The following is a 57,671-nucleotide window of genomic DNA, read 5'->3' as shown; positions in this document are numbered from 1 at the left end:
CAGCGCCGGTCTCGACCCGCGCATCGCCGACCTGGTCATGGCCAGCGTCGAAGAGCTGAAAAAGCTCGGCGCCGTGATCAAGGAAATCAGCCTGCCGAACATGCAGCACGCGATTCCTGCGTACTACGTGATCGCCCCGGCAGAAGCATCTTCCAACCTGTCGCGTTTCGATGGCGTGCGTTTCGGCTATCGCTGCGAAGACCCGAAAAACCTCGAGGACCTGTACAAGCGCTCCCGTGGCGAAGGTTTCGGGACGGAAGTGCAGCGCCGGATCATGGTCGGCGCCTACGCGCTGTCCGCCGGTTACTACGACGCCTACTACCTGAAGGCGCAGAAGATTCGTCGCTTGATCAAGAACGACTTCATGGCGGCCTTCAATGAGGTCGACATCATCCTCGGCCCAACCACGCCAAACCCGGCCTGGAAGCTCGGCGCCAAGAACAGCGACCCGGTCGCCGCCTACCTGGAAGACGTATACACCATCACCGCCAACCTCGCCGGCCTGCCAGGCCTGTCGATGCCGGCCGGTTTTGTCGACGGCCTGCCGGTTGGCGTGCAACTGCTCGCTCCGTATTTCCAGGAAGGTCGCCTGTTGAACGTTGCCCACCAGTATCAGTTAAACACTGACTGGCACACCCGCACCCCGCAGGGGTTTTGAAACTGCTGCGCTCGGTAATGCTGCGTTGAAAACTGGCTCGTAATGCTCATTGACTAAAGTCAACTCCGCTTACTCGCCAGTTTTCGCCTTGCCTTACCTTCGCTCGCGACGTTTCAAAATCCCCAGCAAAGGCTTCTGAGGAGACACACATGCAATGGGAAGTCGTGATCGGGCTGGAGATTCACACCCAGCTCACCACCCGGTCGAAAATCTTTTCCGGTAGTTCCACCACGTTCGGTTCCGAACCGAACACCCAGGCCAGCCTCGTAGACCTGGGCATGCCCGGCGTACTGCCAGTGCTGAACCAGGAAGCGGTGCGCATGGCAGTTATGTTCGGCCTGGCGATTGATGCCGAGATCGGCCAGCACAACGTGTTCGCCCGTAAAAACTACTTCTACCCGGATCTGCCCAAGGGCTACCAGATCAGCCAGATGGAATTGCCGATCGTCGGCAAGGGCCACCTGGACATCGCCCTCGAAGACGGCACGGTCAAACGCGTCGGCATCACCCGCGCGCACCTGGAAGAGGACGCCGGCAAGAGCCTGCACGAAGAATTCAGCGGCGCCAGCGGCATCGACCTGAACCGTGCCGGTACGCCGTTGCTGGAAATCGTTTCCGAGCCGGACATGCGCAGCGCCAAGGAAGCCGTGGCCTATGTCAAGGCGATCCACGCCCTGGTGCGTTACCTGGGCATCTGCGACGGCAACATGGCCGAAGGTTCGCTGCGTTGCGACTGCAACGTTTCGATCCGTCCAAAGGGCCAGGTCGAGTTCGGCACCCGCTGCGAGATCAAGAACGTCAACTCGTTCCGCTTCATCGAGAAGGCGATCAACAGCGAAATCCAGCGTCAGATCGAGCTGATCGAAGACGGCGGCAAGGTGATCCAGCAAACCCGCCTGTACGATCCGAACAAGGACGAAACCCGTCCGATGCGCAGCAAGGAGGAAGCCAACGACTACCGTTACTTCCCCGATCCGGACCTGCTGCCTGTCGTGATCGAAAACTCGTTCCTCGACGACGTGCGCGCCACCCTGCCGGAATTGCCACCGCAGAAACGCGAGCGCTTCCAGGAGCAGTTCGGTCTGTCGGTCTATGACGCCAGCGTGCTGGCCACCAGCCGCGAGCAAGCCGATTATTTCGAGAAGGTCGCAAGCATCGGCGGCGACGCCAAGCTGGCGGCGAACTGGGTGATGGTCGAGTTGGGCAGCCTGCTCAACAAGCAAGGCCTGGACATCGAGCAGTCGCCGGTTTCCGCAGAGCTTCTGGGCGGCATGCTGCTGCGCATCAAAGACAACACCATCTCCGGCAAGATCGCCAAGGTGGTGTTCGAAGCCATGGCCAACGGCGAAGGCAGCGCGGACGAGATCATCGACAAGCGCGGCCTCAAGCAAGTGACCGACACCGGCGCGATCTCGGCGGTGCTGGACGAAATGCTCGCGGCCAATGCCGAGCAGGTCGAGCAATACCGCGCGGCAGACGAAGCCAAGCGCGGCAAGATGTTCGGCTTCTTCGTCGGTCAGGCCATGAAAGCCTCCAAAGGCAAGGCCAACCCGCAACAGGTCAACGAACTGCTGAAAAGCAAGCTCGAAGGCTGATGAGAATAGAGCCAGCATTCAAAACTGGCTCCATTTACTGTGGGAGCGAGCCTGCTCGCGAATGGGGTTCGGCACTCAACACGAAGTTGACTGTCAGAATTGCATTCGCGAGCAGGCTCGCTCCCACATTTGTTTCGGGAAACCTTTCTATGAAGCGTCTACTTGGTGCGTGCGCCCTGCTCTCTCTACTTGCCGGCTGCGCCAGCACCGACACCGTCGACCCGCACGGCTACGACAAAACCGGCGTTGCCTCCTATTACGGCGCCAAACACCAAGGCAAACGCACCGCCAGTGGCGAGCGTTTCAACAAGAATTCCATGACCGCCGCCCATCGCCAGCTACCCTTCGGTACACGGGTGAAGGTCACCAACCTGAAAAACGACAGATCCTGCATAGTGCGCATCAATGACCGGGGCCCGCACACCCGTGGCCGCCTGATCGACCTGTCCCATGAAGCCGCCGAACGGCTGGGCATGCTCAAGAGCGGCACCGCGCGGGTTCGCGTGCAAGCCCTCGACTGACCGACGGAGCCCCGACCATTTTCGGACTAGCCGATTTACCCCTGATCAGCGTGATCGAATTGCTCAGCGGGCTGGTGCTGCTGATTGCCGGCGCCGAACTGATGGTGCGTGCTGCCGTGCGCCTGGCAGCCCGCCTGCATGTACGCCCGCTGATCATCGGCCTGACCATCGTCGCCCTCGGCAGCAGCGCACCGCAAATGGCGGTCAGCCTGCAAGCCACCCTGGCGCACAACGCCGACATCGCCGTGGGCAGCGTGATCGGCAGCAGCATTTTCAACATCCTCGTCACGCTCGGATTGTCGGCGCTGATCATCCCGTTGCGGGTGTCACGGCAACTGGTGCGCCTGGATATTCCGCTGATGATCGGCGCCAGCCTGCTGGTCTTCATTCTGGCCTGGAACGAGGATCTGACCCGTGTCGACGGCGTGATTTTGCTGACGGCGCTCCTGCTGTACCTGGCTTTGCTGTTACGCCAATCGCGGCATTCGGTGCGCCCGGTATCGAGCCATGATCACACAGGGCAGGCACCGTGGATCAGCAGCCTGCTGATGATCGTCACCGGCCTGGCGATGCTGGTGTATGCCGGACATCTGCTGCTGGGCGCAGCGGTATCGGTCGCCACAGACCTCGGGCTGTCAGAACGCATCATCGGCCTGACCATCGTTGCCGTCAGCACGTCCCTGCCGGAGCTCGCCACCTCGCTGATCGCGGCGCTGCGCGGTGAACGCGAGATCGCCGTGGGCAACGTGATCGGCAGCAACCTGTTCAACCTCCTGGGTGTGCTGGGCTTGACCGCACTGCTCGCGCCAGCGCCGCTGTCGGTGTCGCCCAACGCGCTGGATTTCGACCTGCCTGTGATGCTCGGTGTCGCCGTGCTATGCCTGCCGATGTTCTATTCCGGCTACCGAGTGACCCGCGTCGAAGGCCTGCTGTTTCTGGGCCTGTACCTGGCCTACGGCCTGCACGTGGTGTCGTTCACCACCGGCATGCCGCTGGCGGGCAAGCTTGAACACCTGATGCTGTTTTTCGTCCTGCCAGCGCTAATGGCGTTCCTGCTGTTCACGTCATTGCGCGCCTGGCGTCGCCAACACCACAAGAGGGAATCGCCATGACCGAGAACAAGAAAACCGGCGTTGAAGTACGTCGCCAAGTGATGGGCGACACCTTCGTCGACCGCGCACTGGGCAACGCTACCGAATTCACCCAGCCGCTGCAGGATTTCGTCAACGAACACGCCTGGGGCGGGGTCTGGAATCGCGAAGGCCTGCCGCTGAAAACCCGCAGCCTGATCACGCTCGCAGCGCTGACGGCGCTCAAATGCCCGCAGGAATTGAAAGGCCACGTGCGCGGTGCGCTGAACAACGGCTGTACCGTGGAAGAGATCCGCGAAGCGCTGCTACATTGCGCGGTGTATGCCGGGGTGCCGGCGGCGATCGATGCGTTTCGCGCGGCGCAGGAAGTGATCGACAGCTATCAGAAGCCGGTGTGAACACTTCTCTTGGTTACCCTCGGGGCTAATCAGTTCACCCACATATTTCGACAATAAAAGGCGCCCTGCCAAACCTGTTCCCGCAAACCTCTTTTCGACACACTGCGCCGACCAAAAACCCGGGGAATGGTCGGCGCAGCTTGCTGCGCCGAGGATTCGAGCCTTTCCCTGCATCACAAGGAAGGCTCCCATGGGAATGAACACCAGGTTCGTATTGTCGAAATTGATGTTGTCCAGCCTGCTCGTCAGCAGCTCGATTCATGCCTCTGCCCAAGCGTGTTTCGAAGCCAGCGGTCAAGACTTCAGCGAAGTGCTCGCTTGTTACAAGAAAGCCGAAGATGCCAACCCACTGCTTTACGCCGCCAAGGCGAGTACGATATTTCCCGGCGTGGAAAAGCGCAGTTTCGAATTGTCTTCCCAGCAATGGTCGCCACAGGGTTTGGTCAGCCCGGCACAGTGGAAACACACGGTTGACATCTACATTCCGGACAACGCCCTGCACAGCCAAGCCCTGCTGGTGGCCAACAACGGAACCGCCAACGCCGGGCCAACCAATGCCAACGAACCCACTGACTTCACCGAAGCCATGGCGCTTGAAGTAGCGGGTAAGACACGCACGATTGTCATTTCAGTCAGCAACGTTCCGAACCAGTACCTGACCTATGCCGATGACGGCATTGCGCGCACTGAAGACGCCAGCGTCGCCCACAGCTGGAAACTCTTCCTCGATGCCCCTTACCAGCGCCCGTTCATGTCGGTGCGCCTGCCCATGGTGGTGTCGATGGTCAAGGCCATGGACCTCGCGCAAAAGGAACTGCAACCCTGGGGAATAGACCATTTCATTGCCAGCGGCGCATCGAAACGTGGCTGGGCCGTTTGGCTGACAGCCATTGCCGACGAGAGGGTCAAGGCCATCGTGCCATTTGTCATCGACGTGCTGGGCACGGATAACGTCCTTGAACATACCTATCAAAGCTACGGCAAGCACTGGCCACTGGCTTTTTTTGACTATCATCACGAAGGCATCACCCAACGGATAAAGACTGAAAACTTCGCCCGCCTGATGCAAATCGAAGACCCGCTGAACTACCTGCAGACTCGCTATGCCGAGCGCCTGGCGATCTCGAAATACATCGTCAACGCCAGCAGCGACGATTTCTTCCTGCCAGACAATGCGCGATTTTTCTTCGACCGGCTTCCAGGTCCGAAAGCTTTGCGAGTCGCGCCCAATGCCAGTCACTACGGCATCAAACGGTTCATCGAGAACTCGCTGATACCTGTCATCAATCGCTGGCAACAGGATAAGCCCTTGCCGGTCATTTCATTGCGCCCGGATCAGCAACCACAAAAGATTGGACTGCAGTTTTCCGAAGCACCGGTACGGGTGATCCAGTGGACGGCGGCCAATCCGCACGCCCGGGACTTTCGTCAGCCCTGTGGCATCCAGTACGAACCGCAAGAGCTGAGCCTCACCGACCCGCTCGACGGTGGCATGCAGATCGACACTCCAGAAAATGGCTGGAAAGCGACCTTTGTCGAAGCGATCTTTGCCGATGGCTTCGCCGTGACGACCCCGGTGCAGGTCATGCCCATGCGCTATCCGAGCCAGGCACCTCCGGTAATCGAGCCGGCGTGCAAAACCCTGGCTGACGATTAGCGGCGCTAGATCCACCCACCCCACTGCAACAAAAAGATCCCGATGTTGGTGGTGACCGCAGCCATCAGCGTGGTGATCACGATAATCGCCGCTGCCAACTCGTGATTGCCATCCGCCGCCCGGGCCATGACGAAACTGGCGGCGGCGGTCGGGCTGCCGAAGTACAGGAACAGAATCCCCAGCTCCGCACCGCGAAAGCCCCAAAGCCAGGCACCCAGGGTCGCCAGAATGGGCAGGCCGAGCATTTTCACCAGGCTTGAACTGAGCGCCATCGAGCCACTCTTTCGCATCGCCGCCAGCGACAGCGTGCCGCCTATGCAGATCAACGCCAACGGCAAGGTGGTTTGCGCCAGATACTGGCCGGACGTCTCCAGCCAGCCGGGCAAGCCGATGTTGAAATAAGCAAAGGGCGCCGCCGCGATTACGCTGATGATCAGCGGGTTGCTGAACACGCTTTTGCAAATGCTCCACGGGTCGGACTTGATCACCGGGCTGTACACCGCCAGCACAATGGTCGAGAGCGTGTTGTAGAACAGAATCACCAGCGCCGCCAGAATCGCCCCGAGGGAGATCCCGTAGTCGCCGTACATGCTCGCGGCCAGCGCCAGGCCGATCACGCCGTTGTTACCGCGAAACGCACCCTGGGTGTAGATCCCCCGGTCTTCGCGCGGGCACCGAAAGATCGCCCAGCCCCAGGCGATGGCAAAGCACACCAGGGTCGCGAGGGAGAAGTAGATCAGCAGGGCCGGTTGCAACGCGGCGTGCAAGTCGGCATGCAGGATGCCCAGAAACAGCAGCGCCGGCATGGTGACGTTGAACACCAGGGACGAGGCGGTGTGGATGAAGTTGTCGTTGATCCAGTCGATGCGCTTGAGCAACACCCCCAGAAACAGCATGGCGAACACCGGGGCGGTGATGTTCAGGGTTTCGAGGAAAATTGCCAGCATGCCGGGGAGGACCTTGAGGTGGGCGTCGTTAGGGGGCTAATGATAAGCCACCTGCGACGTCGGCGTCTGGGAGTTCGCCATCGCTGGCAAGCCAGCTCCCACAGTGATCTTCATTGTTCACACAATTTGCGCAACAAAGAAGCACCCTGTGGGAGCTGGCTTGCCAGCGAAGAACGATAACGCGGTCTCAGGTAATCGGCGCCGGGTTGAACAGGGTGATGTCGTTGTGCAGCTTGTGCTTTTCAGCCCAAGTCTGCTGCTTGCCACTGGCCACATCCAGGTAGTAGTGGAACAACTCCCAGCCCAGCTCCTCGATGGACGCCCGCCCGGTAGCGATGCGCCCGGCGTCGATGTCGATCAGGTCCGGCCAGCGCTGCGCCAACTCGGTCCGGGTCGATACCTTCACCACCGGTGCCATGGCCAGCCCGTAAGGCGTGCCGCGGCCGGTAGTGAACACATGCAGGTTCATCCCCGCCGCCAATTGCAACGTCCCGCAGACAAAGTCACTGGCCGGGGTGGCGCAGAAGATCAGGCCTTTTTCCTTGAACCGCTCGCCAGGGCCGAGCACGCCGGTGATGGCGCTGCTACCGGACTTGACGATCGAACCCAGGGACTTCTCGACGATGTTCGACAAACCGCCCTTCTTGTTGCCCGGTGTGGTGTTGGCGCTGCGATCCGCCTCGCCCTTGGCCAGGTAACGGTCGTACCAGTCCATTTCCCGTACCAATTCCTGGGCAACCTCTTTGGTTTGCGCGCGGGAGGTCAGCAGGTAGATCGCATCACGCACTTCGGTGACTTCGGAGAACATCACCGTCGCACCCGCACGCAGCAACAGGTCCGAGGCATAGCCCAGGGCCGGGTTGGCGGTGATCCCGGAAAACGCATCGCTGCCGCCACACTGCATGCCCAGGATCAGCTCGGACGCCGGTACGGTTTCCCGACGGCGTTGATCGAGCTTCTTCAAACGGGTTTCAGCCAGTTCCATGATCTGCTCGATCATCTCGGTAAAACCGTGGCTGGAATCCTGCAGGCGATACAGCCACGGCTCGCTCAGATCCACCGACGCATCGCCCTCGTGCATCACCTGCCCGGCCTGCAACTTCTCGCAGCCCAGGCTGATCACCAGTGCCTCGCCGCCCAGGTTCGGGTTGCGTGCCAGGTTGCGCACGGTGCGGATCGGGATGTAGGCGTCGGTGGCGGTGATCGCCACGCCACAGCCATAGCTGTGGGTCAGTGCCACCACGTCATCGACGTGCGGGTACTTGGGCAGCAGCTCGTCCTTGATGCGCCTGACCGCATGATCCAGCACACCGGTCACGCATTGCACCGTGGTGGTGATCCCGAGAATGTTGCGCGTGCCCACCGTACCATCGGCGTTGCGATAACCCTCGAAGGTATAGCCTTGCAGCGGTGCCTGCGCGGCCGGCACGTCGGTGGACAGCGGCAAGCTGTCCAGCGGTGGCGCGGTCGGCATGCGCAGTTGATCTTCCTTGACCCAACTGCCACGGGGGATCGGCTGCAGGGCGTAGCCGATGACCTGCCCGTAACGAATCACCTGGCCACCTTCGGGAATGTCTTCCAAAGTGACCTTGTGGCTCTGTGGCACGAAGTCGACGGTGACCAGGCCATCGGAAAACTCGGTGCCGGCCGGCACCCCCTGGTCATTGACCACGATCACCACGTTGTCCCGCTCGTGCAGGCGGATGTAGCGCGGCGAATCAGAATGTTCAATCAACTGCATGACGCCGCTCCTCAGGAATGCGCTTGAGACAATTTACCGGATGCTTCAGGACCGTTGACCGGCGGCTCCTTGAGCACCACACGCTTGATCGGACCGACGATCACCAGATAGCTGAACACCGCGACCAGTGCGTTGCAACCGACAAACACCAGCGCCCATTTGAACGAACCGGTGGAACTGATGATGTAGCCGATGACGATCGGCGTGGTGATCGACGCCAGGTTGCCGAAGGTATTGAACAAGCCACCGCTGAGACCGGCGATCTGTTTTGGCGAGGTATCGGACACCACCGCCCAACCCAAGGCACCCACGCCTTTGCCGAAGAACGCCAGGGCCATGAAGCCCACGACCATCCATTCAACATCCACGTAGTTGCAGGCCACGATGCTGCTGGACACCAGCAGGCCAGCGATGATCGGCGCCTTGCGGGCGAAGGTCAGGGAATGGCCCTTGCGCAGCAGGTAATCGGAAATCACCCCGCCAAGCACGCCACCGATGAAGCCGCAGATCGCCGGCAACGAGGCGATGAAACCGGCCTTGAGGATGGTCATGCCGCGCTCTTGAACCAGGTACACCGGGAACCAGGTCAGGAAGAAATAAGTGATGCCGTTGATGCAGTACTGGCCCAGGTACACACCCAGCATCATGCGGTTGGTCAGCAGTTGGCGGATGTAGTCCCACTTCGGACCGTCGCCTTTTGCACCTTTGCCCTTGGTCTGATCCATGTCGACCATGCCACCGTTATCGGCGATGTGCTTGAACTCGGCGTCGTTGATCATCGGATGTTCGCGCGGGCTGTAGATCACTTTCAGCCAGATGCCGGAGAAGATGATGCCGATCACGCCCATGACGATGAACACGTGCTGCCAGCCGAAGCTATAGACGATCCAGCCCATCAGCGGCGCGAACAACACGGTGGCAAAGTATTGCGCCGAGTTGAAGATCGCCGAAGCGGTGCCACGTTCAGCGGTCGGGAACCAGGCCGCGACGATGCGCGCGTTGCCGGGGAAGGACGGCGCTTCGGCCAGACCGACCAAAAAGCGCAGCATGAACAGCGCAACCACCGCCGTGGACATGCCGAACTCGCCGACATAACCCTGCAGCACGGTGAACAGCGACCAGGTGAAGATGCTCAGCGCATAGATTTTTTTCGAACCGAAACGGTCCAGCAGCCAGCCACCGGGAATTTGCCCCGCCACGTAGGCCCAACCGAATGCAGAGAAGATGTAGCCAAGGGTAACCGCGTCTATGCCGAGGTCTTTTTGCAGGCTGGAACCGGCGATGGCGATGGTAGCGCGGTCGGCGTAGTTGATCGTGGTCACCAGAAACAGCATGAGCAGGATCAAATAGCGGACGTGAGTCGGCTTCTTGGTCGATTGCATGTAGATGTACTCCCACAAATTATTTTTATGCGCGGGTGAATCTTCTTCGGACTTTTGTGGGAGCTGGCTTGCCAGCGATGCGGGCACCTCGGTCGTTCAGTCGCACCGCGGTGATGCCATCGCTGGCAAGCCAGCTCCCACAGGTATTGCGTGGATCAGGAGCCGATGTAGCTGGTCTTCACGACCGTGTAGAACTCTTGCGCATAGCGACCTTGCTCACGTGATCCATAGGATGAACCTTTACGCCCACCGAACGGAACGTGGTAATCCACACCGGCGGTCGGCAGGTTGACCATCACCATCCCGGCCTGGGAGTGGCGCTTGAAGTGGTTGGCGTACTTCAACGAAGTGGTGGCGATGCCCGCCGACAGACCGAATTCGGTGTCGTTGGCCATGGCCAGTGCAGCTTCGTAATCGGCCACGCGCACGATGTTGGCCACCGGGCCGAAGATCTCTTCGCGGCTGATGCGCATCGAGGCTTCGCTGTCGGCAAACAGGGTTGGCGCGAGGAAGTAACCCTCGGTGTCACAGGTCACCAGACCACCGCCGCTGACCAGGCGCGCACCTTCGGACTGGCCGATGTCGATGTACTTCATGTCCTGTTCAAGCTGAGCTTGCGAAACGACTGGACCAATGTCGGTGCCGGCTTTCAACGCGTGGCCGACCTTGATCGACTTCATACGTTCGGCCATGGCTTCGACGAACTTGTCGTGAATCCCGGCGGTGACGATGAAGCGGCTCGATGCCGTGCAACGTTGGCCGGTGGAGTAGAACGCGCTCTGTACCGACAGCTCGACCGCTTGCTTGAGATCGGCGTCGTCGAGAATGATCTGCGGGTTCTTGCCGCCCATTTCCAACTGCACCTTGGCCTGGCGCGACACGCAACTGACGGCGATCTGACGACCGACGCCCACGGAACCGGTGAAGCTGATGCCGTCGACTTTCGGGCTGTTGACCAGCGCATCGCCAACCACTCGACCACTGCCCATCACCAGGTTGAACACGCCGGCGGGGAAGCCTGCGCGGGAGATGATTTCCGCCAGTGCCCAGGCGCAGCCCGGTACCAGATCGGCTGGCTTGAGCACCACGCAGTTGCCGTAGGCCAGCGCCGGAGCGATTTTCCAGGCAGGGATCGCGATCGGGAAGTTCCACGGGGTAATCAGGCCGACCACACCCAGGGCTTCGCGGGTGACTTCAACATTGACGCCCGGACGCACCGACGGCAGGTAGTCGCCGGACAGGCGCAGGCATTCACCGGCGAAGAACTTGAAGATGTTGCCGGCGCGGGTCACTTCGCCGATGGCTTCGGGCAGGGTCTTGCCCTCTTCCCGGGCCAGCAGGGTGCCGAGTTCTTCGCGACGGGCGAGGATCTCGGTACCGACTTTATCCAGGGAATCGTGACGGGCCTGAATGCCCGAAACCGACCACGCCTGGAATGCGGCACGGGCGGCGTCGATGGCGGCATGGACCTGAGTCAGGTCAGCCTTGGCGTAGTCGCCAATGGCGTCGCTCAGTTCGGACGGGTTGATGTTGACCGAGTAATCGGCACCGGCGACCCATTCACCGTTGATGTAGTTGTCGTAGCGCTTTGTCACGAGTCGTTCTCCTCACGCAAAAAGCCGCTGATCGCTCAGCGGCTCCGGTTTGATCGTTGTTATTGCGCACCCTGCTTGTCGATCAGCGCGGCGAGCATTTCGTACTCTTCGCCAGTCAGATCGGTCAGCGGCGCACGCACAGGGCCCGCGTCATAACCGGCAATTTTTGCCCCGGCCTTGACGATGCTCACCGCGTAACCGGCTTTGCGGTTACGGATGTCCAGGTACGGCAGGAAGAAGTCGTCGATGATCTTGCCGACGGTGGCGTGATCTTCACGAGCGATGGCGTGGTAGAAATCCATTGCGGTTTTCGGGATGAAGTTGAACACCGCCGAGGAGTAGACCGGTACGCCCAGCGCCTTGTAGGCCGCAGCGTAGACTTCGGCGGTCGGCAGGCCACCCAGGTAAGTGAAGCGATCGCCGAGGCGGCGACGGATCGACACCATCAACTCGATATCACCCAGGCCATCCTTGTAGCCGATCAGGTTCGGGCAACGCTCGGCCAGACGCTCCAGCAGCGGCGCGTTCAGGCGGCAGACGTTACGGTTGTAGACCACCACGCCGATATTGACCGATTTGCACACGGCTTCAACGTGGGCGGCAACGCCGTCCTGGCTGGCTTCGGTCAGGTAGTGCGGCAGCAGCAACAGGCCTTTGGCGCCCAGACGCTCGGCTTCCTGTGCGTATTCGATGGCCTGACGGGTGGAACCACCGACACCGGCGAGAATGGGCACGCTGGTGGCGCAAGTGTCGACGGCAGTCTTGATGATTTCCGAATATTCGCTGGCCGCCAGAGAGAAGAACTCACCGGTGCCGCCTGCGGCGAACAAAGCCGAGGCGCCGTATGGGGCCAGCCATTCCAGACGCTTGATGTAGCCAGCGCGATTGAAATCGCCCTGGGCATTGAAATCGGTGACCGGGAAAGACAGCAGACCGGAAGAGAGGATGGACTTCAGTTCTTGTGGATTCATTATTCGAACACCCTGGATTGCGACGTATGTGAGTTGAGACCGTTCAGCCCGACGCTGAAGTTGTAGGTCATCGTACAACTTAAAATACAACCGTCAACTGCATTTCATCGTCAGGGGTGAAAATTGTTGGACAAGATAGGGTGATGCCCCGTGTTTGCAGGGCCTACATGATGGGAGGATGAGGCAAGATTACGCGATCAACGGCCTGATAGAGATACGTTGTCGGAGGATTCAATGACGATCGGCGGAGCGCCTGGAGGATGCGCGCAATGACTACAAGCCCCTTCGCGAGCAGGCTCGCTCCCACAATGGCTGATCTGCGGCCACACATATTGTGAGCTGCCACGATCAACTGTGGGAGCGAGCCTGCTCGCGAAGCCGGTCTGACAGGCAATGGATTACCTGACCCGGAATCTTACCCCCGCTGCGCCTCAGCCTCTTCATGGGCATGGCGCAACCGCTCGCGGCTGTTGGTCAGGTGCAATCGCATCGCCGCGCGGGCGGCGTCGGAGTCCTGGCGGGCGATGGCGTCGTAGATCTCTTCGTGCTCGCGGCTCAGGCGGTTCATGTAGTGCTGCTGATCGTCATGGGCCAGTCGCGCGGAGTTGAGGCGGGTGCGCGGGATGATGCTGGTGCCCAGGTGGGTCATGATGTCGGTGAAGTAGCGGTTGCCGGTCGCCAGGGCAATCTGCAGGTGGAACTGGAAGTCCGAGGCCACGGCATCGCTGGCGTGGGAAACGCTTTCATTGAGGGCATCCAGCGCCGCGCGCATCAGTGCCAACTGCTCGGGGCTGCGACGTTGCGCGGCGAGGCCGGCGGACTCAACTTCGAGGCTGATGCGCAGTTCCAGGATGGCCAGCACGTCACGCAAGGTGACCACGGTCGCCGGATCGATACGAAAACCACTCGGGCTCGGGGTATCGAGCACGAAGGTGCCGATGCCATGACGGGTTTCCACCTGCCCGGCCGCCTGCAAACGGGAGATCGCCTCGCGCACCACTGTGCGGCTGACGCCATGGGCATCCATGATCGCCGACTCGGTGGGCAACTTGTCGCCACGCTTGAGGTGACCGTCGCGGATCTGCTCGGACAGCACCGTCACCAGTTCCTGAGCGAGGCTGCGGCGCTTGCGAGGGAGGCGTGGTGCGTCGTTCGGGTTTTCCATGGTGAACATCTGTCTCGAAAAAATCGGCTGAAAGCGCATCATAGCTCAACGCGGTTGTACGATCACCCACAACCCCCGGGCGGTGGCGTTCAGGCGGTCACGGTCTGGTCCACCAAATGGCCATTCTCGATACGAACGTGCCGCGGATGGAAGCGTTTGAGGCTGCTGCGATGCCCGACGCTGACAATGCTCAGGCCCGGCAACTCATCGATCAGTGCCTGATACAGCGATGCCTCGTCTTCTTCATCCATCGCCGAAGTCGCTTCGTCCATGTACAGCCATTGCGGGGCATACAGCAGCGCACGGGCAAAGGCCAGGCGTTGCTGCTCACCCGGCGACAACATGCGCTGCCAGTGATTGGCTTCGTCGAGGCGCGCCACCAGGTGCGGCAAACGGCAGGTTTCCAGAACGTGCACATAACGCTCGTTCGGATAGGTATCGCCGGCCTGTGGATAACTCAACGCCTCACGCAGGGTACCAATCGGCAAGTACGGTTTTTGCGGCAGGAACAGATAACGCGCCGCCGGCAGGCGAATGCTGCCATGACCCATCGGCCACAAGTGTCCCATCGCCCGCAGCAGGGTCGACTTGCCGCTGCCGGAACGGCCGCTGAGCATGACGCGCTCGCCCTCTTGCACGGTCATGTCGCCACTGGTCAACAGGTGGCGACCATCAGCCAGGTCGAGGCCAAGGTTGTGCACCTTCAAGGCTGAGCCCGAGTTCTGCACGTCGATCGCCGGTGCGCGTTGCTCGTTGTCAGTCATGGCCTGACGGAAACTGAGCAGGCGATCGCAGGTGGCGCGCCATGAAGCGAGGCTCTGGTACGCGGTGATAAACCAGCTGAAGCTGTCCTGGACATTGCCGAACGCCGAGCTGATCTGCATCAGCTCGCCCAGTTCGATCTTGCCGGCCAGGTAACGCGGCGCGGCAACCATGAAGGGGAAGATGATGGCCGCCTGCTCGTAACCGGAGGTGAAAAAGGTCAGGCGTTTGGACACCTTCATGATGTCCCAGAAGTTGTGCCAGACCATCGAGAAACGATGGGTCAATCGGCGGTTCTCATTGGGCTCGCCGTTGTACAACGCAATGCTTTCGGCGTTCTCGCGAACCCGTACCATGGAGAAACGCAGGTCGGCTTCGAAGCGTTGTTGCCGATTGTTCAGGCCGATCAAGCGGCGACCGATCAAATGCGTCAGCCAGCTCCCCACCACCGCGTAGACCAGTACGCACCAGAACATGTAGCCGGGAATGGTCACACCGAACACCTCGATGCTCCCCGACACCCCCCAGAGGATGATGGAGAACGACACCAGGCTGACGATATTGCGCAGCAGGCCGACGCCCAGGCTCAAGGTGTCGGACGTGAAATTGTTGAGGTCTTCGGAAATGCGCTGGTCCGGGTTATCGGTGTAACCGCCCTGCTCCAGCTGGTAGTAATTCTTGTTGCCCAACCAACGGGCGAAATGCTTTTCGGTGAGCCACGCCCGCCAGCGGATCGTCAGCATCTGCGTCAGGTAGAGCCGGTACACCGCACCGACAATCGCCACTGCGGCAATCGCGCAGAAATACAGGATCAGCCGCCAGAAAGCCTCCTCATCCTTTTGCTGCAGGGCGTTGTAGAAATCCTTGTACCAGGTGTTGAACCACACCGAGATCCCCACGCTCATCAGCGACAGCGCAATCACGGCGATCAGCAATGTCCAGGCCTTGGCCTTTTCTTCGCTCTGCCAATAAGGCGTGACCATCGCCCAGACTTTTCGGAAAAACTGCCCGCGCACAGCATCATTGACCGCGGAATATTCAGCGTTCTGATTCATGGATAAGGCTCGATATAGAAAAGTACATGCACGAACCGATCATAGATGATCGGTTCGGTTTGTCGCGAGGAGCGGCCGGCATTCGTTCAGCGCAGGTTCAGCGACGAACGGGACGCTTCTGCAGTTTGCGCTGCAGCGTGCGGCGGTGCATGCCCAGGGCGCGGGCGGTGGCGGAGATGTTGCCTTCGTGCTCGGTCAACACGCGCTGGATGTGTTCCCACTGCAGGCGGTCCACGGACATCGGGTTTTCCGGTACCAGGCTGTCGAGGTCGGCGTGTTCGGACAGCAGCGCGGCCAGCACGTCGTCGGCGTCGGCCGGTTTGCACAGGTAGTTGCAGGCGCCGCGCTTGATCGCCTCCACGGCGGTGGCAATGCTCGAATAACCGGTGAGGATCACCACGCGCATTTCCGGATCCATTTCCAGCAACTTGGGCAGCAACACCAGGCCCGAATCGCCATCCATTTTCAGGTCCAGGGCGGCATAGTCCGGCAGATCGGCCTGGGCGATGGTCAGCCCCTCTTCGGCGGAACCGGCGGTGCTGACGCGAAAGCCGCGGCGGGCCATGGCGCGGGCCATCACCCGGGTAAAGGTCGCGTCATCGTCGACCAGCAGCAAATGCGGCAGTTCTTCGCCTTCGACTTGGATTTCGTCACTCATGTTGGTCTCCTCGGGCGCCGTGGGGCAGGCGCAGCTCAGTGAGCGTGCCGCCTTCCTCATGACTATAGAGTTTCACTGAGCCGCCGGCGCGTGTCACGCTGGCCTTGCTCAAAAACAGGCCCAGGCCGAAACCTTTGCCCTTGGTGGTAAAAAACGGCTTGCCGATCTGCTCGGCGATGGCCAGCGGCACACCGGCACCGTGGTCGCGGATGCTGATGGTCAAGTCCTCGGCATTCCAGTCCAAGGTGACTTGCAGCCCTTCAGGGCAGGCATCCGCTGCGTTGTTGAGCAAATTGAGCAGCGCCTGGGTCAGGTCCGGCGGCGGCGCCATGCGCGGTACCGTGCCCTGGCCCAGGCGCTGGAAGCGATAGCTGGCTTCCGGGCGCATCAGGTGCCAGCGATTGAGCGCTTCGTCGAGCCAGTCGGTGACGTCCTGCATCTGCACCGCCAGCCGGCGATTGGCCTCCGCCGCCCGAACCAACTGCTGCAAAGTCTCCTTGCACAGCTTGACCTGGTCCTGCAGCACCTTCAGGTCATCCTGCAGCATGGGGTCAGGATGATCCTGTTGCATCTCCTTGAGCAACACGCTCATGGTTGCCAGCGGCGTGCCCAACTCATGGGCGGCGCCCGCCGCCTGGGTGGCGACGGCCAACAGTTGCTGGTCGCGCAGGCCTTCTTCCCGGCGAATGGCCCGCAGCTCTTCCTGGCGGCGCAGCTCCTCGGCCATGCGCGCGGCGAAGAACGTGATCACCGCCGCCGCCAGGGCGAAGCTCAACCACATCCCGTACACCTGCAGGTTTTCCCGGGCGATCGGGAAGGTTTGCAGCGGGTAGAAGCGCGCCAGCAGCAAGGTATACATGGCCAGGGCGATGCCCGACAGAATCACCGAGTAACGCCATGGCAAGGTCACTGCCGCGATGGTCAGTGGCACCAGGTAATAAGAGACGAAGGGGTTGGTCGAGCCCCCCGAGAAATACAGTAACGCACTGTGAATAAACAGGTCGCAGGCCAGCTGCACCGCATATTCGAGCTCGGTGACCGGCCAGCTGGTGCGCAGCCGGATGGCCGTGAAGGCACACAGCAGCATCGAGCAGCCGAGGGTCGCGGCCAGCTGGAACCAGGGTAGCGGCAACAGTTCGAGCCAGTAGGCCAGGCCTACGGAACCGGCTTGGGCGGCCAGGACCAAAGTGCGGATGAACGTCAACCGCCAGAGATTCTGGCGCGTGGCGGAAGTGATTTGAACGGGGGCGAGCATGAGCTCTCCTGATGAGCGCTCCAGGCGGATCGACGGGAGTATAACCAAGCGCGGGGGCTGGCAGGCGAAAGTGCGGCAAACGGCCACACCGTATCTTTCTGTATAGAAGTTGTAACTGTGCGAACCGGATCATCAAAGCTAGAGTCTGATGGTTTCACGCAGGCCCGGACCATCAACCTGCGCACCCACTTAGGAGCCTTCATGCACACATTCCGCCGCAGCGCCGCCCTCCTTGCCCTGAGTGCCGGCACCCTCGCCGCCCTCCCGGCCCTGGCCGCCGACGAACTGCATTACAACCAGATTTCCCTGCGCGCCGAAGTCAGCCAGGAAGTGGCTCGCGACCTGATGATCGTGACCCTCTACACCGAAGAACAGAACACCGACCCGGCCAAACTCGCCGCGGACGTCAGCACCACCATGAACAAGGCGCTAGCCCAGGCCAAGCAGGTCAAGGACATCACCCTGCGCCAGGGCAGTCGCAACAGCTACCCGATCTACGACGCCAAGGGCCAGAAAATTACCGGCTGGCGCGAGCGTGCCGAACTGCGCCTGGAAAGTCCGGACTTCGCCGCACTGTCCAAGCTGACCGGCGAACTGCTCACCGACCTGAAAATGGGCGGCATGGATTTCGCCATCGCCACGCCAACCCGCAAGGCCAGCGAAGACGCTTTGCTCAAAGAAGCCGTGACTGCCTTCAAGGCCCGCGCCCAACTGGCCACTGATGCCCTGGGCGGCAAGGGCTACAAAATCGTCAATCTGAACTTCAACAGCAATGGCTACCCGCAACCGTACATGCGCGGGCCGATGATGATGAAAGCCGCCAGCATGGACGCCGCTCCGGTGACGCCGGAAGTGGAAGCCGGCACCAGCCAGGTCAGCATGACGGCCGATGGATCGATTGAAGTGCTGATGCCTTGAATAGATAACCTCTGAACAAAAACGGCGATCACCCAAGTGATCGCCTTTTTTTATCCCTGTAGGAGCTGCCGCAGGCTGCGATCTTTTGATCCTGATCTATGCTCTCTGAACATTTCAGTGGCTACCAGAAAGATCGCAGCCTGCGGCAGCTCCTACAGACATGACCTACAGACTTAAACGAAAAGTTGCACCTTGTACTACCCGCAAACTGCGACCAATACCAGTGCAACGATAACCACTCCCATTCACCCCCACACACCCGTCAAGGACGGGGTATAAATAGGTAACACCACGCCCCACTCACGGGCAACCCAAGGCTTTAACGCACCATTAAAGTGCGCCAGTTGCACTACAAAAACGCCACGCAAACGGTCAAATGCGTCAGGTTTTATACAAATGCGACATTAAGGTACGTTCGTGCCACTGTTTAACACTTGTAGTCGCTCTGGATCTTGCATTGGGTATGGCCCCTGCATAAGTATCCGCAGGCACGACTCACGAGGTCGTCCTCAAAATCAAAAAATGACAACAAATCATGAGGCCACCATGCTTAAACAAGCGGTCATTCCGTTTTTATTAGGTGCCAGCTTGCTAGCTAGCGCACCGTTCGCCCAAGCTGCGACTAACCTGGTGTTCTGCTCCGAAGGGAGCCCGGCCGGTTTCGATCCAGGTCAATACACCACCGGAACTGACTTCGACGCCTCTGCCGAAACCATGTTCAACCGCCTGACCCAGTTCGAGCGCGGCGGCACCGCCGTCATTCCTGGCCTGGCGACCAGCTGGGACGTCTCCGATGACGGCCTGACTTACACTTTCCACCTGCGCGACGGCGTCAAGTTCCACACCACCCCGTATTTCAAGCCGACTCGTGAGTTCAACGCCGACGACGTGCTGTTCACCTTTAATCGCATGATTAACAAGGATGACCCGTTCCGCAAAGCGTACCCGACCGAATTCCCGTACTTCACCGACATGGGGATGGACACCAACATCACCAAGATCGATAAAGTCGACGACAAAACCGTCAAGTTCACCCTCAAAGACGTTGATGCCGCGTTCATCCAGAACATGGCGATGAGCTTTGCTTCGATCCAGTCCGCCGAATACGCAGCCCAGCTGCTGAAAGAAGGCAAGGCTGCCGACATCAACCAGAAGCCGGTCGGCACTGGTCCGTTCGTGTTCAAGAGCTACCAGAAAGATTCCAACATCCGCTACACCGGGAACAAGGACTACTGGAAGCCAGACGATGTCAAGATCGACAACCTGATCTTCGCCATCACCACCGACCCGTCGGTACGTATTCAGAAGCTGAAGAAGAACGAGTGCCAGGTCACCCTGTTCCCTCGTCCGGCCGACCTGAAAGCGCTGCGCGAAGACAAGACCCTCAAGCTGCCTGACCAGGCTGGTTTCAACCTGGGCTACATCGCCTACAACGTGATGGACAAGGTCAAGGGCAGCAACGAGCCAAACCCGTTGGCCCAACTGAAAGTGCGCCAGGCACTGGACATGGCGGTCAACAAGCAACAGATCATCGACTCCGTGTACCAGGGCGCGGGCCAACTGGCCGTCAACGCCATGCCGCCGACCCAGTGGTCCTACGACACCACCATCAAGGATGCGCCGTACAACCCTGAGAAAGCCAAGGAGCTGCTCAAGGAAGCCGGTGTAAAAGAAGGCACCGAAATCGTCCTCTGGGCCATGCCGGTACAGCGTCCGTATAACCCGAACGCCAAGTTGATGGCTGAAATGCTGCAGTCCGACTGGGCGAAAGTCGGTCTCAAGGTCAAGATCCAGAGCTACGAGTGGGGCGAGTACATCAAGCGCTCCAAAGGCGGCGAGAACCAGGCAATGCTGATTGGCTGGAGCGGTGACAATGGTGATCCCGACAACTGGCTGAACGTGCTGTTCGGCTGCGACTCGCTGGAAGGCAACAACTTCTCGAAATGGTGCTACAAGCCGTTTGACGACATCGTCAAGCAAGCCAAGCGCACTTCGGATCAAGGCAAGCGCACCGAACTGTACAAGCAGGCGCAACACATCCTCAAAGATCAGACGCCAATGACACCTATCGCTCACTCGACGGTGTTCCAACCCATGCGCGCCAATGTGCAGGACTTCAAGATCAGCCCGTTTGGCTTGAACTCCTTCTACGGCGTCAGCGTCAGCAAATAAGGTTGGGTAACGGCGACGTTCATGACGTCGCCGTTACTTTGCCTACCGAGAACGCAGGAAATTACCTACATCCAAATCGCCCGCTGACTACAGCAGAGCGCTAGGACGCGTCGTCTTTTCCCACGAGCATTTCGGACTTTTCGTATTTACTGCCGGGCCCACGGTACCTACCGTCGGGATCTGACCAGCTGATGCGTGGGTCCTCGGTTTTTTTTGCTGCACGCCATGGCTGGAAACCAGTGAAGCCTCCCCCGTCTGCGCACGGAGCGAAGGCTCATTGACACAACACTGAACAAGAGAGAGCGTCATGCGCCATACCTTGGTTTTATCCGCATTGCTGGGCACCGGCCTGCTGGCCGCCACGTCCATGAGCCAGGCTGCCTCCAACAGCCTGGTGTTCTGCTCCGAAGGCAGCCCCGCCGGCTTCGACACCGCGCAGTACACCACCGCGACCGATAACGATGCCGCCGAACCGCTGTACAACCGCCTGGCAGAGTTTGAAAAAGGCTCGACCAATGTCGTACCGGGCCTGGCCACCAGTTGGGATATTTCCGAGGACGGCCTCACATACACCTTTCACCTGCGCCCGGGCGTGAAGTTTCATACAACCAAGTACTTCACTCCGACTCGCGACTTCAACGCCGATGACGTGCTGTTCACGTTCAATCGCATGCTCGACCCGCAACAACCTTTCCGTAAGGCTTACCCCACCGAATTCCCGTATTTCAACGGGATGAGCCTGAACAAGAACATCGCCAAGGTCGAAAAGACCGGGCCGCTAACCGTGGTCATGACGCTCAACAGCGTCGACGCCGCGTTCATCCAGAACATCGCCATGAGCTTCGCCGCGATCCTCTCCGCCGAGTACGCCGACAAGCTGCTGGCCGAGGGCAAGCCGAGCGACATCAACCAAAAGCCCATCGGCACCGGGCCGTTCGTGTTCAAGAGCTACCAGAAAGACTCGAACATCCGTTACACCGGCAACAAGCATTACTGGGACCCGAGCCGGGTCAAGCTCGACAACCTGATTTTCGCCATCAACACCGACGCCTCGGTACGCGTGCAGAAACTCAAGGCCGACGAGTGCCAGATCACGCTGCATCCGCGCCCGGCTGATGTGACCGCGTTGAAGAACGATCCAAAACTGCAACTGATCGAAAAGCCCGGTTTCAACCTGGGCTACATCGCCTACAACGTGCGTCACAAGCCATTCGACCAGCTCGAAGTGCGCCAGGCGCTGGACATGGCGGTGAACAAGCAAGGCATTCTCAATGCCGTTTACCAGGGTGCAGGGCAACTGGCGGTCAACGCCATGCCGCCGACCCAATGGTCCTACGATGAGACGATCAAGGACGCCGCCTACAACCCGGAAAAAGCCAAGGAACTGCTCAAGGCTGCCGGCGTGAAGGAAGGCACCGAAATCACCCTGTGGGCCATGCCCGTACAGCGCCCCTACAACCCCAACGCCAAGTTGATGGCCGAAATGCTCCAGGCTGACTGGGCGAAGATCGGCCTCAAGGTCAAGATCGTCAGCTACGAATGGGGCGAGTACATCAAGCGCACCAAGAATGGCGAGCACGACATCAGCCTGATCGGCTGGACCGGTGACAACGGTGACCCGGACAACTGGCTCGGCACCCTGTACAGCTGCGATGCCATCGGTGGCAACAACTACTCCATGTGGTGCGATCCGGCTTACGACAAGCTGATCAAGCAGGCCAAGGTCGTGACCGACCGCGACCAGCGCACCGTGCTCTACAAACAGGCGCAGCAGTACCTCAAGCAGCAGGTACCGATCACGCCGGTCGCCCACTCGACGGTCAACCAGCCGTTGAGCGCCAAAATCGAAGGGTTCAAGGTCAGCCCTTTCGGTCGCAACGTTTTCTCGGGTGTCAGCATCGAAAAATAAAACCGTGTAGCTGAAAACGCTGGGGGCGCATTGCGCCCTCACGCAAGCCTATTGCCGTAGTTCGCCAATCCGGCATCCAGCAAACGTTTGCGATGCGTGAAAGAGTTCCAAAGCAAATAGCCGAACCACCAAAAAAGGCCGGCATTAATAATAGAAAGTAAGGAGCTTCACCCATGAAACTGAGCAGCACCGCGATACTGGCCTTGGCCATCAGCAGTATCACCGCCACGGCGTATGCTGAAACCCAGAGCCAGGCGTACACCCCGGTGACCGTGAATGAAAAAAGCGCCCAGAGCGAAGCCACCGGTTTCCTCGAAGGCCAGTCGATCAGCGGCACGACCCGTAACTGGTACGCCAACGAACAACTGAAACGTGGTGCCAATTTCTCCTACAAGAAAGATGGCGTATCGACCCCAACGGATCGTCGCATCAACTGGGTTCAGGGCACCATCCTCAAGTACAACTCGGGCTTCACCGAAGGCACTGTCGGCGTCAGCACTGAAGTGGCGGCCTACAACGCCATCGCCCTGGACCAGGACCGCAAGGACCTGGCGTCCAACAACGGTGGCGCACCGGGTACTCGCCCAGGCGCGGGCAACAACCGTACCCTGACCGAAGAAGGCGGCGACGCCGTTGGCCAGTGGAGCAAACTGGGCCTGGCCAACGTCAAGGCGCGTATTTCCAACACCACCCTGACCGCCGGTCGTCAGAACTTCAGCAGCCCGATGGTCGACGTCATCGGTAACCGTGCGCTGCCTTCGAGCTTCCAGGGTGTGGCGATCCACAGCGAAGAGCTGAACAACCTGGCGTTCGACCTGGCCACCTTCGATCGCAACTCGCCGCGTACCGAACAGAGCCAGCGCAAATTCCGCACCGAATACGCCAATGGCATCGTTGAATCCGATCACGTCTACACCGGCGGTATCACCTACACCCCGTTCGCCAGTCTGACCACCAGCCTCTGGGCCACCCAGGCCGAGGACATCTGGAACCAGTACTACTTCGGCGCCACCCACGTACTGGGCGACAGCCAGGTACTGAGCCTGACCACCGGCCTGAACTACTACAAGACCCAGGAAGAAGGCAAAGCGCTGATCGGCGACATCGACAACGACACCTACTCGCTGTCGTTCGGCCTGACCCACCAGGCCCACAGCCTGACCTTCTCGTACCAGGAAGTGAACGGTAACGAGTACTTCGACTACCTGCACGAAACCAACGGCATCTACCTGGCCAACTCCCTGCTGTCGGACTTCAACGGCCCGAACGAGAAATCCTTCCAGGTTGCCTACGGCCTGAACATGGCCGAATACGGCGTGCCAGGCCTGAAGTTCAACATCTACCAGGCGCGCGGCTGGGGTATCGACGGTACTCACTACACCGGCAACAAAGGCGTGGCCGACAAAGGCTACGATGGCATCCAGTCGCAAGACGGCGAACACCATTACGAATACGGCATCGGTGCCACCTACGCTATCCAGAGCGGCCCGTTCAAGGCCACCACTGTTCGCGGGACGTACACCGCTCACCGCGCCAGTGAAAACCAGGCTGACGGCAGCATCAACGAGTTCCGTCTCGTGACCACTGTTCCGTTCAACATTCTGTAATGCACCCGCCCCACGGTTGATCCAGCGATGAATCAACCGTGGGGCTTTTGTCCTTCAACCGATTGCAGAGGGTTCTTGATGAAAATGCTTCCCCTACGTGCGGCCATCGCGGCCGCCTTGCTGACTGTCGCGGTGGGTGTATCGGCCAAGCCGCTGGTGGTCTGCACCGAAAACAGCCCCGAAGGCTTCGACATGGTCCAGTACACGACTGCAGTCACAGCCGACGCGGTGGCCGAAACCATCTTCAATCGCCTGGCGGACTTCAAGCCCGGCACCACGGATGTGATTCCGGCACTGGCTGAATCCTGGGACATCAGCGAAGACGGCCTGAGCTACACGTTCCACCTGCGCAAAGGCGTCAAGTTTCACACCACCGAATACTTCAAGCCGACGCGCGACATGAATGCCGACGACGTGGTCTGGAGCTTCCAGCGCCAGCTGGACCCGAACCACCCATGGCACAAGCTGTCGAGCGTGGGCTTCCCGTACTTTGAAAGCATGGGCTTCAAGGAACTGCTGAAAAACGTCGAGAAAGTCGACGACAACACGGTCAAATTCACCCTGACCCGCCGCGAAGCGCCGTTCCTGGCCGACATCGCCATGGCGTTCTCCTCGATCTACTCCGCCGAGTACGCCGACCAGCTGCTCAAGGCCGGCAAGACTGGCGAACTGAACAACAAGCCGATCGGCACCGGCCCGTTCGTCTTCCAGCGCTACAACAAGGACGCCCAGGTTCGCTTCAAGGCCAACCCGGACTACTTCCGTGGCAAGGCACCGGCTGACTCGTTGATCTTCGCCATCGCCACCGACAACAACGTGCGCCTGCAGAAGCTCAAGGCCAACGAATGCCAGGTCGCGCTGTACCCTAAACCGGACGACATCCCGAGCATCAAGAAAGACACCAAGCTGAAGGTCGATGAACTGAACGCGATGACCGTCGCGTACATCGCCATCAACACCCAGCACAAATACCTGAGTGACGTGCGCGTACGTAAAGCCATCGACATCGCCTTCGACAAGGAAGCGGCCGTCAACGCGCTGTTCGGCAAAGGCAATGCGACTGCGGCGGTCAACCCGTTCCCGGACACCCTGCTGGGCTACAACCACGACATGAAGAACCCTGTGCGTGACCTGGACAAGGCCCGCGCCCTGCTCAAGGAAGCCGGGGTCCCGGAAGGCACCGTATTCACCCTGTTCACCCGTAACGGCGGGGGTGCGACCAACCCCAACCCGATGCTCGGCGCGCAGATGATGCAGGCCGACCTGGCCAAGGTCGGGATCAAGATCGACATCCGCGTGATGGAGTGGGGCGAAATGCTCAAACGCGCGAAAAACGGCGAGCACGACATGGTTTCCGCCGGATGGGCGGGCGATAACGGCGACCCGGATAACTTCCTGACGCCTATGCTCAGTTGCGAGGCGGCGAAGAACGGCGAAAACTACGCACGCTGGTGCAATGAAAAATTCCAGGCCCTGATCGACCAGGCCCGTGAAAAAACCGACCCGGCCGAACGTGCAGCACTGTACGAACAGGCTCAGGTTATCTTTAACCAGGACCAGCCATGGATCAGCATGGCGCACACTAGAATGTTCACCGCAATGCGCAACAACGTAGAGGGCTACCACATTAGCCCCCTCACCACTAATAACTTCGCCACAACCCAGGTGAAGTAGATAAGAAACTCCCGGCATCCCTGACCCAGGCATGCCGGGCACGCCTAACCGGCTGATGAGGTACACCTTACGATGTTTAGTTTTATTGCCCGCCGACTGGGGTTACTGATCCCCACGTTCTTCGGCATCACCCTGCTGACTTTCGCGTTGATTCGCATGATCCCTGGCGACCCCGTGGAAGTCATGATGGGCGAACGCAGAGTCGACCCTGAAATGCACGCTCAGGCAATGGAACGCCTTGGTCTGAACAAACCCCTGTATGCCCAATACCTGGATTACATCGGCAAACTGGCCCACGGCGATCTCGGGGAATCCCTGCGTACCCGTGAAAGCGTCTGGAACGAGTTCACCTCCCTATTCCCCGCGACCCTGGAACTGTCCATGGCCGCCCTGTTGTTCGCCGGTATCCTGGGTCTACTGGCCGGGGTGATCGCGGCACTCAAGCGAGGGTCCCTGTTCGACCACGGGGTGATGGGCATCTCCCTGGCGGGATACTCGATGCCGATCTTCTGGTGGGGCCTGATCCTGATCATGTTCTTCTCGGTCTCCCTGGGCTGGACCCCGGTGTCCGGGCGGATCGACCTGCTCTATGACATCGAGCCGCGCACCGGCTTCATGCTGATCGATACGCTGCTGGCCGATGACGTCGGCGCGTTCCTCGATGCCCTGCACCACCTGATCCTGCCGGCCATCGTGCTGGGTACCATCCCGCTGGCGGTGATCGCGCGGATGACCCGTTCGTCGATGCTCGAAGTGCTGCGTGAAGACTACATCCGTACCGCCAAGGCCAAGGGCCTGTCGCCGTCGCGCGTGGTGTTCGTGCACGGCTTGCGCAACGCGCTGATCCCGGTGCTGACCGTGGTCGGCCTGCAAGTCGGCACCCTGCTGGCCGGTGCGGTCCTGACCGAAACCATCTTCTCCTGGCCGGGCATCGGCAAATGGCTGATCGAAGCCATTGGCGCCCGGGACTACCCGGTCGTGCAAAACGGCATCCTGTTAATCGCCTGCCTGGTGATTCTGGTCAACTTCGTAGTGGACATCCTCTACGGCTTTGCCAACCCACGCATCCGTCATCAGCGCTGAGGTCAATACCCATGAGCACTCCAACATCCTCAGTAGCCACCGCCACCTCCGCCGTGGATCAAAGCCTGCTGTACCCGTCACCCTACAAAGAATTCTGGCAAGCGTTCTCCAAGAACAAAGGTGCCGTTGCCGGCCTGATGTTCATGCTGCTGGTGATTTTCTGCGCCATCTTCGCCCCGTGGGTCGCGCCGCATGACCCGAGCGAGCAGTACCGCGACTTCCTGCTCACCCCACCAGCCTGGCTGGAAGGCGGGCAGATCCAGTTCCTGCTGGGTACCGATGAACTGGGACGCGACCTGCTGTCGCGCCTGATCCAGGGCTCGCGCCTGTCGCTGCTGATCGGTTTGTCGTCGGTGGTGATGTCGCTGATCCCGGGGATCCTGCTCGGCCTGCTCGCCGGTTTCTTCCCAAAAGCCGTCGGCCCGACCATCATGCGCCTGATGGACATCATGCTGGCCCTGCCGTCCCTGCTGCTGGCCGTGGCGATCGTCGCCATCCTCGGCCCTGGCCTGATCAACACCGTGATTGCCATTGCCGTGGTGTCCCTGCCGTCCTATGTTCGCCTGACCCGCGCCGCGGTCATGGGCGAGCTGAACCGCGACTACGTGACCGCCGCACGCCTGGCTGGTGCCGGCCTGCCGCGCCTGATGTTCGTCACCGTGCTGCCTAACTGCATGGCACCGTTGATCGTACAGGCCACCCTGAGCTTTTCCTCGGCGATTCTCGATGCCGCCGCCCTGGGCTTCCTCGGCCTTGGCGTACAACCGCCAACCCCTGAGTGGGGCACCATGCTGGCCTCGGCCCGCGACTACATCGAACGCGCCTGGTGGGTCGTCAGTCTGCCTGGTTTGACCATTTTGCTCAGCGTGCTGGCAATCAACTTGATGGGTGACGGCCTGCGCGACGCGCTGGACCCGAAACTCAAGAACGCCGCCTGAGGAGATTCCCATGTCACTGCTAGAAATCAAGAATCTCAACGTTCGCTTCGGCGACAAGAACGCGACCCCGGTGGTCGATGGCCTCGACCTGAAAGTCGACAAGGGCGAAGTGCTGGCCATCGTTGGCGAGTCGGGTTCGGGTAAATCCGTGACCATGATGGCGCTGATGGGCCTGATCGAACATCCAGGCATCGTCACCGCCGACTCGCTCAGCTTTGACGGCAAGGACATGCTCAAGCTCAACAATCGCCAGCGTCGGCAGATCGTCGGTAAAGACCTGTCGATGGTCTTCCAGGACCCAATGACCGCGCTCAACCCGAGCTACACCGTCGGGTTCCAGATCGAGGAAGTGCTGCGCCTGCACCTGAAAATGTCCGGCAAGCAAGCACGTAAACGCGCCATCGAACTGCTGGAAAAAGTGGAAATCCCGGGTGCCGCCAGCCGTATGGACGCCTACCCGCATCAACTGTCCGGTGGTATGAGCCAGCGTGTCGCGATCGCCATGGCGATTGCCGGCGAACCGAAACTGCTGATCGCCGACGAACCGACCACCGCATTGGACGTGACGATCCAGGCGCAGATCATGGACCTGCTGCTGGCGTTGCAGAAAGAGCAGAACATGGGCCTGGTGCTGATCACCCACGACCTCGCGGTGGTGGCTGAAACCGCCCAGCGCGTCTGCGTGATGTACGCCGGCCAAGCGGTCGAAGTCGGCCAGGTGCCGCAACTGTTCGACATCCCGGCGCACCCGTACAGCGAAGCGCTGCTCAAGGCGATTCCGGAGCACAGCCTGGGCGCCTCGCGCCTGTCGACCCTGCCGGGCATCGTCCCGGGTCGCTACGACCGTCCGCAGGGCTGCCTGCTGTCGCCGCGCTGCCCCTACGTGCAGGAAAACTGCCGCGTGCAGCGTCCAGCCCTTGATCCGAAAAGCAACAGCCTCGCCCGCTGCTTCTACCCGCTGAACCAGGAGGTGGCGTAATGGCCGTCGTTCTTACCGCCCGCGACCTGACCCGTCACTACGAAGTGTCCCGTGGCCTGTTCAAGGGGCATGCCACCGTACGCGCCCTCAACGGTGTGTCGTTCGAACTGGAAGCCGGCAAGACCCTCGCCGTCGTGGGTGAGTCGGGCTGCGGCAAATCCACCTTGGCCCGGGCCCTGACCCTGATCGAAGAGCCGTCCTCGGGCTCCCTGAAAATCGCCGGCCAGGAAGTCGCCGGCGCCGACAAGGCCCAGCGCAAGCAACTGCGCAAAGACGTGCAGATGGTGTTCCAGAGCCCGTACGCCTCGCTGAACCCACGGCAGAAGATCGGTGACCAGTTGGCCGAACCGCTGTTGATCAACACCAACCTGTCGGCCACCGAACGTCGCGAGAAAGTCCAGGCGATGATGAAGCAAGTGGGCTTGCGCCCTGAGCACTACCAGCGCTATCCGCACATGTTCTCCGGCGGCCAGCGCCAACGGATCGCCCTGGCTCGCGCGATGATGCTGCAACCGAAAGTGCTGGTGGCCGACGAACCGACCTCGGCGCTGGACGTGTCGATCCAGGCGCAGGTGCTGAACCTGTTCATGGATTTACAGCAAGAGTTCAACACCGCCTACGTGTTCATCTCCCACAACCTGGCGGTGGTACAACACGTCGCCGATGACGTGATGGTGATGTACCTCGGCCGCCCGGTGGAAATCGGTCCGAAAAACGACATCTACGAGCGTCCGCTGCACCCCTACACCCAGGCGCTCCTGTCGGCCACCCCGACCATTCACCCGGACCCGAACAAGCCGAAGATCAAGATCGTCGGCGAGTTGCCCAACCCGCTGAACCCGCCACCCGGCTGCGCGTTCCACAAGCGCTGCCCGTATGCGACCGAGCGTTGCAAAACTGAAGAGCCGGCTTTGCGTCCTCTCGATAATCGGCAGGTGGCTTGCCACTACGCCGAGCAATTCCTCGACGGCGCGGCGTAACGAAATGTGGGAGCAAACCTGCTCCCACAAGTGATACAGACCCCCTTCCTCAGGATGCGCTTCAGTCCGAGGGAGGGGTTTTCTTTTGCCTGAAATTCGCCTTAGCCATCGGCATGCCGGTTTGGTCGAAAGCGGAGTCATCGACAGCGTCGTTGGACCAGGTTAACTATAAGATAAGATTAATATTCACAGTGTCCGAGTACCCGGAGGGCTTGCCGTCAAAAACCTGTTGAACAGTTAACGGGAACGGCCCAAGGTACATATTATCTTTACCGATTATTGTCCATGTACCATCTGACTTCACCGTCCCTGTGCCATGAAGAACAACGCCAGAGCCTGCCTTGTATAAATTGACCGTGGCGCCTGGAGCACAATTATTACCAGAGACTACTACTTCGGTCCTTCTGACATAGGCGTTTGGTAACGGACTGAGAATGACAGGCGCCTTCAAATCGGAGTAGAGGTAATTAATATTAACAATGTTCGACCAACCGGAGACTAGTTGTCGAACAGTTTGACTTGCAGTTATAGCTACTGGGAAGGAGGACACATATTCTGAAAGCGTATCGCGCCAGGTACCGTCTGCATCCACGGTAGTCTGACAAACCACCATTGAATGATCTGCGGTTTTCACGACAATGTTGGCGCCGGCCACACCGATCCCTGACACCTCTGGAGTTTTTATTGTTACGACTTCATTGTCGACAGGTTTTAGAATTGTCGGATCGCCGAGCTCAGCCATTAACAAATCGCCCGAATAAGCCCAATTGCTCCAGGAGGGCCATTTATAGTAATCAACTTTAAAGTAGAACGCTTCTCCTTGGGGGATGACATCATATGGCACATCAAGATAAACACTAACTCCAAAAGCCTTAAACTCCCTGACCAGCTTATCGCCTTGCATGATATGTATTCGCCAATCAGTTTTTGCTGAAAGATACTCGCCGGCGATAATTTGAAATCCAGGAGAAACGGTTGAATTGGGCTTGGGCGCTTTGATAGTCGGGGCATCCCATAACGGATTCTGAGGTTCGTCATTATCCTGCGTGATAATTTCATCTGCCATGATTAGGGCCTTCTCGGTCAGTGATGGACATCTGTTGGTTCGTTACAAACCAAATAGACCAGACCCGATAATGAAAACCTAGCTGTTAAAAATGACAGTTCAGATAAACGGTACGCCTACTGATCAACGAGCGCCCGCCCCATGTAGTTTGCCCATTCCTCGACGGCGCAGCTTAAATAATGTGGGAGCGAGCCTGCTCGCGAAGACGTCTTCTCAGTCAAAATAGCTGGTGACTGAAGGACTGCTTTCGCGAGCAGGCTCGCTCCCACAGAAGATCTCCTTACCGCTTCCTAAGGCCTGCACACTGAGCTGGTAAAAGGGGTTTATTTTTCCTGCACTTTACGTCTGGCTATCACCCTCGTCGGCGTCATCGGAGTCCGGCTCATCGGTGGTCGAGTCATCGTCACCCGCACTACCGCCCTGCCCCTTGTCGCCCGGTTCCGATTCGGACTTGGCGATCATCAGATCACCATGGGTTCCCTGCCCGCTGGACGCCTGGCTTTCGTGATCCTCACACTCGGCCCAGACCGCCGAACTGCCGAGGGCGAGCATCAGCAAAACCTTCAACAGCAACACAACGCGTAGCAACCTGTTCATAGTCGAATCCATCCTTTTGCAGGTGAAACATCTGTGCCTGGCTGGCCTCAATGAAATTTAGTTCCGATCAGCCCGGTTCTCCAGATAGGACGCTAACGATGAGACGGAAATGCCGCAGGCGTAGAGATTGGTTTTGAATAAGGAATATATCCAAACCGATTAACACCGACGCCCTATGTGGGAGCGAGCTTGCTCGCGATGACTGACTCACAGGCGAAATCTTTGCTGAATGACAGACCGCCATCGCGAGCAAGCTCACTCCCACAGGGGTAATCGCAGATCCAAAAAAGCCCCGAGGCTTTCGCGTCGGGGCTTTGGTTTTGCAACTCAACGCTTAGTGATGCTCACGCGTTGCACGGAATTTCACGTCCGGCCAGCGTTCTTCCATCAGTGCCAGGTTGACCCGGGTCGGCGCGAGGTAGGTCAGGTGACCGCCGCCGTCCAGTGCCAGGTTTTCCACGGCCTTGTTGGAGAATTCCTCAAGCTTCTTCTTGTCGCTGCATTCGATCCAGCGCGCGGAGTACACGGTGATTGGCTCGTAGGAGCACTCGACCTTGTATTCCTCTTTCAGGCGGCTGGCGACCACGTCGAACTGCAGCACACCGACGGCGCCGAGGATGATGTCGTTGCTGCGCTCGGGGAAGAACACCTGGGTCGCGCCTTCTTCGGCCAATTGTTGCAGGCCCTGGCGCAGTTGCTTGGATTTCAACGGGTCACGCAGGCGTACGCGGCGGAACAGTTCCGGGGCGAAGTGCGGGATGCCGGTGAAGCCGAGGACTTCGCCTTCGGTGAAGGTGTCGCCGATCTGGATGGTGCCGTGGTTGTGCAGGCCGATGATGTCGCCGGCAAACGCTTCTTCCAGCTGCTCACGCTCGGAGGAGAAGAAGGTCAACGCATCGCCGATCCGCACGTCCTTGCCGGTGCGCACGTGGCGCATCTTCATGCCTTTTTCGTACTTGCCGGAGCAGATGCGCATGAAGGCGATACGGTCGCGGTGCTTGGGATCCATGTTCGCCTGGATCTTGAAGATGAAGCCCGAGAACTTCTCTTCCACCGGCTCCACGGTGCGCTCGTTGGCGACCCGTGCCAGAGGGCGCGGCGCCCAGTCGACGACCGCGTCGAGTACGTGATCGACACCGAAGTTGCCCAGTGCCGTACCGAAGAATACCGGCGTCAGTTGGCCGTCGAGGAATTCCTGCTGGTTGAACTCGTGGCAGGCTCCCTGCACCAGTTCCAGCTGCTCGATGAAGCGCTCATATTCGTCACCCAGGTGGGCGCGGGCTTCGTCGGAATCGAGTTTCTCGATGATTTTGGTTTCGGTGCGCTCGTGGCCGTGACCGGCGGTGTAGACGATGATGTAGTCGTCGGCCAGGTGGTAAACGCCCTTGAAGTCGCGGTAGCAGCCAATCGGCCAGGTGATCGGCGCCGCCTTGATCTTGAGGACCGCTTCGATCTCGTCGAGCAGTTCGATCGGGTCGCGAATGTCACGGTCGAGTTTGTTGATGAAGCTGACGATCGGCGTGTCACGCAGACGGCAGACGTCCATCAGGGCGATGGTCCGTGGCTCTACACCCTTACCCCCGTCGAGGACCATCAAGGCCGAGTCCACCGCTGTCAGGGTGCGGTAGGTGTCTTCGGAGAAGTCTTCGTGGCCCGGGGTGTCGAGCAGGTTGATCATGTGCTCGCGATACGGGAACTGCATGACCGACGTGGTAATGGAAATACCCCGTTGTTTTTCCATTTCCATCCAGTCGGAGGTGGCATGGCGATCGGATTTACGGGATTTCACCGTACCGGCCACCGCAATCGCCTTGCCCATCAGCAAGAGCTTCTCGGTGATGGTGGTCTTACCGGCATCGGGGTGGGAAATAATGGCGAAAGTGCGGCGTTTCGCGACTTCGGCGGCCTGTTTGGTCATGGGAAATCGCCTGGCAGGTGATTCAAAAAAGGGCGCAGATTATAGCCCAAGTTGATTCAATAACCGAACCGTTGAGCACATTAGGGGTGGCCAAATGCTGCCTCAGATGGGAACCTTTTGGAGCACGGAGACGTCCACTCCCCCGTAACGACCACTCGTCGGGGGCCTGAAACACCCGCCATTCAGCCTGACGAGGCTGTGCTCATGGTTTGTTTGCATGCTGTTTTACCAGCATCTGACGAGCTGCTTCTCGCGAACGTTTTCCGGCAGCCAGGCATGGCATGCCACACGGAATTGCGTTCGCCGACGGAAAAAAAAGGAGTCCGCCTGTGGCTATTCGCTATGGCAAAGGGCTGATAGGAGGCGCGCTGGTAATCGCCCTCCTGGCCCTGCTGGTCCACTGGATCGGCATCAACACGATCGAACACTACCGCGACGATTTGTTGTTTTACCTGCAAGCTCATCTGATTCTCGTCCTCGCTTCTATGCTGGCCGCCCTTGTCGTGGGCATTCCTGCCGGTATCTTCCTCAGCCGCCCGACCATGGTTGGACGCGCCGAACGCTTCATGCAGATCTTCAACATCGGCAACACCGTGCCGCCACTGGCCGTGCTGGCCATCGCCCTGGGCGTGCTCGGCATCGGCAGCGGTCCCGCGATCTTCGCCCTGTTCCTCGCTTCATTGTTGCCGATCGCGCGCAACACCTTCGAAGGCCTGAAAAACGTCCAGGGTTCGCTCAAGGAAGCGGCCGTCGGCATCGGCATGACCCCGTCTCAAGTGCTGTGGCGGGTCGAACTGCCAAACGCCATGCCGATCATCGTCGGCGGTGTGCGCGTGGCATTGGCGATTAACGTCGGGACGGCGCCGCTGGCGTTCCTGATCGGCGCCAACAGCCTGGGCAGCCTGATATTCCCCGGCATCGCCCTGAACAACCAGCCACAACTGCTGCTGGGCGCGGCCTGCACCGCCCTGCTGGCCTTGTTGCTCGACGCTCTGGTGACACTCGCCAGCCGTCTCTGGCTCGAACGCGGTTTGCGCCCGTCTTAAGCCTCGGCAAAGGAATCATCATGAAGACATCAAGCTTTTTACTAGGCTGCGTCCTGCTGTGCGCGGGATTTGCCCAAGCCGCGGAAAAACCGCTGATCCGCATCGGCGCCCGGGTGTTCACCGAACAAACGCTGCTGGCGGAAATCACCTCCCAGTACCTGCGCGCCAAGGGTTATGACGTACAGGTAACCGGCGGCCTGGGCAGCAATCTGGCCCGCAGCGCCCACGAAAGCGGGCAACTGGACATGCTCTGGGAATACACCGGCGTGTCGCTGGTGGCCTACAACCATGTCAGCGAAAAACTCGACAGCCAACAGTCCTACACCCGGGTGAAAGAACTCGACGGGAAAAAAGGCCTGGTCTGGCTGACGCCCTCGAAATTCAGCAATACCTATGCCCTGGCCCTGCCGAAAAACATCGCTGACCAGTACCCGCAGATCAATACCATCAGCGAGCTGAACAAGGTGCTGCGCCAGGAGGCCGGGACCAACAATCTGGTAGCGCTCGACACCGAGTTCGCCAATCGTTCGGACGGGCTCGACGGCATGGTGCAGCTGTACGACATGAACCTGACCCGCAAGAACATCCGGCAGATGGACGCAGGCCTGGTCTACACCGCCCTGCGCAACGGCCAGGTGTTTGCCGGCCTGGTCTACACCACCGACGGTCGCTTGAACGCCTTCAAGCTCAAGCTGCTGGAAGACGACAGGCATTACTTCCCCGACTACACCGCAGCGCCCGTGGTTCGCCAGGCCTACCTCGATGCGCATCCGCAGCTGGCCGAACAGCTCAAGCCACTGGCTGAACTGTTCGACGACAACACCATGCGCGAGCTCAACGCGCGGGTCGATGTCGAGCACCAGAGTCCTTCAGCCGTGGCCGCGGATTTCCTGCGCCAACACCCATTGAACTGAAGAGAGGAAAAGTCATGGAATTTATCAACGCCTTTTCCCATCTCGACTGGCCGCAGGTGCTCCAGCTGACCGGGCAACACATCACCCTGGTCGGCATCGCCGTGACCCTGGCGATTGTGGTTGGCGTGCCGCTGGGGGTGCTGATGACGCGCTTCCCCAGTCTCGCCGGCCCCCTGCAAGCCAGCGCCACGGTGCTGCTGACCGTGCCGTCGATTGCCCTGTTCGGCCTGCTGCTGCCGTTCTACTCCAAATTCGGCCAGGGCCTGGGCCCGATGCCGGCGATCACCGCGGTTTTTCTCTACTCGCTGTTGCCGATCATGCGTAACACCTACCTGGCCCTGACCAATGTCGAACCGGGCATCCGCGAAGCCGCGCGCGGTATCGGCATGACCTTCGGCCAGCGCCTGCGCATGGTCGAATTGCCCATCGCCGTGCCGGTGATCCTCGCCGGCGTGCGCACCGCCGTGGTCATGAACATCGGTGTCATGACCATTGCCGCCACCATTGGCGCCGGTGGCCTCGGTGTACTCATCCTCGCTTCCATCAGCCGCAGCGACATGTCGATGCTGATCGTCGGCGCCGTGCTGGTCAGCCTGCTGGCCATCTTCGCCGACCTGCTTCTGCAATGGCTGCAACGCTCGCTGACTCCAAAAGGACTGCTCAAATGATCGAACTTCAAAACCTCAGCAAGACCTTCCAAAGCAACGGCAAAGACGTGAAAGCCGTGGACTCGGTAAGCCTGACCGTCAATGAAGGCGAAATTTGCGTGTTCCTCGGGCCTTCGGGCTGCGGCAAAAGCACCACCCTGAAGATGATCAACCGCCTGATCACACCGACTTCGGGCAAGATCCTGATCAATGGCGAAGACACCACCGGCCTCGACGCCGTGACCCTGCGCCGCAACATCGGTTATGTGATCCAGCAGATCGGCCTGTTCCCCAACATGACCATCGAAGAGAACATTGTGGTGGTGCCTAAACTGCTGGGCTGGGACAAGCAGAAATGCCACGACCGCGCCCGCGAGTTGATGAGCATGATCAAGCTCGAACCCAAGCAATACCTGCATCGCTACCCTCGGGAACTGTCCGGCGGCCAGCAACAGCGGATCGGCGTGATTCGCGCGCTGGCCGCCGATGCGCCGCTGTTGTTGATGGACGAACCGTTCGGCGCGGTCGACCCGATCAACCGCGAGATGATCCAGAACGAGTTCTTCGAGATGCAGCGGGCGCTGAACAAGACGGTGATCATGGTCAGCCACGACATCGATGAAGCCATAAAGCTCGGCGACAAGATCGCGATTTTCCGCGCGGGTAAACTGCTGCAGATCGACCACCCGGACACTCTGCTGGCCCACCCGGCGGACGACTTTGTCAGCAACTTCGTCGGCCAGGACAGCACCCTCAAGCGCCTGCTGCTGGTCAAGGCCGAAGATGCGGCGGACAACGCGCCATCGGTCAGCCCGCAAACGCCGGTGGCCGATGCGCTGGAATTGATGGATGAGCATGACCGGCGATACGTGGTGGTCACCTGCGCCGAGAACAAGGCCCTGGGTTATGTGCGCCGTCGCGACCTGCACCGTCAGGCCGGCACATGCGGGCAGTACTTGCGCGAGTTCAACGCCACGGCGGCGTATGACGAGCATTTGCGCATCCTGTTGTCGCGGATGTACGAGTTCAACCGGTCGTGGTTGCCGGTGATGGATGCGGAGCGGGTGTTCCTTGGGGAAGTGACGCAGGAGTCGATTGCCGAGTATTTGAGTTCCGGCAAGTCTCGTGGGGGCAAGACCAGCATCGTTTCGCCTGCCGAGGTAGCGTTGGCCTGACTGACGCCTTCGCGGGCAAGCCTCGCTCCTACGGATTCGGTGTCGTGCAAACAATAACGCACACCCCCAATCTGTAGGAGCGAGGCTTGCCCGCGAATGGGGCACCTCAATTCCCGCTGACACACCTCAAATATCCCTCCAAGGGGAACATCACACCGTCACACAGGTCCGTTACATCGTTAGTTGTAAGGGACCGCACGACGGATGCGTGCAAAAACGCGACATTTTTTGTTGATCTCAAGCCCCTCACGCCCTAAAGTTCGCGCCGAACGTCCATGCTGGAAACGATCCATCCGGCTCAAGTACTGACGACGAGACAGCAAGGCCAAGGGAAAGCAGCGCTTCCCATGGCCTTTTTGCTTTCGGCGACATGCCTTGGGAAGTAGGCGAACCAAAGTGGGGATACGGAGGACGTTCATTTGCACCCATTGATAATTTCAGTTTGCCAGTAGGAGTTCCCAGCATGTCGATCCAGGTCGAAGACTATTTCGCGCGCGATACCTTTCAGAAAATGAAGGCGTTCGCCGACAAGCAAGAAACCCCGTTCGTGGTGATCGACACCGCGATGATCAGCCAGGCCTATGACGACCTGCGCGCCGGTTTCGAATTCGCCAAGGTCTACTACGCCGTCAAGGCCAACCCGGCCGTGGAAATCATCGACCTGCTCAAGGAGAAAGGCTCGAGCTTCGACATCGCCTCGATCTACGAGCTGGACAAAGTGCTGAGCCGCGGCGTCAGCGCCGACCGGATCAGCTACGGCAACACCATCAAGAAATCCAAGGACATCCGCTACTTCTACGAGAAGGGCGTGCGCCTGTATGCCACCGACTCCGAAGCCGACCTGCGCAACATCGCCAAGGCCGCACCGGGCGCGAAAGTCTACGTACGCATCCTGACCGAAGGCTCGACCACCGCCGACTGGCCGCTGTCGCGCAAATTCGGCTGCCAGACCGACATGGCCATGGACCTGCTGATCCTCGCCCGTGACCTGGGCCTGGTGCCATACGGCATCTCCTTCCACGTAGGCTCGCAGCAGCGCGACATCAGCGTCTGGGACGCCGCGATCGCCAAGGTCAAGGTGATCTTCGAACGCCTGAAGGAAGAAGACGGCATCGTTCTCAAGCTGATCAACATGGGCGGTGGCTTCCCGGCCAACTACATCACCCGCACCAACAGCCTGGAAACCTACGCCGAAGAAATCATCCGCTTCCTCAAGGAAGACTTCGGTGACGACCTGCCGGAAATCATCCTGGAGCCGGGCCGTTCGCTGATCGCCAACGCCGGCATCCTGGTCAGTGAAGTCGTGCTGGTCGCCCGTAAATCCCGTACCGCCGTCGAGCGCTGGGTGTACACGGACGTGGGCAAGTTCTCCGGCCTGATCGAAACCATGGACGAAGCCATCAAGTTCCCGATCTGGACCGAAAAGAAAGGCGAGATGGAAGAAGTCGTCATCGCCGGCCCAACCTGCGACAGCGCCGACATCATGTACGAAAACTACAAGTACGGCCTGCCACTGAACCTGGCCATCGGTGATCGCCTGTACTGGCTGTCGACCGGCGCGTACACCACCAGCTACAGCGCGGTTGAGTTCAATGGCTTCCCGCCGTTGAAATCGTTCTACGTGTAAGCGCTATACGCTGAAAGCAAAAAGCCCATGACGAGTCATGGGCTTTTTTGTGCCTGAAACTTTGTGCTTGAGAGGACATTTTCTACCGGTCTTCTCGCACATGCCAAAGACGCAGTATGTAGAGCGACAAGCCTTGAATCTCGTATCGCATTTCGTAATGGCCGACTAAAAGCTTTCGTACGTCTCGCGGTTCGAACTCTTCAATCCGCTCGCCGATTCGTGGATTGCTCAGCAAGGCTGTGGGCGCCTGAGTCAGAGATTGAACAGTTCGAGCCGCCGCAGGACGATTGACCACTGCAAGAAACTCAAAAAGCCGTGCAAGATCCGATAAAGCCTTGCTCGTCCACTTCAACTCCATCAGCGCGGAACCGGCAACGGGTTTTCAGTACTCAGGCTCTCCGCCCAAGCCTGGACGGATTGATGATCGATCACCCTCCCGGCATCTACGTCTGCCATCGCCTCGCGGGTCAGTCGGCTGCGCTCCTCCTCCAGATCGATCCAGTCGGCAAGCGCCTGCTTCACGATCCAGCCTCGTGAACGCTCCATCCTGGCGGCCATCTGATCGACTTTATCAGCGAGTTCCATGGGTACATGCGCAGTCAATACTTTGGTTGCGGCCATGATGATGTCTCTATGAAGTAGCTTGATGAAAAGTGATTAACTTCCAATCATAGTGATTCACACCAATTCAACAACCCCAGGCTGGCTCCGCTCATCGCTCAGTTGCACCAGCCGTTGCCCATAGAGTGCGGCCAATTCGCGAATTCTCGGGCTTTGCGCGTGTGATAGCGTTTGGCTCGCCACTCGCAAAAAATTCAGATTCCCGCCGTCCAGAGCCTTGTGTAGCCATTGCAGCGCCTCGTCGATATTGCCTTCATCCGCCAGCACCGCCGCATAGCTGAACTGCCCCCGAAAATCCCCGCCGGCCGCTGAACGTCGATACCAGTCACGGGCGGCTACCAGATCCGACGGGCAAGCGCGCCCCTCTTCCAGATAGCGCCCCAGCAGGTTCATCGATTTCGCATGGCCAAGCTCGGCAGCACGCTGATATAGATTCAGTGCCTGGACCTGATCCTCGGCCACCCCACGCCCGGTCGCCAGCAGATTGGCGTAGTTGTACATCGCCCAATCCAATCCAGCATCAGCTGCGACTTTGTAATGCCTGGCCGCGACTGAAGCATCCGCAGCACAGCCCCAACCATGCTCATGACAACGGCCGAGCATGTTACGCGCCATCAGATGTCCACTTTGGGCGGCAATCCCGAACCAGCGCACCGCCAGCGGCTGATCCTGTTCGATCCCTCGCCCGTCCAGCAGGATCTGCCCGAGCAGCGCCTGGGCATCGACAACCCCTTCGCGGGCCGCCATCAGAATCGCCTGGGCCGCACGCGCCGGGCTTTCATCGAGCATGTCTTTGAGGCGTTCACCGTCGAGCACTTCCTCGCGGCGCAATTGAAAACTCATACCTCGACCCAACGGCGCAGCAGGTTGTGATAGGTGCCGGTCAGGCGGATCAGCGAAGGGTGATCGGGCACGTCCTGGGTCAACTGCCGGATCGCCCCGTCCATCTCGAACAACAGCGCACGCTGGCTGTCTTCGCGCACCAGGCTCTGGGTCCAGAAAAACGAGGCGTAGCGCGTACCCCGGGTGACGGCGTTGACCTTGTGCAGGCTGGTGCCGGGGTACAGCACCATGTCGCCAGCCGGCAACTTCACGCGTTGGGTACCGTAGGTGTCCTGGATTTCCAGCTCGCCGCCGTCGTAATCCTCGGGTTCACTGAAGAACAGCGTGGCCGACAGATCGGTGCGCACCCGTTCGATACTGCCCTTGGGCTGACGCACGGCGTTGTCGATGTGGAAGTCGAAGCTGCCGCCGGCCGTGTAACAGTTCAGCAACGGAGGAAACACCTTGTGCGGTAATGCCGCCGACATGAACTGTGGATTTTTCCACAGTCGCTCCAGCATGGCCGCGCCGATCTCCTTGGCCAGCGGGTGACCTTCAGGCAACTGCAGATTGTGCTTGGCCTTGGCCGACTGATAGCCGGCGGTGATCTTGCCATCGGCCCAATCGGCCTGTTGCAGAGCCTCGCGAATGCGCTGCACTTCTTCTTTTTCGAACAAGCCGGGAATGTGCAGCAGCATGGGGCAAGCACCAGAAAGCAAAAGGGTGCCAATGGTATTGATTCTTATTGCTTGTGTAAAACCCGCTAGACGAACGAAACAGTAAAAACCGTAAGGTTAAATTGTAAAGATTGTAAATTCAGTGCGAATAGTAATTTTTCGCAATTGATACAAATACGTGTTTACCCTATATTCCGCCGCCTCAAATCCTTGGGGAGGGGAATAAAAAATGTCACGTCAACACCCACAACAACCGGTCAGTTCACCGCGTCTGCTCACTTGCGCAATTGGCGTGGCCATCACTGCCGGCTCTGCGGGCCAAATGGTTTTCGCCGCTGAAAAAGCCGACGAGAAAGCGCCGGGCAACACGATTTCCCTGGGCGCTACCGCGATCACCGGCGAATCCCAGGACGCGACCTCCTACAACGTCGAAAAAGCCTCCTCGCCCAAGTACACCGCGCCGTTGGTAGATACGCCGCGCTCGATTACCGTCATCCCGCAACAAGTCCTCAAGGACACCGGCGCACTGAACATGCAGGACGCGCTGCGTACCGTCCCGGGCATCACCTTCGGTGCCGGTGAAGGCGGCAACCCCCAGGGCGACCGTCCGTTCATCCGCGGTTTCGATGCCCAGGGCGATACTTACCTGGACGGCGTGCGCGATACCGGTTCGCAGAGCCGCGAAATCTTCGCCGTTGAATCGATCGAAGTCAGCAAGGGCCCCAACTCGGCCATTGGCGGTCGCGGCGCTGCCGGCGGCAGCATCAACCTGGTGAGCAAGAAAGCGCACCTGGGCGACTCGTTCGACGGTGGCTTTACCTGGGGTTCGGACCAGACCCAGCGCTACACCATGGACGGCAACTACCAGTTCTCCGACACCGCTGCCGGTCGTCTGAACCTGATGAGCCACGAAAGCAATGTCGCCGGCCGCGAAAGCGTCGATTACGATCGCTGGGGCGTCGCGCCATCGCTGGCCTTCGGCCTGGGCACCGACACCCGCGTCAACCTTGATTACTACCACCTGGAAAGCAACGACACACCGGATTCGGGTATTCCGTACACAGTTCCAGCTTCGGGTAAAACTGCCGACCGTACCAAGTCCAACCCGGACAAGCCTTACGCCGGCGGCAACAGCAGCAACTTCTACGGTCTGACCGATCGTGACTTCCGCAAAGGCCGTACCGACACCGCGACCATCGCCATCGAGCACGACCTGAACGACGCCCTGACCGTCAAGAACACCCTGCGCCACGGCAGCAGCATGCAGGACTACATCCTGACCCAGCCGGACGACAGCAAGGGCAACGTCAACAACGGTACCGTGTGGCGTCGGGCCAACACTCGCGTCAGCAACACCGACACGACGACCAACCAGACCGACCTGTTTGGTGATGTCTACATCGCCGGCTTCAAGAACAGCTTCTCGACCGGTATCGAGTTGAGCCGCGAGGAAAGCAAGAAATCGTCGTATACCGTCAACACCGATACCACGCCGGGGACCACCCCAGTTACCACCACCTGTAACCCGGGCATCATCGGCGCGCCAAGTGGCTACAACTGCACCTCTTTGTCGAACCCGAACCCGAACGATCCATGGAACGGTTCGATCACCCGCAACTACGCCGGCACCGACACCAAGGCCAACACCTACGCACTGTATGTGTTCGACACCCTGGAGTTGTCCGAGCAGTGGCTGGTGAACATGGGCCTGCGCTACGACCATTTCGACACCCAGTACCGCACCTATGACGCTTCCGGGGCAACGGTCGTGAACAAAGGCGTGCCGGCCAAGGCCAAGGACACCAGTGAGTTCGTTACCGGTCAGTTCGGCGTCGTTTACAAACCTGCTGATAACGGCAGCATTTATGCCTCGTACGCCACCTCTGCCACCCCACCAGGCAACACGCTGGGTGAAGGCTCGGAAACCAACGCGCTGGGCAATACCCCGGATCGCAGCGGCAACCAGATAAGCAGCGACATGGAGCCGGAAACCACCAAGAACTACGAAATCGGTACCAAGTGGGACCTGCTGAACGATCGCCTGTCGCTGACCGCCGATATCTTCCGCACCGAGAAAGACAACGCGCGCGTTCAAGTGGATACCACCTCGTACGAAAACGCCGGCAAGACCCGCGTTCAGGGCGTCGAGCTTTCGGCCACCGGCAAGCTCACCGACAAATGGCAAGTATTCGCCGGTTACGCCTACATGGACAGCGAACAAGTCGATGGCGGCCCGCTCAGCGTGACCGACGGCAACGAACTGCCTAACACACCGAAAAACAGTGCCAGCCTGTGGACGACCTACCAGGTCACGCCGAAGCTGACCATCGGTGGCGGTGCGTTCTATGTCGATGACGTGTTCGGCAGCGTGGCCAACACCACCATGGTCAATGACTATGTGCGCTACGACGCCATGGCCGCCTACAAGCTGACCAAGAACATCGACCTGCAGCTGAACGTGCAGAACCTGACCGACGTCACCTACTACGACAAGGCGTTCTCCACCCACTTCGCCAACCAGGCGGCGGGCCGGACTGCCCTGCTGAGCACCAACTTCCACTTCTGATGGAAAGGTGAAACCCAAGCCCCGTTCATCCAGGTGAACGGGGCTTTTGTGTGTAAAGGGAATGTTTCTCGACAACCCACGGCATAATGCGCGCCGTGATGATTACTTTTGAACGAACAAGGCGAGCGACGTGTTGAAGAAAACCCTGTTCCAGTTGCACTGGTTTTTTGGCATCAGCGCCGGACTGGTCCTGGCCCTGATGGGCATCACCGGTGCGGCGGTGTCGTTTCAGGATGAAATCCTGTACGCGCTGAACCCTTCCGTGTTGCAGGTGCAGAAACAGGTCGCCGGCGTGCTGCCACCCGCCGATCTGGTGGAGAAGATCGAAACGGCGACGCAGATGAAAGTCGCGATGCTTTCGGTCGGTATCGACAGCGACGTTGCCGCAAAAGTGTTCTTCACCCCGCCCGCGGGAGAGCGTCGCGGCCCCATGCGTTACGTCGACCCGTACACCGGCGAACTCCTGGGCGACGCCAGCGGCCAAGGCTTCTTCGGCCTGATGCTGCAACTGCACCGCTTCCTCGCCATGGGCGATACCGGCCGGCAGATCACGGGCGCCTGCACTCTGATCCTGGTGTTCTTCTGTCTGTCCGGCCTGTACCTGCGCTGGCCCCGCCAGTGGAAAAGCTGGCGCGCCTGGCTGACCCTCGACTGGAAGAAAAAAGGTCGCAGCTTCAATTGGGACCTGCACTCGATTGCCGGCACCTGGTGCCTGGTGTTTTACCTCCTGGCGGCGCTGACCGGCTTGTCCTGGTCCTACGAGTGGTACAACAAGGGCCTGACTCGCCTGCTCTCCGATTCGCCGCAGAACGAACGGGTACGTGGCGGACGCGGCCCGGCGCCAAGTGGCCCTGCCCCGGTGGCCGATTACTCGGCGATGTGGAGCAGCATCTACAGCGCTGCCGGCCCCGACCTGAGCTTCTACAACACCCGCATGCCGCCCGTGGCCGGGCAACCAGCCACTGTTTTCTACCTGTTGAAAAACTCGCCCCACGACCGCGCGTTGAACCAGATCACCCTCGATCCGGTGACCGGCGCGATCAAGCGGCATGACCGCTACAGCGACAAGAGCCTCAAGGCGCAGTTGCTGACCAGCATCTATGCGCTGCACGTAGGCAGCTACTTCGGCATCGTCGGGCGCATCATCCTGACGCTCACGGCCCTGAGCATGCCACTGTTCTTCGTCACCGGCTGGCTGTTGTACCTCGATCGTCGACGCAAGAAGCGCCAGATCAAGGACGCCCGCAAAGGCCTGGCGCAACCTGGCAGTGACACGCCGGCCTGGCTCATCGGTTTCGCCAGCCAGAGTGGCTTTGCCGAGCAACTGGCCTGGCAGACAGCCGGCCAGTTGCAGGCGGCGGGCCTGCCGGTGAAAGTACAGCCGCTGGCGGATGTCAGCGAGCAGGATCTGCATGCTTCGAACAACGCGCTGTTTGTGGTCAGCACCTTTGGTGACGGCGAAGCGCCGGACAGCGCCCGGGGTTTCGAGCGCAAGGTGCTGGGCCGGGCGTTGAGCCTCGAAAGCCTGAACTACGCCGTGCTGGGTCTCGGCGACCGGCAGTATCAACACTTCTGCGGATTCGCCCAGCGCCTGCACAAGTGGCTGGGCGAGCATGGTGGCAAGACCTTGTTCGCGCCGGTGGAAGTCGACAGCGGCGACCCCTATGCCTTGCGTCACTGGCAGCAGCAACTGGGCCTGTTGACCGGCCAGGCGCCGATCGACACCTGGCAGGCACCGCGTTACGACAACTGGACCCTGACTCGCCGGGAGCTGCTCAACCCGGACAGCAGCGGTTCGCCTGTCTATTTGCTCGGCCTCAGCGCGCCGACCACCAGCAGCTGGTTGGCCGGCGACCTGGTGGAAGTGTTGCCGCGCAATTGCCCATGGGCCATCGAGCATTTCCTCGAAGGACTGGGGATCGACGGTCGCGCGATGATCACCCACGATGGTTTGTCGCAACCGCTGGAGCAAGCCCTGGCCAGCCGGCAGCTGCCTGCGAACCGCAGCCATCTGGTCGGCCTGCATGCGCAGGCCCTGGTCGATGCCCTCGTGCCGTTGGCCATGCGCGAATACTCCATTGCCTCGATAGCCGCCGACGGCATCCTGGAATTGATCGTACGCCAGGAACTGCACCCCGATGGCAGCCTGGGGGTCGGCTCTGGCTGGCTCACCGAGCACGCACCAGTGGGCGGCAGCATCAGCCTGCGGGTACGGCGCAACAGTGGTTTCCACCTGCCCAATGAACCGGTGCCGATGATCCTGCTGGGTAATGGCACAGGACTCGCCGGCTTGCGCAGCCTGCTCAAGGCGCGAATTGCCGATGGGCAACAACGTCACTGGCTGTTGTTCGGCGAGCGTAATCGTGAGCACGACTACCTGTGTCGCGATGAACTGCAAGAGTGGTTGATTGCCGGCGACCTGGAACGTTTGGACCTGGCATTCTCGCGCGATCAAGCCGAGAAGATCTACGTGCAGGATCGCCTGCGCGAATCGGCCGAAGAACTGAAGAAATGGCTGGCGGACGGTGCGGTGATCTACATCTGTGGCAGCTTGCAGGGCATGGCGTCCGGAGTCGATCAAGTGCTCAACGATGTGTTGGGCGCCGCCGAAGTCGAGCGCCTGATCGAACAAGGCCGCTACCGCCGCGACGTGTACTGACACACCTGGGCCCCTGTGGGAGCGAGCCTGCTCGCGATAGCTGACTGACAGACAACGTATCGTTGAATGTCACACCGCCATCGCGAGCAGGCTCGCTTCCACATGAGGTCAGTGCCAGACGACCCTCGCCTTATACCGGTTGCAACGTCTGCTCAAACACCGCCACCCCATCCAGGTCCCGCAACACCACACTCAATTCCCCGCTCTGCCCATCGATGTTCACCTCACCAAAAAACTGAAACCCGGCAAACGGCGAGAGGTTTTGCGCAGGTGGCGCTTTCGCGAACACCACTTCAGGGCCGAAGGTATTGTCCAGGGTGTCCGGGCCGAAGCTGGCCGCATTCAGCGGCCCGGCGACAAACTCCCAGAACGGCTCAAAGTCCTGGAACGCCGCTCGGTCCGGGTGATAGTGATGCGCCGCGCAATAGTGCACATCCGCCGTCAGCCAGACAAAATTGCGCACCTGCTGCGCCCGCAGAAAACCCAGTAGCTCGGCAATTTCCAACTCCCGCCCCTGGGCCGGTCCGGGGTCACCGTTGGCCACCGCTTCCCAGCGCGTCACGCCAGGGCTGACCTCGCCATCCGGTGCGCCAAGGCCAATCGGCATGTCGGCGGCGATGACTTTCCATTGGGCATTAGACGCCTTCAACGCAGCCTTCAGCCAGTCCAGTTGCTCACGTCCGAGAAACGCCTTGGCGTCGCCAAGATTGGCGTCGTTGGCCCCGCGATAACTGCGCATGTCGAGCACGAACACCGTGAGCAATGGCCCGTAATCGAGTTGACGATAAATCCGTTTGCCCCCCTCGGCGGTCTGCCAGCGCATCGGCGCATATTCAAGCCATGCCCGGCGCCCACGACTCACCAGGCTGTGGATATCCTCAAAGGTGTAGCGTGCATTCAGCACGGTGCCCGGTGACCAGTTGTTGATGACTTCGTGGTCATCCCATTGCCAGATCTGCGGGACTTCAGCATTGAAGCGGCGGACGTTTTCGTCCATCAGGTTGTAGCGGTAATTGCCACGGTAATCGTCGAGGGTTTGGGCGACCTTTCTCTTCGCCTCACTGGTGATGTTGCGCCACACCCGGCCGCTCTCGGTGGCGAGTTGCGCGGGTATGGGGCCGTCGGCGTAGATGGTGTCACCGCTGTGGATAAAGAAGTCCGGCAGGCGCAGGCGCATGGCTTCGTAGATGCGCATGCCGCCGATGTCCGGGTTGATCCCGAAGCCTTGACCGGCCGTGTCGCCGCTCCAGACGAAACGAATATCACGCCGGGTCTGGGGCACGCTACGCAGGTGGCCGAACCACGGCTCGCTGGCGACGCCGCTCTGGGCGTCTTCAAAGTGCACACGGTAAAAAATCGCCTGGTCGGCGGGTAGCCCGGTGAGCTCGACCCGCGCCGTGAAATCGGTACGGGCGTCGGCCAGGGCCGAGACGAATCGCCGGGGATTGGAAAAGAGGCTGCGGGTGTCCCATTCCACCACCATGCGTGCGGGGCGGTCGCAGCGGCTCCAGATGATCGCCTTATCGCCCAGCAGGTCTCCGGACTGCACGCCGTCGGTGAGTTGTGGTCGATCCTTGACCGAAGCGATCAGCGCTGGTGCCAGGCTCGGCAGTAACAAACCGGCACCTACTGCTTGCATGATTCGACGACGACCGAGGTCGAACTCGCTCATGGTGTTCTCCTTGAAACCGGAAAACTAAATCATGGCCTCATGATTCATGGCATGACACAAATCTGCCAACACCGCAGATTCCTGTGGGAGCGAGCTTGCTCGCGAAGGCGGAGTTTCAGCCACATCAATGTTGGCTGATGCGCCGCCTTCGCGGGCAAGCCCGCTCCTACAGGATGTGGGGGTGTCAGGCGCTCACGGGTTCCACCGCCAACTCCACCACCTCCGGCCGCTTGACCAGCGCATAAACCACCGCCGTCAACAAACTCCCCGCAACAATCGCCAGCAAATACAGCAGCGCATGGTTGATCGCATTCGGAATTGCCAACACGAACAACCCACCATGGGGCGCCATCAACTTGCAGCCAAAATACATCGACAACGCACCGGTCAGCGCACCGCCGGCAATGCTCGCCGGGATCACCCGCAACGGGTCTTTCGCGGCAAACGGAATCGCGCCTTCGGAGATGAAGCACAGTCCCAGCACCAAGGCCGCTTTACCTGCCTCGCGTTCAGTCTGGGCGAACTTGCGCCGGGCGATGAATGTGGCGATGCCCAGGCCGATCGGCGGCACCATGCCGGCGGCCATGGTCGCCGCCATCGGTGCATAACTCTGCGAGGCCAGCAGCCCGACCGAAAACGCATACGCGGCCTTGTTGATCGGCCCGCCAAGGTCGACGCACATCATGCCGCCCAGCAGCACGCCGAGCAGAATCGCGTTGGTGGTGCCCATGCTGTCGAGGAAATGCGTGAGCCCGGAGAGCATGCCCGCCACCGGCTTGCCGACCACGTAGATCATCACCAGGCCGGTGAACAGGCTCGCCAGTAACGGGATGATCAGGATCGGTTTCAGCGCCTCAAGGCTCTGCGGCAACCGCGCATAACGATTGATCGCCTGGGCCGCGTAACCGGCGAGGAAACCGGCAATGATCCCGCCGATAAAACCGGCGCCCAGGGTGCTGGCCAGCAGACCGCCGATCATCCCCGGCGCCAGGCCCGGACGGTCGGCAATCGAATAGGCGATGTAGCCTGCCAGCAGCGGCACCATGAGTTTGAACGCGGTGTCGCCGCCGATCTGCATCAGCGCCGCCGCCAGCGTCCCCTCTTCCTTGAAAGCGGTGATGCCGAACACGAACGACAAGGCGATCATCAGACCGCCGGCCACCACCATCGGCAACATGAACGACACGCCGGTCAGCAGGTGTTTGTAGACCCCGGTCTTCTCTTGTTTGGCCGGCCCCTTGGCACCGGTCGAGGCGGTTTCCTGTTTGCCCTCCGCCAGCGCTTTATTCAGCGTCGCTTCCGCCTGCTTGAGGGCAATGCCGGTGCCGCAACGGTAGATTTTCTTGCCGGCGAAACGCTCGGTGGCGACTTCGATGTCCGCCGCCAGCAGCACCACATCGGCGTCGGCAATCGCATCGCTGCTCAGCGGATTGCGCGCGCCCACCGAGCCCTGGGTTTCCACCTGCAAGTCATAGCCCAAGCGTTTGGCCGCTTGCTGCAAGGCTTCGGCGGCCATGAAGGTGTGGGCGACACCGGTCGGACAGGCTGTCACGGCAACCAGTCGCGGCGCGTTTTCGACGGCGGCAACCGGCTCGACCGCAGCTGTAGGTGCGACATACACCTGGGCCTCTTCAGCACCCCGGCGCAACACCGCTTCGACATCCTGCAGCGCTTGGGCCGGGGTGCTCTGGAATAAGCGCTTGCCGACGAAACGCGACATATCCACAGGCGCGCTGGTCACCAGCAACACCCATTCGGCAGCCTCGATCGTGGCGGTGGACAGTTGCCGCTCGGGATGCGCCGCATCGCTGATCTCGACGCTGGTGCTCCAGCCCTGACGCTGGGCCGCTGCATCGAGCAAGCGGGCGCACAGCACACTGGTGACCATGCCGTTCGGGCAGGCAGTAACAATGGCTAACTTCATGACCAACCCTCTTATTGTTCTGTCAGGGGGCGCACGCGCACACCCTGTTCGAGCTGCGCCAGTTGCGCCGCATCGCTGATACCGAAACCGATCTGGGTGACCGCCATCGCGGCAATCGCCGTGGCGGTGCGCAAGGTTTGTTCAGGCGTATCGGCGCTGAGCAACCCGTGGAGCATGCCGGCCAACAATGAGTCGCCCGCGCCTACCGTACTGGCGACGCTGACCTTCGGCGGTGTGGCATGCAACGCCGAGCCGACGCTGAACCAGTTCACACCCTCGGCACCGTGGGAAATCACCACATGCTCGATGCCTTGCGCGTGCAGGCGGCGCGCCGCTTCGGCCTGGGCCGTGATGGAAATCACCTCGCCATCGAGCACGTCGGCCAGCTCTTCGGTGTTGGGCTTGATCAGCCACGGACCGGCCTTGAGCGCCGCCGCCAATGCCTCGCCACTGGTATCGAGAGCGACCCTGAGGCCGAGGCTTTTCAAGCGCAGGATCAATGCCTGCAACCACTGCGCACTGATGCCCTGCGGCAGGCTGCCGGCAACCACGACCGCGTCATGCCCCGGCGCAATCCGATCGAGACACTCGAGCAACGCCTGCTGCGCCGCCGCGCTGACCAGCGGTCCCGGGCCATTGAGGTCGGTGATGCGCCCATCGCTCTCCGCCAATTTGATGTTGCTGCGCGTCTCGCCAGGAACACGAATGAACGCATCGACAAAACCGCGTTTGGCGAACAGGGTTTCGAACGCTTGCAGATTGTCTTCACCAAGAAAACCACTGACGGTCAATTGATGCCCGAGGTCCGCCAACACCTGCGCCACGTTCACCCCTTTGCCGGCGGCGTGGGTGTGCAGGGTGTCGCTGCGGTTGACCTGACCGGGTTCCAGGCGCGCAAGCTGGACGGTGAGGTCCAGCGCCGGGTTGAGGGTCAGGGTTAGAATCCTGGCCATTACAAAGCCTCCACGAGTGCGCGCACTTCATTCGCGCTGCCCACGGCAAGTGCCTGTTGGGCAAGGGTTTGAGCCTGGGCCAGGCTGAGTTCGCGAACCCGTGCCTTGACCTCGGCAATGCTGCGCCCGCCGACGCTGAGTTCATCCACACCCAGGCCGACCAGCACCGGTACCGCCAGTGGATCGGCCGCCAGCTCGCCGCACACCCCGACCCACTTGCCATGGGCATGGGCCGCGCGCACGGTGATGTCGATCAGTTGCAGCACCGCCGGATGCAAGCCATCGGCCTGGGCCGACAAGGTTGGATGCCCACGGTCGATGGCCAGGGTGTATTGCGTCAGGTCATTGGTGCCGACGCTGAAAAAGTCGACTTCTTTGGCCAGCACCGGCGCCAGCAAGGCTGCCGATGGCACTTCGATCATGATGCCCAATTGCAGGTCCGCCACCGGAATCTCCAGGCGCAGGCGTTCGGTCATGTCTCGCGCCTGACGCCACTCGTCGACGCTGCCGACCATCGGGAACATGATCCGCAACGGGCGGTTGTCGGCGGCGCGCAGCAAGGCGCGTAATTGGGCTTCCATGATCTGCGGCCGTTGCAGGGTCAGGCGAATGCCGCGTACACCGAGGAACGGGTTTTCTTCCTTGGCGATCGGCCAATACGGCAGCGGTTTGTCGCCACCGACATCGAGGGTGCGCACCACCAGCGGTCGACCGGCCAGGCCATCGAGTACGCGGCGGTATTCGGCTTCCTGGGTCGCCTCGTCCGGCGCTTGCGGATGGGCCATGAAAATCAGCTCGGTGCGCAGCAGACCGATGCCTTCGGCGCCCTGCTCCACCGCGCTGGTGACGCCGGCACTTTCACCGATATTGGCGAACACTTCGACGGCATGACCGTCGGTGGTCAACGCCGGCTGATGGCGCTGTTCGGCGGCGGCCTTCAGGCGTTGCTCGCGGGTGTCGCGCTCCTGGGTGGCTCGCTGCAAGGTCGCCGCGTCGGCGTCCACATGCAAACGACCGCGTTGGCCATCGATCAACAGCGGTGTACCCGGTGCCAGCAGCAACACCGCGGCCCCGGCGCCGACCAGCGCTGGAATCCCCAAGGCACGCGCGACAATCGCGCTGTGGGCGGTGGCGCCACCGCGGGCGGTGAGAATGCCGGCGACACGAGTCGGATCAAGGCGCGCCACATCGGACGGACCAACTTCGTCCATCACCAAAATGTACGGCTGCTCCGGTTCATTCGGGGTTTCGACACCACTGAGTTGCGCCAGCACGCGACGGCCGATGTCGCGCAAATCGGCGGCGCGCTCGGCGAGCAAGGCGTCCTGCAAGGATTCCTGTTGCCTGGCGGCGGCTTCGATCACGGACATCCACGCTGCTTCCGCGCTTTCGCCCTGCTTGAGACGGGTGTCGACCTCATCGGTCAATTCCGGGTCGTCGAGCATTTCCTGGTGAGTGATGAAAATCTCGCGGATGGCCTTGGCCTTACTGCGCTCGATCAAGCCGCCGATGTCTTGGCGCACGTGGGCCAACGCTTGTTTGAGACGCTCACGTTCAATGGCAGCGGACTCTCCGCGCAGCGGGTAATCGATGGCTTGCAGCACCTGAATATGCGCCGGGCCGATGGCGATTCCCGGAGCGGCGGCGATGGCCTGTACCAGACTGCCCGACGCCGGGGCGAGCAGCACCTGGGCCACCTCGACCACTTCCTCACGCGGCTGGCTCACCGCTGGCAACGGCTCGACTTCTTCACCGAGGCCTTCTTCGATGGCGGCCAACAGGGCGGGCAAGGCATCGGCAGCGATGCTCGGCTCGGCGATGATTTCCAGTACCTGACCGCGACGGGCGCCGAGGCTGAGCAGTTTGCTCAAGCTTTTCACCGACACCGCGCTGTCCTGGCCATCGACGATGCGGATGCGAATCTCGCCTTCGAAACTTTTCGCCAGTTGCGCGAGGATCTTCGCCGGACGGGCGTGCAGGCCGTGGGCGTTGGCCAGCGCAATGCGTGCACTTGGCCAGTCCGCCGGCAGCTCGCCGCCGAGAACTTCAAGCACCGCGCGGCAACTGGTGGCACGGCCCAACTCATGGCCGCGACCTTCGATCAGCAGCGCACACAGGCGTTCGAGCAACGCTTGATGGGCCTCGCCCAGGCTGGCCAGGCAAAACAGGCCGCTCAGGGGTTGGCCGAGGTAGCGCAGCGGTTTGTCTGGCGTGACGAACGCCAGCCCCGGACGCTTGACCGTCTGTTCACTGTGCAGCCACCACAGCCCATCGCCCAGCGGCAGCGCTTCGACTTGCTGCAACACGGCGGAAAAACCGTTGCTGACGCAGTCGGCCTGACGCAGCAAACGCGCGCCGCGCCAGACCAGCTCTTCGAAATCTTCGGCAGCAACGCCCAGGCCGATCATCTGCGCATCCAGTGCCAGTTCTTGCGGCGCGCCTTGCAGCAGTTTCAGCAAGGCCTCGGCGCTACTGGCACGACGCAAGGCCTGGCCCAGGTCGGTCTCGCCGAGGGCACGGGTCAGCAGTTGCAGCAGGCGCAGGTGTTCGTCGGATTTGGCGGCAATCCCGATCGCCAGATAGACGATCTGTCCGTCGCCCCAATCCACGCCATCGGGGAATTGCATCAGGCGCACGCCCGTGGAAAACACCTGGTCGCGGGTTTCAGGCGTACCGTGGGGGATGGCAATACCTTGACCAAGAAAAGTCGAGCCCTGGGCTTCGCGTGCCTGCAAGCCGGCGAGGTAGCCCTCGTCAACCAGGCCATCGGCAACCAGGTGCCTGGCCAGCAGTTGCAGCGCGGCGGATTTATCCACAGCCGACTGGCCCATGGATATCTGCTCTATGGTGAGCTCGAGCATGCTGTCTCCTGTTGGCACCCTTGGGGCGCCAGGTATTGTTTTTGAATGATTCAGCTTAGGCCTTTGTCTTAAAACAATCTTCGGCGGTTTCTCGGCAGAACCGGCCAAAGCAGCCATTAATGTAGAAAATACGCTTGCTGAATCGTTTAATCTAGAGTGATTGGCACGTTACTCGATAATGTTGCATCGTTGAAGCCCAACTTGTCGGATGCGTTGTGACCCTGGTCGCCTGCCTGAATCGGGTAGGATTGGTGAAAATGTCGAGGCAAGCTCGAAAAAACAAGGAATAGCGGGTTGAAACTCAGTGATATAGCCCAGCTGGCCGGTGTGTCCGTTACCACCGCCAGTTACGTCATCAATGGCAAGGCCGAACAGCAACGCATCAGCAGCGCCACCGTTGAGCGCGTGCGCGCGGTCGTCGAAGAACATGGTTTCACGCCCAATCCCCAGGCGGCCGGCCTGCGCAGTCGCCACACCCGGACCCTGGGCTTCATTCTGCCGGACCTGGAAAACCCCAGTTACGCGCGGATCGCCAAGCTCCTGGAACAAGGCGCCCGGGCGCGGGGCTACCAGCTGTTGATTGCCAGCTCCGACGATGCACCGGACAGTGAACGGCAACTGCTGCAACTGTTCCGCGCCCGCCGCTGTGACGCCCTGATCGTCGCAAGTTGTCTGCCGCCCGGTGACGACAGCTACCGCCAGCTGCAAGCCAAAGGCATTCCGATCATCGCCATTGACCGGGTCATGGAACCTGAGTATTTCTGCTCGGTGATCAGCGACGACCGCGAGGCCAGCCTGCACCTGACCCAAAGCCTGCTTGATCCGCTGCCCAAACAGATCGCCTTGATCGGCGCCCGCCCCGAGTTGAGCATCAGCCAGGAACGGGCCGCCGGCTTCAAGGAAGCCCTGGTCGGCTACGACGGCGAGGTCCTCATCGAACACGCTGATTCGTTCAGCCGTGAGTGTGGCAAGCAGTTGATGGAAGAACTGATCCAGCGCGTAGGGCATTTGCCCGAGGCACTGGTGACCACGTCCTATGTACTGCTTCAAGGTGTGTTCGATGCGCTGCACGACTTCCCGCTGAAAACCCGCCCGCTGCGCCTCGGTACATTTGGTGACACCCAGTTGCTGGATTTCCTGCCGCTGCCGGTGAACGCCATGGCACAGCAACACCAATTGATTGCCGACAAGGCCCTGGCACTCGCGCTGGCGGCCATTGAACAATCCGATTACCAACCCGGTGTACTGGCCATCGCGCGGACGTTCAAGCAACGTATTCGCCAGGACTGAGCCATGGACCTGATCGACACCCACACCCACCTGGACTTCCCCGACTTCGACGCGGATCGTCAGGCGCTGATGGCCCAAAGCCGAGCGCTCGGGGTGCGGCAGATGGTGGTGCTGGGGGTTTACCAGGGCAATTGGCAGCGCGTCTGGGAACTGGTGCAAAGCGATCCCGACCTGCATGCGGCGTTCGGTTTGCACCCGGTGTACCTGGAGGATCATCGCCCCGAACATCTGACCGAACTGGGCGACTGGCTGACGCGATTGGCCGGCCATCGCCAGCTGTGTGCAGTGGGCGAGATCGGCCTGGACTACTTCATCGAAACCCTGGACCGTGAACGCCAGCAAGCGTTGTTCGACGCGCAGCTGCAGCTGGCGGTGGATTTCAATTTACCCGCCCTGATCCATGTGCGCCGCAGTCATGCGGCGGTGATTGCCACGCTCAAGCGTTTCAAGTTGAAACGCGCCGGGATCATCCATGCCTTCGCGGGCAGCCAGGAAGAAGCGCGCGAATACATCAAACTCGGTTTCAAACTCGGCCTCGGTGGCGCTGCGACCTGGCCCCAGGCACTGCGCATGCACCGCGTGCTCGCCCGCTTGCCGCTGGAATCGGTGGTGCTGGAAACCGACTCGCCGGACATGGCACCAGCGATGTTCCCCGGCCAGCGCAACAGCCCGGCGCACTTGCCGGCGATCTGTGGGGCACTGGCGCAAATCATGTCGCTCGCCCCCGAACAGCTGGCCAGCGCCAGCAGCGCCAATGCGCGTGAATTGTTCAACTGGTAATCAGTCGACGTGAGCCTTGGCGGCCTCGAGAATCAGCGTCATATGCTGACGCTGGCGAGCGAATCGAAGGGCAACGAAGTAGACGAAAATCGCCACCAGCGAAACATTTAGTTGCTCAACGACGCTGAGCATTCCAATCCATTCCAACACCAACGCCACCAGCAATGTGCTGCAAATCATGATCAGCAGGCTGGCCTTCAACATGGCCAACGAGTCCAGGGACTTGAAGCGCCTGATCTGTTTCGGGTCGCACAGTTGCAGGGCTTTCTGACAGTGGGTACAGGTGAATGCTTCGTTGATTGCAATGGCATTGAGTTGCCAGGGCTTGAGCAATAGCGTGCGCTGGCAATGGGCACAGCGTCCCTGGATACCAAGTGTTGCGACAGCCATAACCGTGCCTCCTCCATGCGGTCAGTGACGTGGATAATCCTTCATTGAAGACGAAAAACAAGAACCCGCAGGAAAACAGGAGCTTTCCTGCGGGCATTGGGAAGGGGTACTACAGCGTTTTCAGACCCGGAACGCGCTGATCAACTGTTTGAGCTCCACCACCTGCGCCGACAGCGCGCGACTGGCATCCTCCGTCTGGTGCGCACCTTCGGCCGTGCGTTCGCCGGCACGATTGATCTCGACAATGTTCTGGTCAATGTCGTGGGCCACGGCGGTCTGCTGTTCCACAGCCGCGGCAATCTGCTGGTTCTGGTCGACGATCATGCCGACAGCCCCCAGGATATTATCCAGGGCCTTCTGGACCTTTTCCGACTGCCCCACCGTTCCGTTAGCCATCTCATGACTGACGCCCATCGCCTTGACCGCGGCCCCGACCCCGCCGTGCAGCTTGGCGATCATCTGTTCGATCTCTTCGGTCGATTGCTGGGTGCGCTTGGCCAGGGTGCGGACTTCATCTGCCACCACCGCAAACCCGCGACCCTGCTCACCGGCCCTGGCTGCCTCGATGGCGGCATTGAGCGCCAGCAAGTTGGTCTGTTCGGCGATGCTCTTGATCACTTCCAGCACACGGCTGATGGACTGGCTGTCGCTGGCCAGCTGGTTGATCACCTGCACCGATTGATCGATTTCGCTGGCCAGGGCGGCGATGCTGCCCTGCTGCGACTCCACCAGCTCACGACCGCTCGCCGTTTCGTCGTTGACACTGTGGGCGCTGCTGACGGCGGCGGCAGCGCTGCGCGCCACCTCAAGGGAGGTGGCCGACATCTGGTTCATCGCGGTGGCGACCTGCTCGATCTGCGAACGCTGCCCGGCCACGGCCTGGTTGCTTTGCGCCGAGACACTCTCGACTTGCCCGGCCTGGCGCTCGACCTCGCCGACGGTTTGCCCGACACGCTCGATCAAGTCATGGATCTGTTTCACAGTGCCGTTGAACACCTCGCCCAACTCGCCCAGCTCATCGCGACTGTGGGCGTTGAAAGTGACCGTCATGTCGCCGGCCGCCACTTTATCCATGACTTCGCCAAGACGCTTGAGGGTGGTGCGGGTCGAGGCGTAGAAGCCGCCGTACAGGTAAAAGATCAGCACAAACACCACCGACAGCGCCACCGCCTGCAGAATCATGTGCGTGCGGTTCTGTTCCAGGCGCTGTTGCAGCTGGGTGCCGAGAAATTTCAAAGTGGCTTCATTGAGTTGGTAGGTCTGCCCCATCAGCGCCGAGACCTGATCGTAAAAGGCCTGCCACGGTGCATCGAGCGTGTCGGCCATCACCACTTGCTCTTCGAACAGCTCGCTGGCCTTTTTCAACGAGGCCTTGCTGCTGTCAGCCTGGGTAGCCAGGGTTTCGCGCGCGGCGTTGCTCGAGCCCGTTGCGTCCTGCAGCTTCAGGCCGTACTCGGCATGGAGCTTGTCGAGCTGTGCCAGCAACTCATCGAAACGCGTGCTCGACGACGAATTGAGAAAACCCTGGCCCAGGGAAGAGGCGCCCAATGCGCGGCCTTCGCCAAGCATCTGGGTGATGCGTGGGGTGACGTTGGTGACGAGTTCGCTCAGCTGGCGCATGTCACTCTGGCTGTCGTGGCTCAGGCCGGCCTGGCTGGCGATGATCTGGCCGAATACCTGCGCATTGCCGAGCAGTTTGCCGATCAGCGCACTTTTGCTTTGCAGGGATTTTTCCGTTTGCTGAGCTTTGAATGC

General features: G+C 60.4%; 45 protein-coding genes and 1 pseudogene (1 of these 46 only partly in view). 24 read left to right on the top strand and 22 right to left on the bottom strand.

Annotated elements, in window-relative coordinates; translation table 11 throughout:
* From PMI35_RS21785 to PMI35_RS21810, 6 genes and pseudogenes are all read left to right on the top strand, one after another.
* Positions 1-658: part of an amidase coding region (locus PMI35_RS21785; protein ID WP_008057517.1), annotated on the top strand (this coding region is incomplete at its 5' end). 279 nt of the annotated region lie to the left of the window's left edge; the window shows 658 of its 937 annotated nt.
* A 146-nt stretch (positions 659-804) separates the two neighbouring features.
* Positions 805-2,253, top strand: a pseudogene (gatB, locus tag PMI35_RS21790) (Asp-tRNA(Asn)/Glu-tRNA(Gln) amidotransferase subunit GatB); the annotation flags it as partial.
* Between the two features lie 149 nt (positions 2,254-2,402).
* Entirely contained in the window at positions 2,403-2,774 is a 372-nt protein-coding gene (locus PMI35_RS21795) for a septal ring lytic transglycosylase RlpA family protein (RefSeq protein WP_008057515.1), read from the top strand.
* 50 nt (positions 2,775-2,824) lie between these two features.
* Positions 2,825-3,886: a calcium/sodium antiporter gene (locus PMI35_RS21800; protein WP_008057509.1), complete on the top strand. Its 1,062-nt coding sequence runs from the start codon at positions 2,825-2,827 to the stop codon at positions 3,884-3,886.
* Positions 3,883-4,263, top strand: a complete 381-nt coding sequence (locus PMI35_RS21805; RefSeq protein WP_008057507.1) for a carboxymuconolactone decarboxylase family protein — start codon at positions 3,883-3,885, stop codon at positions 4,261-4,263. Before PMI35_RS21800 ends, PMI35_RS21805 begins: the two co-directional genes overlap by 4 nt.
* A 190-nt stretch (positions 4,264-4,453) precedes the next feature.
* On the top strand, positions 4,454-5,920 hold the full coding sequence (locus tag PMI35_RS21810) for a PhoPQ-activated pathogenicity-related family protein (RefSeq protein ID WP_008057506.1): 1,467 nt from the start codon (positions 4,454-4,456) through the stop codon (positions 5,918-5,920).
* 5 nt (positions 5,921-5,925) lie between these two features.
* Here the strand turns inward: PMI35_RS21810 and PMI35_RS21815 are convergent, their stop codons facing one another.
* The 9 genes from PMI35_RS21815 to PMI35_RS21855 all read right to left on the bottom strand — a co-directional run bounded on the left by PMI35_RS21815 (position 5,926) and on the right by PMI35_RS21855 (position 17,451).
* Positions 5,926-6,867: an AEC family transporter gene (locus PMI35_RS21815; RefSeq protein ID WP_008057505.1), complete on the bottom strand. Its 942-nt coding sequence runs from the start codon at positions 6,865-6,867 to the stop codon at positions 5,926-5,928.
* Between the two features lie 187 nt (positions 6,868-7,054).
* Positions 7,055-8,608, bottom strand: coding sequence for a galactarate dehydratase (gene garD, locus PMI35_RS21820; RefSeq protein WP_008057504.1), 1,554 nt, complete (start codon positions 8,606-8,608; stop codon positions 7,055-7,057).
* Between the two features lie 11 nt (positions 8,609-8,619).
* Positions 8,620-9,990 carry an MFS transporter gene (locus PMI35_RS21825; RefSeq protein ID WP_008057499.1) on the bottom strand — a complete coding sequence of 457 codons (1,371 nt, stop codon included), beginning with the start codon at positions 9,988-9,990 and terminating at the stop codon, positions 8,620-8,622.
* Positions 9,991-10,145: 155 nt separating this feature from the next.
* On the bottom strand, positions 10,146-11,585 hold the full coding sequence (locus PMI35_RS21830; protein ID WP_008057496.1) for an aldehyde dehydrogenase family protein: 1,440 nt from the start codon (positions 11,583-11,585) through the stop codon (positions 10,146-10,148).
* 59 nt (positions 11,586-11,644) lie between these two features.
* Entirely contained in the window at positions 11,645-12,556 is a 912-nt protein-coding gene (gene kdgD, locus PMI35_RS21835) for a 5-dehydro-4-deoxyglucarate dehydratase (protein ID WP_008057490.1), read from the bottom strand.
* 415 nt (positions 12,557-12,971) lie between these two features.
* Positions 12,972-13,721, bottom strand: a complete 750-nt coding sequence (locus tag PMI35_RS21840) for a FadR/GntR family transcriptional regulator (RefSeq protein WP_175391458.1) — start codon at positions 13,719-13,721, stop codon at positions 12,972-12,974.
* A gap of 89 nt (positions 13,722-13,810) precedes the next feature.
* Positions 13,811-15,538, bottom strand: coding sequence for an ABC transporter ATP-binding protein/permease (locus PMI35_RS21845; RefSeq protein ID WP_008057487.1), 1,728 nt, complete (start codon positions 15,536-15,538; stop codon positions 13,811-13,813).
* A gap of 97 nt (positions 15,539-15,635) precedes the next feature.
* Positions 15,636-16,196 (bottom strand): response regulator transcription factor, encoded by a 561-nt coding sequence (locus tag PMI35_RS21850; RefSeq protein ID WP_008057484.1) that lies wholly within the window; start codon positions 16,194-16,196, stop codon positions 15,636-15,638.
* Entirely contained in the window at positions 16,189-17,451 is a 1,263-nt protein-coding gene (locus tag PMI35_RS21855; RefSeq protein WP_008057482.1) for an ATP-binding protein, read from the bottom strand. The genes PMI35_RS21850 and PMI35_RS21855 overlap by 8 nt, the downstream gene beginning before the upstream one ends.
* Before the next feature lie 201 nt (positions 17,452-17,652).
* Between PMI35_RS21855 and PMI35_RS21860 the strand changes: the two genes are divergently transcribed.
* The 9 genes from PMI35_RS21860 (at position 17,653) to PMI35_RS21900 (ending at position 29,711) form a co-directional block, all read left to right on the top strand.
* Positions 17,653-18,369, top strand: coding sequence for an SIMPL domain-containing protein (locus PMI35_RS21860; protein ID WP_008057481.1), 717 nt, complete (start codon positions 17,653-17,655; stop codon positions 18,367-18,369).
* Positions 18,370-18,915: 546 nt separating this feature from the next.
* Positions 18,916-20,541, top strand: a complete 1,626-nt coding sequence (locus tag PMI35_RS21865) for an ABC transporter substrate-binding protein (protein ID WP_008057474.1) — start codon at positions 18,916-18,918, stop codon at positions 20,539-20,541.
* Between the two features lie 307 nt (positions 20,542-20,848).
* Positions 20,849-22,450 carry an ABC transporter substrate-binding protein gene (locus PMI35_RS21870; protein ID WP_008057473.1) on the top strand — a complete coding sequence of 534 codons (1,602 nt, stop codon included), beginning with the start codon at positions 20,849-20,851 and terminating at the stop codon, positions 22,448-22,450.
* A 173-nt stretch (positions 22,451-22,623) separates the two neighbouring features.
* Positions 22,624-24,057 carry an OprD family porin gene (locus tag PMI35_RS21875; RefSeq protein ID WP_008057472.1) on the top strand — a complete coding sequence of 478 codons (1,434 nt, stop codon included), beginning with the start codon at positions 22,624-22,626 and terminating at the stop codon, positions 24,055-24,057.
* A gap of 78 nt (positions 24,058-24,135) precedes the next feature.
* Positions 24,136-25,731 carry an ABC transporter substrate-binding protein gene (locus PMI35_RS21880; protein ID WP_008057471.1) on the top strand — a complete coding sequence of 532 codons (1,596 nt, stop codon included), beginning with the start codon at positions 24,136-24,138 and terminating at the stop codon, positions 25,729-25,731.
* A 72-nt stretch (positions 25,732-25,803) separates the two neighbouring features.
* Positions 25,804-26,814, top strand: coding sequence for an ABC transporter permease subunit (locus tag PMI35_RS21885; protein ID WP_008057470.1), 1,011 nt, complete (start codon positions 25,804-25,806; stop codon positions 26,812-26,814).
* A gap of 11 nt (positions 26,815-26,825) precedes the next feature.
* Positions 26,826-27,752, top strand: coding sequence for an ABC transporter permease subunit (locus tag PMI35_RS21890; protein ID WP_008057469.1), 927 nt, complete (start codon positions 26,826-26,828; stop codon positions 27,750-27,752).
* A 10-nt stretch (positions 27,753-27,762) separates the two neighbouring features.
* Positions 27,763-28,731, top strand: coding sequence for an ABC transporter ATP-binding protein (locus tag PMI35_RS21895; protein WP_008057468.1), 969 nt, complete (start codon positions 27,763-27,765; stop codon positions 28,729-28,731).
* Positions 28,731-29,711 carry a peptide ABC transporter ATP-binding protein gene (locus tag PMI35_RS21900; protein WP_008057467.1) on the top strand — a complete coding sequence of 327 codons (981 nt, stop codon included), beginning with the start codon at positions 28,731-28,733 and terminating at the stop codon, positions 29,709-29,711. The genes PMI35_RS21895 and PMI35_RS21900 overlap by 1 nt, the downstream gene beginning before the upstream one ends.
* A gap of 166 nt (positions 29,712-29,877) precedes the next feature.
* Here PMI35_RS21900 and PMI35_RS21905 read toward each other — a convergent pair whose 3' ends face one another.
* The 3 genes from PMI35_RS21905 to PMI35_RS21915 all read right to left on the bottom strand — a co-directional run bounded on the left by PMI35_RS21905 (position 29,878) and on the right by PMI35_RS21915 (position 33,292).
* Positions 29,878-30,777: a hypothetical protein gene (locus tag PMI35_RS21905; RefSeq protein WP_008057466.1), complete on the bottom strand. Its 900-nt coding sequence runs from the start codon at positions 30,775-30,777 to the stop codon at positions 29,878-29,880.
* Between the two features lie 339 nt (positions 30,778-31,116).
* Positions 31,117-31,374, bottom strand: coding sequence for a hypothetical protein (locus PMI35_RS21910; protein ID WP_008057465.1), 258 nt, complete (start codon positions 31,372-31,374; stop codon positions 31,117-31,119).
* A 334-nt stretch (positions 31,375-31,708) separates the two neighbouring features.
* Complete coding sequence (locus PMI35_RS21915) at positions 31,709-33,292, bottom strand: peptide chain release factor 3 (protein ID WP_008057464.1); 1,584 nt, start codon at positions 33,290-33,292, stop codon at positions 31,709-31,711.
* 329 nt (positions 33,293-33,621) lie between these two features.
* Between PMI35_RS21915 and PMI35_RS21920 the strand changes: the two genes are divergently transcribed.
* The 5 genes from PMI35_RS21920 to PMI35_RS21940 all read left to right on the top strand — a co-directional run bounded on the left by PMI35_RS21920 (position 33,622) and on the right by PMI35_RS21940 (position 38,701).
* On the top strand, positions 33,622-34,338 hold the full coding sequence (locus PMI35_RS21920; RefSeq protein ID WP_008057463.1) for an ABC transporter permease: 717 nt from the start codon (positions 33,622-33,624) through the stop codon (positions 34,336-34,338).
* Positions 34,339-34,358: 20 nt separating this feature from the next.
* Entirely contained in the window at positions 34,359-35,252 is an 894-nt protein-coding gene (locus PMI35_RS21925) for a glycine betaine ABC transporter substrate-binding protein (protein ID WP_008057462.1), read from the top strand.
* 14 nt (positions 35,253-35,266) lie between these two features.
* On the top strand, positions 35,267-35,920 hold the full coding sequence (locus PMI35_RS21930) for an ABC transporter permease (protein ID WP_008057461.1): 654 nt from the start codon (positions 35,267-35,269) through the stop codon (positions 35,918-35,920).
* Positions 35,917-37,074 carry an osmoprotectant ABC transporter ATP-binding protein OsmV gene (locus PMI35_RS21935; RefSeq protein ID WP_008057460.1) on the top strand — a complete coding sequence of 386 codons (1,158 nt, stop codon included), beginning with the start codon at positions 35,917-35,919 and terminating at the stop codon, positions 37,072-37,074. Before PMI35_RS21930 ends, PMI35_RS21935 begins: the two co-directional genes overlap by 4 nt.
* A 463-nt stretch (positions 37,075-37,537) precedes the next feature.
* Complete coding sequence (locus tag PMI35_RS21940) at positions 37,538-38,701, top strand: type III PLP-dependent enzyme (protein WP_008057459.1); 1,164 nt, start codon at positions 37,538-37,540, stop codon at positions 38,699-38,701.
* Positions 38,702-38,783: 82 nt separating this feature from the next.
* Here the strand turns inward: PMI35_RS21940 and PMI35_RS0132445 are convergent, their stop codons facing one another.
* Genes PMI35_RS0132445 through PMI35_RS21955 form a run of 4 tightly spaced genes read right to left on the bottom strand, consistent with a single transcriptional unit; the run spans position 38,784 to position 40,842 of the window.
* A complete protein-coding gene (locus tag PMI35_RS0132445; protein ID WP_032831477.1) occupies positions 38,784-39,059 on the bottom strand; it encodes a type II toxin-antitoxin system RelE/ParE family toxin in 276 nt (91 codons plus the stop codon).
* Complete coding sequence (locus PMI35_RS21945) at positions 39,059-39,322, bottom strand: CopG family ribbon-helix-helix protein (RefSeq protein ID WP_008057458.1); 264 nt, start codon at positions 39,320-39,322, stop codon at positions 39,059-39,061. The genes PMI35_RS0132445 and PMI35_RS21945 overlap by 1 nt, the downstream gene beginning before the upstream one ends.
* A 57-nt stretch (positions 39,323-39,379) precedes the next feature.
* Positions 39,380-40,165 carry a tetratricopeptide repeat protein gene (locus PMI35_RS21950; protein WP_008057457.1) on the bottom strand — a complete coding sequence of 262 codons (786 nt, stop codon included), beginning with the start codon at positions 40,163-40,165 and terminating at the stop codon, positions 39,380-39,382.
* Positions 40,162-40,842: a Fe2+-dependent dioxygenase gene (locus PMI35_RS21955; protein WP_008057456.1), complete on the bottom strand. Its 681-nt coding sequence runs from the start codon at positions 40,840-40,842 to the stop codon at positions 40,162-40,164. The genes PMI35_RS21950 and PMI35_RS21955 overlap by 4 nt, the downstream gene beginning before the upstream one ends.
* Before the next feature lie 208 nt (positions 40,843-41,050).
* Between PMI35_RS21955 and PMI35_RS21960 the strand changes: the two genes are divergently transcribed.
* Together PMI35_RS21960 and PMI35_RS21965 are read left to right on the top strand one after the other, a co-directional pair.
* Positions 41,051-43,387, top strand: a complete 2,337-nt coding sequence (locus PMI35_RS21960) for a TonB-dependent receptor (protein WP_008057455.1) — start codon at positions 41,051-41,053, stop codon at positions 43,385-43,387.
* Positions 43,388-43,517: 130 nt separating this feature from the next.
* Positions 43,518-46,046 (top strand): PepSY domain-containing protein, encoded by a 2,529-nt coding sequence (locus tag PMI35_RS21965; protein WP_008057454.1) that lies wholly within the window; start codon positions 43,518-43,520, stop codon positions 46,044-46,046.
* Between the two features lie 130 nt (positions 46,047-46,176).
* On the opposite strand, the gene PMI35_RS21970 is transcribed toward PMI35_RS21965, so the two are convergent.
* The 4 genes from PMI35_RS21970 to ptsP all read right to left on the bottom strand — a co-directional run bounded on the left by PMI35_RS21970 (position 46,177) and on the right by ptsP (position 53,456).
* Positions 46,177-47,718, bottom strand: coding sequence for an alkaline phosphatase D family protein (locus PMI35_RS21970; RefSeq protein WP_008057453.1), 1,542 nt, complete (start codon positions 47,716-47,718; stop codon positions 46,177-46,179).
* Positions 47,719-47,902: 184 nt separating this feature from the next.
* Positions 47,903-49,642: a PTS fructose-like transporter subunit IIB gene (locus PMI35_RS21975; RefSeq protein WP_008057451.1), complete on the bottom strand. Its 1,740-nt coding sequence runs from the start codon at positions 49,640-49,642 to the stop codon at positions 47,903-47,905.
* An 11-nt stretch (positions 49,643-49,653) separates the two neighbouring features.
* A complete protein-coding gene (gene pfkB, locus PMI35_RS21980; RefSeq protein ID WP_008057449.1) occupies positions 49,654-50,595 on the bottom strand; it encodes a 1-phosphofructokinase in 942 nt (313 codons plus the stop codon).
* On the bottom strand, positions 50,595-53,456 hold the full coding sequence (ptsP, locus tag PMI35_RS21985; protein WP_008057446.1) for a phosphoenolpyruvate--protein phosphotransferase: 2,862 nt from the start codon (positions 53,454-53,456) through the stop codon (positions 50,595-50,597). The genes pfkB and ptsP overlap by 1 nt, the downstream gene beginning before the upstream one ends.
* 294 nt (positions 53,457-53,750) lie before the next feature.
* Between ptsP and cra the strand changes: the two genes are divergently transcribed.
* Complete coding sequence (cra, locus tag PMI35_RS21990; RefSeq protein ID WP_008057443.1) at positions 53,751-54,746, top strand: catabolite repressor/activator; 996 nt, start codon at positions 53,751-53,753, stop codon at positions 54,744-54,746.
* Between the two features lie 3 nt (positions 54,747-54,749).
* The gene (locus tag PMI35_RS21995) at positions 54,750-55,526 is read left to right on the top strand and encodes a TatD family hydrolase (protein ID WP_008057442.1); all 777 of its coding nucleotides are present in this window, start codon (positions 54,750-54,752) and stop codon (positions 55,524-55,526) included.
* Here PMI35_RS21995 and PMI35_RS22000 read toward each other — a convergent pair whose 3' ends face one another.
* Both PMI35_RS22000 and PMI35_RS35850 read right to left on the bottom strand, forming a co-directional pair.
* Positions 55,527-55,916, bottom strand: coding sequence for a hypothetical protein (locus tag PMI35_RS22000; RefSeq protein ID WP_008057440.1), 390 nt, complete (start codon positions 55,914-55,916; stop codon positions 55,527-55,529).
* 120 nt (positions 55,917-56,036) lie between these two features.
* Positions 56,037-56,741: a methyl-accepting chemotaxis protein gene (locus PMI35_RS35850; protein ID WP_443217051.1), complete on the bottom strand. Its 705-nt coding sequence runs from the start codon at positions 56,739-56,741 to the stop codon at positions 56,037-56,039.
* Between the last annotated feature and the right edge of the window lie 930 nt (positions 56,742-57,671).

Origin of the sequence: Pseudomonas sp. GM78, assembly GCF_000282475.1 — a bacterium.
GTDB lineage: Bacteria > Pseudomonadota > Gammaproteobacteria > Pseudomonadales > Pseudomonadaceae > Aquipseudomonas.
Note: the sequence above shows the minus strand (reverse complement) of the source record. Positions and strands in the feature narration are given on the sequence as shown.

Excerpts from the sequence above, each read along its gene's own strand:
- PMI35_RS21955 (WP_008057456.1), bottom strand. The coding sequence starts at position 40,842 with ATGCTGCTGCACATTCCCGGCTTGTTCGAAAAAGAAGAAGTGCAGCGC.
- PMI35_RS21805 (WP_008057507.1), top strand. The coding sequence starts at position 3,883 with ATGACCGAGAACAAGAAAACCGGCGTTGAAGTACGTCGCCAAGTGATG.
- PMI35_RS21900 (WP_008057467.1), top strand. The coding sequence starts at position 28,731 with ATGGCCGTCGTTCTTACCGCCCGCGACCTGACCCGTCACTACGAAGTG.
- PMI35_RS21880 (WP_008057471.1), top strand. The coding sequence starts at position 24,136 with ATGAAAATGCTTCCCCTACGTGCGGCCATCGCGGCCGCCTTGCTGACT.
- PMI35_RS21970 (WP_008057453.1), bottom strand. The coding sequence starts at position 47,718 with ATGAGCGAGTTCGACCTCGGTCGTCGTCGAATCATGCAAGCAGTAGGT.
- PMI35_RS21905 (WP_008057466.1), bottom strand. The coding sequence starts at position 30,777 with ATGGCAGATGAAATTATCACGCAGGATAATGACGAACCTCAGAATCCG.
- PMI35_RS21825 (WP_008057499.1), bottom strand. The coding sequence starts at position 9,990 with ATGCAATCGACCAAGAAGCCGACTCACGTCCGCTATTTGATCCTGCTC.
- PMI35_RS21910 (WP_008057465.1), bottom strand. The coding sequence starts at position 31,374 with ATGAACAGGTTGCTACGCGTTGTGTTGCTGTTGAAGGTTTTGCTGATG.
- PMI35_RS21940 (WP_008057459.1), top strand. The coding sequence starts at position 37,538 with ATGTCGATCCAGGTCGAAGACTATTTCGCGCGCGATACCTTTCAGAAA.
- PMI35_RS21885 (WP_008057470.1), top strand. The coding sequence starts at position 25,804 with ATGTTTAGTTTTATTGCCCGCCGACTGGGGTTACTGATCCCCACGTTC.
- PMI35_RS21930 (WP_008057461.1), top strand. The coding sequence starts at position 35,267 with ATGGAATTTATCAACGCCTTTTCCCATCTCGACTGGCCGCAGGTGCTC.
- PMI35_RS0132445 (WP_032831477.1), bottom strand. The coding sequence starts at position 39,059 with ATGGAGTTGAAGTGGACGAGCAAGGCTTTATCGGATCTTGCACGGCTT.
- PMI35_RS21840 (WP_175391458.1), bottom strand. The coding sequence starts at position 13,721 with ATGGAAAACCCGAACGACGCACCACGCCTCCCTCGCAAGCGCCGCAGC.
- PMI35_RS21870 (WP_008057473.1), top strand. The coding sequence starts at position 20,849 with ATGCGCCATACCTTGGTTTTATCCGCATTGCTGGGCACCGGCCTGCTG.
- PMI35_RS35850 (WP_443217051.1), bottom strand. The coding sequence starts at position 56,741 with ATGTCGGCCACCTCCCTTGAGGTGGCGCGCAGCGCTGCCGCCGCCGTC.
- PMI35_RS21865 (WP_008057474.1), top strand. The coding sequence starts at position 18,916 with ATGCTTAAACAAGCGGTCATTCCGTTTTTATTAGGTGCCAGCTTGCTA.
- PMI35_RS21915 (WP_008057464.1), bottom strand. The coding sequence starts at position 33,292 with ATGACCAAACAGGCCGCCGAAGTCGCGAAACGCCGCACTTTCGCCATT.
- PMI35_RS21925 (WP_008057462.1), top strand. The coding sequence starts at position 34,359 with ATGAAGACATCAAGCTTTTTACTAGGCTGCGTCCTGCTGTGCGCGGGA.
- PMI35_RS21960 (WP_008057455.1), top strand. The coding sequence starts at position 41,051 with ATGTCACGTCAACACCCACAACAACCGGTCAGTTCACCGCGTCTGCTC.
- PMI35_RS21975 (WP_008057451.1), bottom strand. The coding sequence starts at position 49,642 with ATGAAGTTAGCCATTGTTACTGCCTGCCCGAACGGCATGGTCACCAGT.
- PMI35_RS21815 (WP_008057505.1), bottom strand. The coding sequence starts at position 6,867 with ATGCTGGCAATTTTCCTCGAAACCCTGAACATCACCGCCCCGGTGTTC.
- PMI35_RS21875 (WP_008057472.1), top strand. The coding sequence starts at position 22,624 with ATGAAACTGAGCAGCACCGCGATACTGGCCTTGGCCATCAGCAGTATC.
- PMI35_RS21845 (WP_008057487.1), bottom strand. The coding sequence starts at position 15,538 with ATGAATCAGAACGCTGAATATTCCGCGGTCAATGATGCTGTGCGCGGG.
- pfkB (WP_008057449.1), bottom strand. The coding sequence starts at position 50,595 with ATGGCCAGGATTCTAACCCTGACCCTCAACCCGGCGCTGGACCTCACC.
- PMI35_RS21855 (WP_008057482.1), bottom strand. The coding sequence starts at position 17,451 with ATGCTCGCCCCCGTTCAAATCACTTCCGCCACGCGCCAGAATCTCTGG.
- PMI35_RS21950 (WP_008057457.1), bottom strand. The coding sequence starts at position 40,165 with ATGAGTTTTCAATTGCGCCGCGAGGAAGTGCTCGACGGTGAACGCCTC.
- PMI35_RS21890 (WP_008057469.1), top strand. The coding sequence starts at position 26,826 with ATGAGCACTCCAACATCCTCAGTAGCCACCGCCACCTCCGCCGTGGAT.
- PMI35_RS21995 (WP_008057442.1), top strand. The coding sequence starts at position 54,750 with ATGGACCTGATCGACACCCACACCCACCTGGACTTCCCCGACTTCGAC.
- PMI35_RS21935 (WP_008057460.1), top strand. The coding sequence starts at position 35,917 with ATGATCGAACTTCAAAACCTCAGCAAGACCTTCCAAAGCAACGGCAAA.
- PMI35_RS21850 (WP_008057484.1), bottom strand. The coding sequence starts at position 16,196 with ATGAGTGACGAAATCCAAGTCGAAGGCGAAGAACTGCCGCATTTGCTG.
- PMI35_RS21895 (WP_008057468.1), top strand. The coding sequence starts at position 27,763 with ATGTCACTGCTAGAAATCAAGAATCTCAACGTTCGCTTCGGCGACAAG.
- PMI35_RS21945 (WP_008057458.1), bottom strand. The coding sequence starts at position 39,322 with ATGGCCGCAACCAAAGTATTGACTGCGCATGTACCCATGGAACTCGCT.
- ptsP (WP_008057446.1), bottom strand. The coding sequence starts at position 53,456 with ATGCTCGAGCTCACCATAGAGCAGATATCCATGGGCCAGTCGGCTGTG.
- PMI35_RS22000 (WP_008057440.1), bottom strand. The coding sequence starts at position 55,916 with ATGGCTGTCGCAACACTTGGTATCCAGGGACGCTGTGCCCATTGCCAG.
- garD (WP_008057504.1), bottom strand. The coding sequence starts at position 8,608 with ATGCAGTTGATTGAACATTCTGATTCGCCGCGCTACATCCGCCTGCAC.
- PMI35_RS21810 (WP_008057506.1), top strand. The coding sequence starts at position 4,454 with ATGGGAATGAACACCAGGTTCGTATTGTCGAAATTGATGTTGTCCAGC.
- kdgD (WP_008057490.1), bottom strand. The coding sequence starts at position 12,556 with ATGAATCCACAAGAACTGAAGTCCATCCTCTCTTCCGGTCTGCTGTCT.
- PMI35_RS21795 (WP_008057515.1), top strand. The coding sequence starts at position 2,403 with ATGAAGCGTCTACTTGGTGCGTGCGCCCTGCTCTCTCTACTTGCCGGC.
- PMI35_RS21860 (WP_008057481.1), top strand. The coding sequence starts at position 17,653 with ATGCACACATTCCGCCGCAGCGCCGCCCTCCTTGCCCTGAGTGCCGGC.